General features: G+C 70.0%; 50 protein-coding genes and 1 pseudogene (2 of these 51 only partly in view). 21 read left to right on the top strand and 30 right to left on the bottom strand.

The genetic code is table 11. The annotated features are described in order from the left end of the window. Window positions 1-701: the 3' portion of a FadR/GntR family transcriptional regulator gene (locus tag DTPSY_RS17325; protein WP_041839103.1), read on the top strand. It extends 172 nt beyond the left edge of the window; only the last 701 of its 873 coding nucleotides appear in the window; its start codon lies off the left edge, out of view; the stop codon is at window positions 699-701. 103 nt (window positions 702-804) lie between these two features. On the opposite strand, the gene DTPSY_RS17320 is transcribed toward DTPSY_RS17325, so the two are convergent. Together DTPSY_RS17320 and aptA are read right to left on the bottom strand one after the other, a co-directional pair. After that, window positions 805-2,322 (bottom strand): CoA-acylating methylmalonate-semialdehyde dehydrogenase, encoded by a 1,518-nt coding sequence (locus tag DTPSY_RS17320; RefSeq protein ID WP_015914665.1) that lies wholly within the window; start codon window positions 2,320-2,322, stop codon window positions 805-807. Window positions 2,323-2,389: 67 nt separating this feature from the next. After that, entirely contained in the window at window positions 2,390-3,748 is a 1,359-nt protein-coding gene (gene aptA, locus DTPSY_RS17315; protein ID WP_015914664.1) for an omega-aminotransferase AptA, read from the bottom strand. 86 nt (window positions 3,749-3,834) lie between these two features. Between aptA and DTPSY_RS17310 the strand changes: the two genes are divergently transcribed. Continuing rightward, on the top strand, window positions 3,835-4,779 hold the full coding sequence (locus DTPSY_RS17310) for a LysR family transcriptional regulator (RefSeq protein WP_015914663.1): 945 nt from the start codon (window positions 3,835-3,837) through the stop codon (window positions 4,777-4,779). A gap of 82 nt (window positions 4,780-4,861) precedes the next feature. Next, a complete protein-coding gene (locus DTPSY_RS17305) occupies window positions 4,862-5,164 on the top strand; it encodes a flagellar basal body protein (RefSeq protein ID WP_187148590.1) in 303 nt (100 codons plus the stop codon). 19 nt (window positions 5,165-5,183) lie between these two features. Here the strand turns inward: DTPSY_RS17305 and DTPSY_RS17300 are convergent, their stop codons facing one another. From DTPSY_RS17300 to DTPSY_RS17290, 3 genes are all read right to left on the bottom strand, one after another. Then, a complete protein-coding gene (locus tag DTPSY_RS17300; RefSeq protein ID WP_015914661.1) occupies window positions 5,184-6,407 on the bottom strand; it encodes a DUF5666 domain-containing protein in 1,224 nt (407 codons plus the stop codon). A gap of 2 nt (window positions 6,408-6,409) precedes the next feature. Then, complete coding sequence (locus DTPSY_RS17295) at window positions 6,410-7,264, bottom strand: DUF6502 family protein (RefSeq protein ID WP_015914660.1); 855 nt, start codon at window positions 7,262-7,264, stop codon at window positions 6,410-6,412. 97 nt (window positions 7,265-7,361) lie between these two features. After that, window positions 7,362-7,622 carry a DUF2061 domain-containing protein gene (locus DTPSY_RS17290; protein WP_015914659.1) on the bottom strand — a complete coding sequence of 87 codons (261 nt, stop codon included), beginning with the start codon at window positions 7,620-7,622 and terminating at the stop codon, window positions 7,362-7,364. A gap of 159 nt (window positions 7,623-7,781) precedes the next feature. On the opposite strand from DTPSY_RS17290, the gene DTPSY_RS17285 reads away from it, so the two are divergent. The 5 genes and pseudogenes from DTPSY_RS17285 to DTPSY_RS17265 all read left to right on the top strand — a co-directional run bounded on the left by DTPSY_RS17285 (window position 7,782) and on the right by DTPSY_RS17265 (window position 14,206). Further along, a complete protein-coding gene (locus DTPSY_RS17285) occupies window positions 7,782-8,843 on the top strand; it encodes an SPFH domain-containing protein (protein WP_015914658.1) in 1,062 nt (353 codons plus the stop codon). 82 nt (window positions 8,844-8,925) lie between these two features. Beyond that, window positions 8,926-10,422, top strand: a complete 1,497-nt coding sequence (locus DTPSY_RS17280; protein ID WP_015914657.1) for a DUF4178 domain-containing protein — start codon at window positions 8,926-8,928, stop codon at window positions 10,420-10,422. A gap of 49 nt (window positions 10,423-10,471) precedes the next feature. Then, on the top strand, window positions 10,472-10,693 hold the full coding sequence (locus DTPSY_RS17275; RefSeq protein ID WP_015914656.1) for a DUF350 domain-containing protein: 222 nt from the start codon (window positions 10,472-10,474) through the stop codon (window positions 10,691-10,693). A gap of 157 nt (window positions 10,694-10,850) precedes the next feature. Continuing rightward, window positions 10,851-12,383 carry a polyamine aminopropyltransferase gene (locus DTPSY_RS17270; protein WP_015914655.1) on the top strand — a complete coding sequence of 511 codons (1,533 nt, stop codon included), beginning with the start codon at window positions 10,851-10,853 and terminating at the stop codon, window positions 12,381-12,383. A gap of 69 nt (window positions 12,384-12,452) precedes the next feature. Then, window positions 12,453-14,206, top strand: a pseudogene (locus tag DTPSY_RS17265) (FAD-dependent oxidoreductase). A 46-nt stretch (window positions 14,207-14,252) separates the two neighbouring features. Here DTPSY_RS17265 and DTPSY_RS17260 read toward each other — a convergent pair. From DTPSY_RS17260 to DTPSY_RS17240, 5 genes are all read right to left on the bottom strand, one after another. Beyond that, window positions 14,253-16,832, bottom strand: coding sequence for a cation-translocating P-type ATPase (locus DTPSY_RS17260; RefSeq protein WP_015914654.1), 2,580 nt, complete (start codon window positions 16,830-16,832; stop codon window positions 14,253-14,255). 118 nt (window positions 16,833-16,950) lie between these two features. After that, on the bottom strand, window positions 16,951-17,640 hold the full coding sequence (locus DTPSY_RS17255) for a Crp/Fnr family transcriptional regulator (RefSeq protein WP_015914653.1): 690 nt from the start codon (window positions 17,638-17,640) through the stop codon (window positions 16,951-16,953). Between the two features lie 3 nt (window positions 17,641-17,643). Further along, window positions 17,644-18,258, bottom strand: a complete 615-nt coding sequence (locus tag DTPSY_RS17250; protein ID WP_202944278.1) for a hypothetical protein — start codon at window positions 18,256-18,258, stop codon at window positions 17,644-17,646. Next, on the bottom strand, window positions 18,246-18,695 hold the full coding sequence (lepB, locus tag DTPSY_RS17245) for a signal peptidase I (RefSeq protein WP_015914651.1): 450 nt from the start codon (window positions 18,693-18,695) through the stop codon (window positions 18,246-18,248). Before lepB ends, DTPSY_RS17250 begins: the two co-directional genes overlap by 13 nt. Next, on the bottom strand, window positions 18,695-19,303 hold the full coding sequence (locus DTPSY_RS17240; RefSeq protein ID WP_015914650.1) for a DUF6448 family protein: 609 nt from the start codon (window positions 19,301-19,303) through the stop codon (window positions 18,695-18,697). The genes lepB and DTPSY_RS17240 overlap by 1 nt, the downstream gene beginning before the upstream one ends. On the opposite strand from DTPSY_RS17240, the gene DTPSY_RS18475 reads away from it, so the two are divergent. Together DTPSY_RS18475 and DTPSY_RS17235 are read left to right on the top strand one after the other, a co-directional pair. After that, window positions 19,302-19,481 (top strand): hypothetical protein, encoded by a 180-nt coding sequence (locus DTPSY_RS18475; RefSeq protein WP_148215394.1) that lies wholly within the window; start codon window positions 19,302-19,304, stop codon window positions 19,479-19,481. The genes DTPSY_RS17240 and DTPSY_RS18475 overlap by 2 nt on opposite strands. A gap of 74 nt (window positions 19,482-19,555) precedes the next feature. Beyond that, entirely contained in the window at window positions 19,556-20,023 is a 468-nt protein-coding gene (locus tag DTPSY_RS17235; RefSeq protein WP_015914649.1) for a hypothetical protein, read from the top strand. A 36-nt stretch (window positions 20,024-20,059) separates the two neighbouring features. Here the strand turns inward: DTPSY_RS17235 and DTPSY_RS17230 are convergent, their stop codons facing one another. The 6 genes from DTPSY_RS17230 to DTPSY_RS17205 form a co-directional block, all read right to left on the bottom strand. Further along, window positions 20,060-20,377, bottom strand: coding sequence for a hypothetical protein (locus DTPSY_RS17230; RefSeq protein ID WP_015914648.1), 318 nt, complete (start codon window positions 20,375-20,377; stop codon window positions 20,060-20,062). A gap of 102 nt (window positions 20,378-20,479) precedes the next feature. After that, complete coding sequence (locus DTPSY_RS17225) at window positions 20,480-21,463, bottom strand: FAD:protein FMN transferase (protein WP_015914647.1); 984 nt, start codon at window positions 21,461-21,463, stop codon at window positions 20,480-20,482. Further along, on the bottom strand, window positions 21,444-23,621 hold the full coding sequence (locus DTPSY_RS17220; RefSeq protein WP_015914646.1) for a PepSY domain-containing protein: 2,178 nt from the start codon (window positions 23,619-23,621) through the stop codon (window positions 21,444-21,446). Before DTPSY_RS17220 ends, DTPSY_RS17225 begins: the two co-directional genes overlap by 20 nt. Window positions 23,622-23,635: 14 nt before the next feature. After that, entirely contained in the window at window positions 23,636-24,118 is a 483-nt protein-coding gene (locus DTPSY_RS17215; RefSeq protein WP_015914645.1) for a DUF2271 domain-containing protein, read from the bottom strand. Between the two features lie 26 nt (window positions 24,119-24,144). Beyond that, window positions 24,145-24,576, bottom strand: coding sequence for a PepSY domain-containing protein (locus tag DTPSY_RS17210; RefSeq protein WP_015914644.1), 432 nt, complete (start codon window positions 24,574-24,576; stop codon window positions 24,145-24,147). Window positions 24,577-24,596: 20 nt separating this feature from the next. After that, window positions 24,597-25,979 (bottom strand): ferredoxin reductase family protein, encoded by a 1,383-nt coding sequence (locus DTPSY_RS17205; RefSeq protein WP_015914643.1) that lies wholly within the window; start codon window positions 25,977-25,979, stop codon window positions 24,597-24,599. 148 nt (window positions 25,980-26,127) lie between these two features. Between DTPSY_RS17205 and DTPSY_RS17200 the strand changes: the two genes are divergently transcribed. Genes DTPSY_RS17200 through DTPSY_RS17180 form a run of 5 tightly spaced genes read left to right on the top strand, consistent with a single transcriptional unit; the run spans window position 26,128 to window position 29,768 of the window. Continuing rightward, entirely contained in the window at window positions 26,128-26,445 is a 318-nt protein-coding gene (locus DTPSY_RS17200) for a PepSY domain-containing protein (protein WP_015914642.1), read from the top strand. After that, on the top strand, window positions 26,445-27,116 hold the full coding sequence (locus tag DTPSY_RS17195) for a response regulator transcription factor (protein ID WP_015914641.1): 672 nt from the start codon (window positions 26,445-26,447) through the stop codon (window positions 27,114-27,116). Before DTPSY_RS17200 ends, DTPSY_RS17195 begins: the two co-directional genes overlap by 1 nt. Further along, window positions 27,113-28,507 carry a sensor histidine kinase gene (locus DTPSY_RS17190; RefSeq protein WP_015914640.1) on the top strand — a complete coding sequence of 465 codons (1,395 nt, stop codon included), beginning with the start codon at window positions 27,113-27,115 and terminating at the stop codon, window positions 28,505-28,507. The genes DTPSY_RS17195 and DTPSY_RS17190 overlap by 4 nt, the downstream gene beginning before the upstream one ends. 47 nt (window positions 28,508-28,554) lie before the next feature. Then, on the top strand, window positions 28,555-29,271 hold the full coding sequence (locus tag DTPSY_RS17185) for a riboflavin synthase (RefSeq protein ID WP_015914639.1): 717 nt from the start codon (window positions 28,555-28,557) through the stop codon (window positions 29,269-29,271). After that, on the top strand, window positions 29,268-29,768 hold the full coding sequence (locus DTPSY_RS17180) for a GNAT family N-acetyltransferase (protein WP_015914638.1): 501 nt from the start codon (window positions 29,268-29,270) through the stop codon (window positions 29,766-29,768). The genes DTPSY_RS17185 and DTPSY_RS17180 overlap by 4 nt, the downstream gene beginning before the upstream one ends. 106 nt (window positions 29,769-29,874) lie before the next feature. Here DTPSY_RS17180 and DTPSY_RS17175 read toward each other — a convergent pair whose 3' ends face one another. Continuing rightward, complete coding sequence (locus DTPSY_RS17175; protein ID WP_015914637.1) at window positions 29,875-31,971, bottom strand: TonB-dependent copper receptor; 2,097 nt, start codon at window positions 31,969-31,971, stop codon at window positions 29,875-29,877. Window positions 31,972-32,072: 101 nt separating this feature from the next. After that, window positions 32,073-32,459, bottom strand: a complete 387-nt coding sequence (locus DTPSY_RS17170) for a hypothetical protein (RefSeq protein WP_015914636.1) — start codon at window positions 32,457-32,459, stop codon at window positions 32,073-32,075. A gap of 103 nt (window positions 32,460-32,562) precedes the next feature. On the opposite strand from DTPSY_RS17170, the gene DTPSY_RS17165 reads away from it, so the two are divergent. Further along, complete coding sequence (locus DTPSY_RS17165) at window positions 32,563-33,048, top strand: NUDIX hydrolase (RefSeq protein WP_015914635.1); 486 nt, start codon at window positions 32,563-32,565, stop codon at window positions 33,046-33,048. Window positions 33,049-33,078: 30 nt separating this feature from the next. Here the strand turns inward: DTPSY_RS17165 and DTPSY_RS17160 are convergent, their stop codons facing one another. The 6 genes from DTPSY_RS17160 to DTPSY_RS17135 form a co-directional block, all read right to left on the bottom strand. Continuing rightward, the gene (locus DTPSY_RS17160) at window positions 33,079-33,513 is read right to left on the bottom strand and encodes a PaaI family thioesterase (RefSeq protein ID WP_015914634.1); all 435 of its coding nucleotides are present in this window, start codon (window positions 33,511-33,513) and stop codon (window positions 33,079-33,081) included. Next, a complete protein-coding gene (locus tag DTPSY_RS17155; RefSeq protein ID WP_015914633.1) occupies window positions 33,510-33,722 on the bottom strand; it encodes an acyl-CoA carboxylase biotin carboxyl carrier protein subunit in 213 nt (70 codons plus the stop codon). Before DTPSY_RS17155 ends, DTPSY_RS17160 begins: the two co-directional genes overlap by 4 nt. A gap of 11 nt (window positions 33,723-33,733) precedes the next feature. Then, window positions 33,734-35,095, bottom strand: coding sequence for an acetyl-CoA carboxylase biotin carboxylase subunit (locus tag DTPSY_RS17150; protein ID WP_015914632.1), 1,362 nt, complete (start codon window positions 35,093-35,095; stop codon window positions 33,734-33,736). Further along, window positions 35,092-37,164, bottom strand: a complete 2,073-nt coding sequence (locus tag DTPSY_RS17145; protein WP_015914631.1) for an acetate--CoA ligase family protein — start codon at window positions 37,162-37,164, stop codon at window positions 35,092-35,094. The genes DTPSY_RS17150 and DTPSY_RS17145 overlap by 4 nt, the downstream gene beginning before the upstream one ends. Window positions 37,165-37,177: 13 nt before the next feature. Further along, window positions 37,178-38,179, bottom strand: coding sequence for a tripartite tricarboxylate transporter substrate binding protein (locus DTPSY_RS17140; protein ID WP_015914630.1), 1,002 nt, complete (start codon window positions 38,177-38,179; stop codon window positions 37,178-37,180). 80 nt (window positions 38,180-38,259) lie between these two features. Beyond that, window positions 38,260-39,807: an acyl-CoA carboxylase subunit beta gene (locus tag DTPSY_RS17135; protein WP_015914629.1), complete on the bottom strand. Its 1,548-nt coding sequence runs from the start codon at window positions 39,805-39,807 to the stop codon at window positions 38,260-38,262. 162 nt (window positions 39,808-39,969) lie between these two features. On the opposite strand from DTPSY_RS17135, the gene DTPSY_RS17130 reads away from it, so the two are divergent. Next, window positions 39,970-41,619: a sigma-54 interaction domain-containing protein gene (locus tag DTPSY_RS17130; protein WP_041839098.1), complete on the top strand. Its 1,650-nt coding sequence runs from the start codon at window positions 39,970-39,972 to the stop codon at window positions 41,617-41,619. Window positions 41,620-41,651: 32 nt separating this feature from the next. On the opposite strand, the gene DTPSY_RS17125 is transcribed toward DTPSY_RS17130, so the two are convergent. The 4 genes from DTPSY_RS17125 to DTPSY_RS17110 form a co-directional block, all read right to left on the bottom strand. After that, entirely contained in the window at window positions 41,652-42,629 is a 978-nt protein-coding gene (locus DTPSY_RS17125; RefSeq protein WP_015914627.1) for a Bug family tripartite tricarboxylate transporter substrate binding protein, read from the bottom strand. Window positions 42,630-42,713: 84 nt separating this feature from the next. Further along, window positions 42,714-43,940 carry a tricarballylate utilization 4Fe-4S protein TcuB gene (gene tcuB / locus DTPSY_RS17120; protein WP_015914626.1) on the bottom strand — a complete coding sequence of 409 codons (1,227 nt, stop codon included), beginning with the start codon at window positions 43,938-43,940 and terminating at the stop codon, window positions 42,714-42,716. Between the two features lie 5 nt (window positions 43,941-43,945). After that, complete coding sequence (tcuA, locus tag DTPSY_RS17115; RefSeq protein WP_434060552.1) at window positions 43,946-45,370, bottom strand: FAD-dependent tricarballylate dehydrogenase TcuA; 1,425 nt, start codon at window positions 45,368-45,370, stop codon at window positions 43,946-43,948. A gap of 171 nt (window positions 45,371-45,541) precedes the next feature. Beyond that, on the bottom strand, window positions 45,542-46,516 hold the full coding sequence (locus DTPSY_RS17110) for a LysR substrate-binding domain-containing protein (protein WP_015914624.1): 975 nt from the start codon (window positions 46,514-46,516) through the stop codon (window positions 45,542-45,544). A gap of 66 nt (window positions 46,517-46,582) precedes the next feature. On the opposite strand from DTPSY_RS17110, the gene mnmA reads away from it, so the two are divergent. After that, window positions 46,583-47,695 (top strand): tRNA 2-thiouridine(34) synthase MnmA, encoded by a 1,113-nt coding sequence (gene mnmA, locus DTPSY_RS17105; RefSeq protein ID WP_015914623.1) that lies wholly within the window; start codon window positions 46,583-46,585, stop codon window positions 47,693-47,695. Between the two features lie 237 nt (window positions 47,696-47,932). After that, complete coding sequence (locus tag DTPSY_RS17100) at window positions 47,933-49,594, top strand: L-lactate permease (RefSeq protein WP_015914622.1); 1,662 nt, start codon at window positions 47,933-47,935, stop codon at window positions 49,592-49,594. A gap of 107 nt (window positions 49,595-49,701) precedes the next feature. On the opposite strand, the gene ssb is transcribed toward DTPSY_RS17100, so the two are convergent. Beyond that, complete coding sequence (gene ssb / locus DTPSY_RS17095; protein WP_015914621.1) at window positions 49,702-50,247, bottom strand: single-stranded DNA-binding protein; 546 nt, start codon at window positions 50,245-50,247, stop codon at window positions 49,702-49,704. 134 nt (window positions 50,248-50,381) lie between these two features. Beyond that, window positions 50,382-51,563 (bottom strand): MFS transporter, encoded by a 1,182-nt coding sequence (locus tag DTPSY_RS17090; RefSeq protein WP_015914620.1) that lies wholly within the window; start codon window positions 51,561-51,563, stop codon window positions 50,382-50,384. Between the two features lie 290 nt (window positions 51,564-51,853). Here DTPSY_RS17090 and uvrA point away from each other — a divergent pair, with 290 nt between their 5' ends. Beyond that, window positions 51,854-54,943, top strand: coding sequence for an excinuclease ABC subunit UvrA (uvrA, locus tag DTPSY_RS17085; protein WP_015914619.1), 3,090 nt, complete (start codon window positions 51,854-51,856; stop codon window positions 54,941-54,943). Between the two features lie 235 nt (window positions 54,944-55,178). Then, on the top strand, window positions 55,179-55,400 hold the start of the coding sequence (gene putP, locus DTPSY_RS17080) for a sodium/proline symporter PutP (RefSeq protein ID WP_011807144.1). It continues 1,272 nt past the right edge of the window; 222 of the gene's 1,494 nt are visible here — the first part of the coding sequence; its start codon is at window positions 55,179-55,181; its stop codon lies beyond the right edge, outside the window.

Here is a 55,400-nt window from a genome sequence, read left to right as displayed (position 1 = left end):
AGGCGCTCAAGTCGCTGGAGGTGCAGGGCCTCGTCACCATTTCCACGGGCCCCTCGGGCGGCGGCACCATCGTCGAAGTGCCTCTGGACCGCACCTTGCAGTTCATGCAGAACTACCTGTTCTTCCAGGAAGTGACCATCGACGACATCTATGCCGTGCGCCAGCAGCTCGAGCCCATGCTGGCGGCCGGCGCCGTGCCGCACCTGACGGAGGCCGACTTCGAGGCGCTGGAGCACAGCATCGCCTGCTGCGACCCCACCCAGAGCCAGGAGGACCTGGTGAGCCAGCGGCGCGAAGACGTGAACTTCCACGACATCCTCGCTGCGGCCAACCCCAATCCGTTCCTGCGCTTCACCTGCGAGCTGATCAACGAGATGATTCGCCAGCTCATCGTGTTTGGCAATCGCACGCCGCAAGCCGAGCACCGGCGTTTTGGTGAGGCCAACGCGCAGTTCCACCGCGCCATCGTGCAGGCCGCACGCGCGCGCGACGTGGAGAAGGTGCGCACGCTCATGCAGAGCCACATGCAGGATGCGGCGAGCAGCGTCAAGCGCATGAAGGGCCGCATCCAGGGACGCCTGATCCTCGACGCAGACACGCTGCGGCGTCCGCGTGCGGCGCCTGCCGTGTCCACGGCAGCCACGGCCGCCGCAGGGGCCAAGCGTCCGCGCAGGCGCGCCGCCGGCGTGGGAGCGGAATAGGCCGGCCAGGCCGCCTCCCTCACAAAAGACAAAGCCCCTGCGGCCGCAAGGCCCAGGGGCTTTTCGCAAACGGCGCGGGGCGGGGCCGCCCCGGCCGCCCGGATCAGCGGCTGCTCGGGAAGCTGAACACCGCCCCCTCGCGCACGCCGGCCGAGGGCCAGCGCTGGGTGATCGTCTTGCGCTTGGTGTAGAAGCGCACGGCGTCCGGCCCGTAGGCGTGCAGGTCGCCGAACAGGCTGCGCTTCCAGCCGCCGAACGAGTGGTACGCCACCGGCACGGGCAGCGGCACGTTCACGCCCACCATGCCGACCTGGATGTGGTCGGTGAAGTAGCGCGCGGCTTCGCCGTCGCGCGTGAAGATGCAGGTGCCGTTGCCGTATTCGTGGTCGTTGATGAGCTGCATGGCTTCCTGCAGCGTCTTCACGCGCACCACGCCGAGCACGGGGCCGAAGATTTCTTCCTGGTAGATCTTCATGCCGGGCTTGACGTTGTCAAACAGGCAGGCGCCCAGGAAGTAGCCTTCCTCGTGGCCCGCCACTTGCACGCCACGGCCGTCCACCACCAGCGTGGCGCCCTCCTGCACGCCGCTGTCCACATAGGCCTTCACCTTTTCAAAGTGCGGCTTGGTCACCAGCGGGCCCATGTCGTTGCTGTTGTCGGTGCCGGGGCCGACCCTCATCTTGGCGATCTCGGCCTTCAGGCCCGCAATCACGGCGTCGCCCACTTCGTCGCCCACGGCCACCAGCAGCGGGATCGCCATGCAGCGTTCGCCGCACGATCCATAAGCGGCACCCATCAGCGCGCTCACGGCGTTGTCCACGTCCGCGTCGGGCATGAGCACCGCATGGTTCTTGGCGCCGCCCAGGGCCTGCACGCGCTTGCCGTGCTTGCAGCCTTCGGCGTAGATGTACTCGGCGATGGGGGTGGAGCCCACAAAGCTCACGGCTTTCACGCGCGGGTCTTGCAGCAGCGTATCGACGGCCAGCTTGTCGCCGTTGACCACGTTCAGCACGCCGGGCGGCAGGCCCGCCTCCAGCGCCAGCTGGGCGATGAACAGCGTGCTGCTGGGGTCGCGCTCGGACGGCTTGAGCACGAAGGTGTTGCCGCAGGCCACGGCCATGGGCCACATCCACAGCGGCACCATGGCCGGGAAGTTGAACGGCGTGATGCCGGCCGTGACGCCCAGCGCCTGGAACTCGCTCCAGCTGTCGATGCCGGGGCCCACGTTGCGGCTGTGCTCGCCCTTGAGCAGCTCGGGCGCGTAGCTCGCGTACTCCACGTTCTCGATGCCGCGCTGCAGCTCGCCGTGGGCATCCGCCAGCACCTTGCCGTGTTCGGCGGTGATCATCGCGGCGATCTTGTCGGCGTTTTCTTCGAGCAGTACTTTCAGCTTGGCTAAAACGCGGGCGCGCTTGAGCGGCGGCGTGTTGCGCCAGGCGGGGAAGGCGGCCTCGGCAGAGGCAATGGCGGCTTCCACCGTGGCCTGGCTGGCCAGCGCCACGCTGGTGGTCGATTGGCCGGTGGCAGGGTTGAACACGGGCTGCGTGCGCTCGGTGTCGGCAACGAGCTTGCCATCGATCAGGTGGCCGACGGTGGTGGTGACGTTCTTGTCGTGGTGCATGATGTTCTAAGCTAAAACGGTCTCTAGCGCTTATCCATCAAGCGCTAACAGCTATCAAAACAGGAGTTCAAACGGTTTCGTGCAGGGCATCGCCCAGGGCGCTGACCAGGCGGTCGATCTCGGCCTGGGTGCTGATGAACGGGGGCGCGAGCTGGATGGTGTCGCCACCGTAGCGCACGTAGAAGCCCTTCTCCCAGCACTTCATGGCGATCTCGTAGGGGCGCTTGGCGGGCTCGCCGGGCAGGGCGGCAATGGTGATGCCGGCGGCCAGGCTGTAGTTGCGGATGTCGGCCACGTGCTTGGCGCCTTTCAGGCCGTGCACGGCGTTCTCGAAGTAGGGCGCCAGCGCCTTCACGCGGCCGGGCATGTCTTCTTTTTGCAGGATGTCGAGCACCGCGTTGCCCGCCGCGCAGGCCACGGGGTGGGCCGAGTAGGTGTAGCCGTGCGGGAACTCCAGCATGTACTCGGGGCCGCCCTGCGCCATGAAGGTGTCGTAGATCTCCTTGGTGGCGATCACGCCGCCCAGGGGCTGGGCGCCGTTGGTCACCTGCTTGGCGAAGTTCAGGATGTCGGGCGTCACGCCGAAGGCCTCCGCCCCGGTCCAGGTGCCGCAGCGGCCAAAGCCGGTGATGACCTCGTCAAAAATCAGCAGGATGTTGTTCTGCGTGCAGATCTCGCGGATGCGCTCCAGGTAGCCCTTCGGGGGAATCACCACGCCGGCCGAGCCCGAGAAGGGCTCGACGATCACCGCAGCGATGTTGCTCGCGTCGTGCAGCGCGATCACGTCGAGCAGCTTGTCAGCCAACGCGCGGCCGCCGTCCTCGGCCATGCCCTTCTGGAAGGTGCCGGCCGGCGGCTGGGTGTGGGGAATGTGGTCCGCCTCCACGCCCTGGCCGAACAGCTTGCGGTTGCCCACGATACCGCCGACCGAGATACCACCGTAGTTCACGCCGTGGTAGCCCTTCTCGCGGCCGATCAGGCGCGTCTTGGTGCCCTGGCCCTTGGCGCGCCAGTAGGCCCGCGCCATCTTGAGCGAGGTGTCGGCCGACTCGGAGCCGGAGCCGGTAAAAAACACATAGTCCAGCCCGGCGGGCGTCAGTTCCTTGAGCTTGTTGGCCAGCGCGAACGACGCGGGGTGGCCGAACTGGAAGGCCGGCGCGTAGTCCAGCGTGGCGGCGGCGCGGCCGATGGCCTGGGCCACCTCCGTGCGGCCGTGGCCCAGGCCCGAGCACCACAGGCCCGAGAGGCCGTCAAAAATCTTGCGCCCTTCGGCGTCGGTGTAGTAGGCGCCCTGGCCGCTCACGATCATGCGCGGCTGGGCCTTGAAGTTGCGGTTGCCGGTGAAGGGCATCCAGTGGGCTTCCAGCCAGGCGGCGTCGGTGCGTACGGCGGCTGCGGGGTTGGGGTCGATGACGGCGAAGCTCATGGCGATCTCCTGAAGGGAATGCGCGCATTGTTGGTCACGGTAATAATCCGTTGAAGCAACAAATATCCACATTCACTTAGCAATCCATGCAAGTAAAAAACGCCCGCCGTCCGCGTGCCGTGCTGGGGCAGCTATCCGACATGGACCTGCGCCTGCTGCAGGTGTTCAAGGCCGTGGTCGAGTGCGGCGGCATGGCCGCGGCCGAGCTGGAGCTGAACATCGGCACCAGCACCGTGAGCCGCCATGTGAAGGACCTGGAGACGCGCCTGGGCCTGACGCTGTGCCGGCGCGGGCGCGCGGGCTTTGCGCTCACGCCCGAGGGGCAGCGGGTCTATGAGGAGACGCTGCGCCTGCTGGCCTCGGTGCGTGGCTTTCTGGGCAGCATCGACGACATCCACGACCGCATGGGCGGACAACTCGCCGTGGCGGTGTTCGACAAGACGGCGAGCAACCCGGCCGCGCGCATCGGCCAGGCGATCGCCGCGTTCACCGGCCAGGCGCCGCACGTGCAGCTGCAGCTGCACGTGGGCTCGATCAACGCCATCGAGCGCGGGGTGATCGACGGGAGCTTCCAGGTGGGCGTCATCCCCGCGCACCGCAGCTCGCAGAGCCTGGTCTATACCGACCTGTTCGGCGAGACCATGCTGCTCTACTGCGGCGCGGGCCATGCGCTGTTCGATGCGCCCCACGGCGCGCTGGACTGGGACGCCGTGCGCGCATACCCCTTCGCGGGCCTGGGCTACCACTCGCCCAACATGGAGCTGAGCCACGAGGCGCGCCTGACGCGCAGCGCCACGGGGTTCGACCAGGAATCGATCGCCACGCTGGTGCTGTCGGGGCGCTTCCTGGGCTTTCTGCCCGACCACTACGCCGAGGGCTTCGAGCGCCAGGGGCGCATGCGTGCCGTGCGGCCCGACCTGTTCCGCTACGACTGCCGCTTCGTGAGCCTGGTGCGCCGCTCGCCCGAGCCCAGCCGCGCGGCGCAGCTGTTCGGGCGCTGTCTGCTGGATGCGCACCAAAACGGGCTCTAGCGCTTTCCAGTAAAGCGCTTGCAGCTATGAAAAACAAAGCGCCATTCAAGTGCCCGCGTGAATGGCCGATACCATCGGAACCATGACCGCGCTCGCTTCCATCGCCCGATCCGGCCTCCAGGCCGCGCAGCTGCGCCTGGGCACCAGCGCGCACAACGTCGCCAACCTGAACACGCCGGGCTTCACGCGCCAGGTGGTGGACCAGCAGGCCGCGCCCGCCCAGGGTGGCGTGCAGGCGCGGACGGGGCGGTCCGGGCAGCCCGGCGTCGCCCTGGAGGCCGAGGCCGTGGAGCAGATGGCGGCCACCTACGCCTTCAAGGCCAGCCTGCTGGTGCTGCGCACGGCCGACGAAATGGCCGGTGCGCTGCTCGACGTGCGCGCCTGACGGCGGCGCTCGCACCGGCTCAGTCGTCGAACTTCACCTCGGAGGCCAGCAGCGTCGCGCCGTCGGGCGAGAGCCGGCCCTTGACCTCCACCTTCACGCCCACGGCGAGCTGGGCGGGCGTGCCGCCCTCGAAGCGCGTGGCTGCGTCGTAGCCGACCGTCACGCCGCGCAGCACGAAGGTGTTCGCGGCAGGGGCCACGCTGGCGATGCGGCCCTCGATCTCGATGCCGTCGCTCTCGCCGTCGTCGTCCTCCAGCTCTACCTCGCGCGCGATGAGCACGCCGCCTTCGAGCACGCCCTCGACCTCCACGCGCCGGCCCAGCGCCAGGCCCGCGGGCAGGCGGGTCGCGCCGCTGGCGTCCACGTCCACGCCGTTCACGGCGAAGCGCGCGCTGCTCGTGAACGCGGTGATGTAGCCCTCCAGCTCGGCGTTCACGCGGCCCGTGGCGGGCAGGCTGCCCGCGCTGGTGGGCGTGGCCTGCAGGCGGGTGGCGGCCCAGACGCCGGCGGCATCGGGCACGGTGTGCAGTTCCACGCGGGCGTACTGGCCGTTGGCAAGGCCCGCCGGCGGCGTACCCAGGCCCGCGTAGGAGATGACGGCGGCGCCGATGCGGAAGGTGCGCGCGGCGGTGTCCAGGCCGCTCACCGGGCCGCGCAGCTTGTAGCGGCGGGCATCGTCCTCGTCGTCGATGCGGGTGGCGGTGTACTGGCCCGCGGCGTTCATCAGGCCGTAGATCTCCACCATCTGCCCCACGCGCAGGCTGGCGAGGCCGCCGCGCAGGTCGTCGTCGAACACGGTGGCGGGGGTGACGCGCACCTGCTGGCCCAGCACGGCGAGGGTGCCGGCGGCGGGGTCGATGGCGCTGATGGGGCCTTCGATCTCGCTGCGCACGCCGATGGTGCTGGCCACGGCGCGGCGCTGGCCGGTGGCGGGGTCGGTGGCGATGTCGCCGCCGTTCACCTCGACCACCATGCCCAGGCGCAGGTCGGCGCTGCTGGCGGCGGCGCCCGCGTCGGTGGCGATGCGGGCGGCGCTCTCGTCGTAGCGCACGCCGCCCACGATGATGGAGCCGAAGCCGTGGATCGGCCCGCTGGCGAACGAGCCGGTGCCGCCGCTGCCCACGCCGGCCATGCTGTCGCCGCCGCCCCCTCCGCAGCCGAACAGGGCCAGCGCGGCCGATGCGGCGCCACCGGCGAGCAGGCGGCGGCGGGTGGGGGACGTGGCGGGGGAGGTAGGTTGCATGGTCATGCTCCGTGAGGGGGTTGATGGATGGGGGGCTGCGCCATGGGTTCGGCGTAGGAATAGAAGCCGATGCGCACGCGCTGGTCCTGCGGCCGGGCGGCGGCCTTGTCGTCGGCGATGTGCCGCTCCAGCAGGGGCACGAGGCGGCCGAACAGCTCGGCCCACTGCGCGGCGATCACCGGACGCAGGGCGCGCACCGATTCCTGCGACAGCTCGTCGGCGTAGACGGCCTGCTCGAAGTGCGCGTCGCCGCTGCCGCCGAGCACGTTGTCCACGGCCGCATGCAGGTGGTCGCCCACGTTGTCGGCCAGCAGGGCCAGCATGCGCGTGAAGTCGGCGCAGGGCACGAAGGCGTTGCGCTGCAGGGCCACGGTGTCGTCCGCGGCGTCCCATTCGGCCAGGCCCAGGCGGCACAGCTCGTCGAGCAGGGTGCGCGGGTGCACGTCGCGGGTCACGGACTGGGCCAGCGCCTCGAAGCTGGGGGCGGCGCCCTGGCGCGGCAGGCGGCGGGGCTGGCCGCCGTGGCAGCAGGCGGGGTCGGTCATCCAGCGCGCGAAGACCTCGCCGGCCAGCCAGCGCCGGGGCGCGGGCCCGGCCTCGGCGCCGTCGGCGGCGCGGGCCTGCAGGAGCCGGCCGGCCTCGCGCCGGCTCAGGCCGGTGGCGGTGCTCACGCGGCTCACCAGGCCGTGCGCGGGCGCGTCGGCATGCAGGCGGCGCGCTTCTTCGACCAGGGCGGCCTGCAGCAGTTCGTCCAGTGCGGGATAGGGCAGTCCGCGCGAGAGGGCCAGCCGCGCCAGCGGCCGCAGGAGCTGCCCGAAGGCGGAGAGCAGGGCGGTCTGATCCGGGGTGTGGGACATGGTGTGACAGGGCGGGCCTGCGGCCCGGCAAAACCATCGATGTCCCGGATTCTAGTGCAAATGTGCAAAATGCACATTTGCACCGTGCGCGGGCCGGCTACGGCACGGGCACGGGCTCCGCCCGCGGATGCGCTGCGTCGCTGCGCCTGCGCAGCGCGCGCTCCCACGCCTTCTCGTGGAAGAAGAAAGCCACAGCCTGCACCGTGGGCTCCAGCAGGCTGAGGGTGAGCGACGCAATCAGATTGCCCGTGACGGCATACGCCACCAGGGCGGCCACGCAGATGTGGATCACGTAATAGCTGCCGGTCTTGGCCAGCGTGGGCAGGTTATGGCGGGCGGCGATGCGGATGCGGGACATGGTGCTCTCCTGTAGCGGCATGTGGAGAATGCTAGTCATTCGCATTTGGTTTGGCCAATTGTTCCTGGCTAAGTTGCAGATAGAAACTGTCGAATCGCCGCGGATATGATGGCCGCTCTCTTTTTTCAACCTCTCAACCGACCCGAACGGGAGCACCGCATGGCCCTCATGGACTTCATCAAGAAACAGTTCATCGACATCCTCGAGTGGACCGAGGACGGCGATGGCACACTCGCCTGGCGCTTCCCCATGGAGGGGATGGAAATCCAGAACGGCGGCACGCTGGTGGTGCGCGAGTCGCAGATGGCGGTGTTCGTCAACGAAGGCCAGGTGGCCGACGTGTTCGGCCCCGGCACCTACAAGCTGACCACGCAGACGCTGCCGGTGCTGACCTACCTGAAGAACTGGGACAAGCTGTTCCAGTCGCCGTTCAAGAGCGACGTGTACTTCTTCAGCACGCGCCAGCAGGTGGACCAGAAGTGGGGCACGCCCCAGCCCATCACCATCCGCGACAAGGACTTCGGCGCGGTGCGCCTGCGCGCCTTCGGCAACTATGCGTACCGCATCGCGGACCCGAAGCTGTTCCACACCGAGATCTCGGGCACGCGCGAGTCCTACTCCTCGGCGGACCTGGAGGGCCAGCTGCGCGGCCTGGTGCTGCAGAACATCAGCAACGCGATTGCCGGCAGCGGCCTGCCGTTCCTGGACCTGGCGGCCAACCAGGTGATGTTTGCCGAGGCGCTGGCCAAGGAACTGCAGCCCGCGTTCGCCAAGATCGGTCTGAAGCTCGAATCGATGACGGTGCAGAACGTCTCGCTGCCCGAAGAGCTGCAGAAGATCCTCGACCAGAAGATCGGCATGGGCATGGTCGGCAACGACATGGGCAAGTTCATGCAGTACCAGACGGCGCAGGCCATCCCGAAGTTCGCCGAAGGCGCGGCGGGTGGTGGAAACGGTGGCGGCAGCGTGGCGGGCGATGCCATGGGCCTGGGCGCCGGCGTGGCGCTGGGCCAGGTGCTGGCGCAGAACCTGCAACAGGGCCTGCAGGGCGGCGCTGCGCCATCGGCCCCGCAGGCCGCGCCTGCCGCCGCGCCGGTGGGTGTGCGGCCCGAGGAAGTGATGGCCACGCTGGAGAAGCTGGGCGAGCTCAAGTCCAAGGGCATCCTCACGCAGGAGGAGTTCGACGCGAAGAAGGCGGAGCTGCTGAAGAAGCTCATCTGACGCGCGTACACTCTCTTTTTAGTAGCTGCCAGCGCTTGCCACACAAGCGCTGGAGGCCAAAAACACCTTAGATCCACGACGCATGGCCGACAGCGGCACCCAGCGGACCTACCGCGCGCCCTGCCCGGGCTGCGGCGCGCCGGTCGAATTCAAGAGCGCGCAATCCACCCATGCCATCTGCGCCTACTGCCACAGCACCGTGGTGCGCAGCGGCGAGGTGCTGCAGCGCCTGGGCCGCATGGCCGAGGTCTTCGACGACCACAGCCCGCTGCAGCTCATGGCCAGCGGACGCATCGCGCTGGACGGCCAGACGCTGCCTTTCACGCTGATCGGCCGCCTGCAATACCAGGGCGAGGAAGGCCGCTGGACCGAGTGGGTTGCCTTCTTGCAGGACGGCAGCACCGCCACGCTCAGCGAGGACAACGGCGCCTATGTCTTCACCCGCCCGGCCACGCTGGGGCGGGAATTGCCCGAAGCCGAGCGCTTTCGCGTCGGCATGACCACGGCCGTGGCCGGCCAGCCGTTCAGCGTGGCGGCCAATGTGCGCGCACAACTCGTCGCGGCCGAGGGCGAGGTGCCGAAGCTGCCGCCGCTGGGCACGCCGTTCCAGGTGGTGGAGCTGCGCTCGGCCGACGGCGAGGTGCTCTCCATCGACTACGGCACCCAGCCGCCCCAGGTGCAGCGCGGCCGGGCGGTGCGGCTGGAGGATCTGCAGTTCCAGGGCCTGAAGGACGAGTCCGCCAAGGAGGAAAAGGGCCGCCAGTTCAGTTGCCCCCATTGCGGCGCGCCGGTGCAGGTGCAGCTGTCCAGCACCAAAAGCTGTACCTGCCCGTCGTGCCACAGCCTGATCGACTTGAGCGCGGGTTTGGGTGGCGAGCTGCGCCACGCCGCACAGTACGAACCGGTGCAGCCGCTGATCCCGCTGGGCAGCGTGGGCCAGTTCGAGGGCGCGCCATGGCAGGTGGTGGGCTTTCAGCACCGCACGGGCGTGGAGCCCGGGGATGACGAGCACTTCGGCTGGGAGGAATACCTGCTGTACCACCGCCAGCGGGGCTTCCTGTTCCTGGTGGACGCCAGCGATGGCTGGAGCCTGGTGCGCCCCGCCACTGGCGCGCCGCAGCACAAGCCGGGCGCGCCCACCGCCACCTACCTGGGCACGCAGTACCGCCTGACCTCCACCTACCAGGCCGAGACCAACTATGTGGCGGGCGAGTTCTACTGGCCCGTGGAGCGCGGCCAAAAGACCAGCAACAGCGACTTTGCCGCCGTGAACGGCAAGGGCCTGCTGTCGCGCGAGCAGTCGCGCAGCGAGGTCACCTGGTCGCACGGCCAGCGCATGGACTCCAGCGCCGTCGCCCAGGCCTTCAAGCTGGGCGACAAGGCGGCGCTTTTCCGCCGCCAGGACGCGGGGCCCGTTGCCGCGGGCTCTGGCATCGGCTGCGGCACGGTGATCGTGATCCTCATCGTGCTGATCATTCTGCTGGTGCTCATGAGCAACTGCTCGGGCTCTTCAGGCGGGTACTACCGCAGCTCGGGCGGCTCGTTCGGTGGCTACAGCACGGGCGGCGGCCACAAGTGACGACTTTTGTGACACCTTCTTCTCTCAACCCTTCCAAGGAGCAAACGCCATGATGGGAATCGAATGGCTTCGGCCCGCGGCCTTCCTCGGGTCCATCCTCTACGCGCTGATCGGCGTGGTCATCTTCTGGCTGTGCTTCTGGCTGATCGACAAGATCACGCCCACCGACCTGTGGGCCGAGATCGTGGAAAAGCAGAACCGCGCCCTGGCGATGGTGGTGGCCGCCATGTGCTTAGGCATCAGCATCATCGTGGCGGCGGCGATCCATTGAAACACCCCCTTGAGCGGTTGCGCCGCTTCCCCCCGCTCGCGCATCGCTGCGCGATACGGGCAGGGGGACGACGCCAGCGCGGCGGGGCGGCGCAGCCGGCCCAGGCCCTCGCGCGGCGTCTGCTGGCGCCGGTCACGCCCACGGCTCGCGCACTCCCATGAAGGACACCAGCACCTCCGCCCCGCGCCCCATCGACGTCGCCCTGCTGGCCAGCGTGTTCGTGATCGCCGCTTGCGGGCTGCTGTACGAGCTGGCGGCCGGGGCGCTGGCGTCGTATGTGCTGGGCGACTCGGTGCTGCAGTTCTCCACCGTCATCGGCACCTATCTGTTCGCCATGGGCGTGGGCTCGTGGCTGTCGCGTTACTTCGAGCGGCAGCTGCCCGCGCATTTCCTGCGCATCGAGCTGCTGGTGGCGCTCATCGGGGGTGCTCTGCCGGCTGTGCTGTTCCTGGCCAATGCCTATGTGCCCAGCGCGTTCCGCGTGCTGCTGTACGGCATGGTGCTGCTGGTGGGCACGCTGGTGGGCTTGGAGATCCCGCTGGTCATGCGCATCTTGAAGCGCAACGTGCAGCTCAAGGACCTGGTCTCGCAGGTGCTCACCTTCGACTACCTGGGCGCGCTGGCCGTGTCGATGGCGTTTCCGCTGCTGCTGGTGCCGCAGTTGGGGCTGGTGCGCACGGGGCTGCTGTTCGGCTTCATGAACGCGGCCGTGGCCGTGTGGGCGCTGTGGCTGTTCCGGCATGAGCTGCGGCGCTTTGGCGCGCACGCGCTGGCCTGTGCGCTGGTGCTGGCGGCCCTGCTGGCGGGGCTGCTGGGGGCCGAGCACATCACCCGCTTCGCCGAGGACAAGTTCTACCAGGACCGCATCGTGCTCAGCAGCGCCTCGCCCTACCAGCGCATCGTGGTCACGCACGGGCGCGCGGGGCATCGCCTGTACCTGAACGGCAACCTGCAGTTCGCCGAGCGCGACGAATACCGCTACCACGAGGCCCTGGTGCACCCCGTGATGGCCGCGCACGGTCATCCGAAGCGCGTGGCGGTGCTCGGCGGCGGCGACGGCATGGCCGTGCGCGAGGTGCTCAAGTACCCCTCGGTGGAGTCGGTCACGCTGGTGGAGCTGGACCCGGCGATGACGCAGCTCTTCGGCAGCCACCCCACGCTGCGGCAGCTGAACGGCGATGCGTTGGCGTCACGCAAGCTCACCATCGTCAACACCGATGCCTTCCAGTGGCTGCAGCAGGGGGATGACACGTATGACGTGATCGTGGTGGACTTTCCCGACCCCACCAACTTCGCCATCGGCAAGCTCTACACCAACAGCTTCTACGCCCTGCTGGACCAGCGCCTGGCGGCCAGCGGCTACGCGGTGGTGCAGACGACCTCGCCGCTGGTGGCGCGCAGGAGCTTCTGGACGGTGGTCACGACCATCGAGTCCGTGGGCCTGCAGGCGCGGCCCTACCACGCGCATGTGCCGAGCTTTGGCGAGTGGGGCTTCGTCATCGCCAGCCGCCGCCCCTGGCGCGTGCCGGCCGAGCTGCCCGCGGGGCTGCGCTTCCTGGACGCGGCCGCGCTGCCCCTGCTGTTCGACTTCCCGCGGGACATGGCGCGCGTGCCCGCCGAGGTCAACCGCCTGTCCAACCAAGTGCTGGTGCACACCTACGAACAGGAGTGGGGCCAGGTCGCCCACTGATCCCTGGGCCGATGCTGCGGGACGACCCCGCACCCTGCCGGCGGTGTCTGACGAACCCGGCCGGGGCCGATGCCGTACAGTGGGCGGCCCATGTCCCACCCCGCCCACACTCCTTTCTCTCCCCGCCGGCGCCAGTTGCTGCAGGCCGGCGCCGCCCTGGCCGCGGGGCTCGGCCTGTCCGGCTGCGACAAGCCTGCGCCGGCCGACGTGCTGGGCGGTTACACCGGCATCGACATGGCGCGCGGCCATGCGCTGCGCGACCGGCTGGCCGAGGGCGCGCCCTACACGCCCGACATCGTGCGCCGCACCCAGGTGGTGATCGCCGGTGGCGGCGTGGCCGGGCTGGCGGCCGCACGCGCGCTGCGCTTGGCGGGTGTGGATGATTTCCAGTGCCTGGAGATGGAGGACCAGCCCGGCGGCAACAGCCGCGCCGGCAGCGTGAACGGCATTGCCTGCCCGCTGGGCGCGCATTACCTGCCCGTGCCCGGCGAGCATGCGCGTGAGGTGCAGGACCTGCTGGAAGAGCTGGGCCTGCGCCAGCGCGTGGCCGGCCGCTGGCGGTATGACGAACGCCACCTGAGTCACAGCCCCGCAGGAGCGCCTCTACTTCCAGGGCCACTGGCAGGAGGGCCTGCTGCCCGTCGCCGGGGTGGGGGAGTCCACGCTGGCGCAGTACCGGCGCTTTGCCGAGCAGGTGGCCGCGCTTTCGCGCGGCGTGCGCTTCACTATGCCGGTGCTCAAGAGTTGGGCGCCCAATAAGCCGTTGGCGCCCGCCCATCAAGCGCTGGATGCTATGACTTTCGATGCGTGGCTGGCGCAGCAGGGCCTGGACGACGCCCACCTGCGCTGGTACCTGGACTACTGCTGCCGCGACGACTATGGCGCCGGCACGGCGCGCGTCTCGGCCTGGGCGGGCATCCACTATTTCGCCAGCCGCCACGGCTTCCATGCCCCGGGCCTGGAGGCCGATGCCGGCGATGAGCGCGAGGGCGTGCTCACCTGGCCCGAGGGCAACGGCTGGCTCACCCAGCGCCTGGCCGCGCCGCTGGTGCAGGGCGGTCAGTTGCGCACCGGCGCCAGCGTGCTGCGCATCGCCGAGACGCGCCGCGGCGTGGAGGTGGATGTGTACCTGCATGCCACCGACAGCATCGAGCGCTGGCAGGCGCGCCGCTGCATCGTGGCGCTGCCGGTGTACGTCGCCGCGCGCGTGGTGCAGCCTGCGCCGGACTTCCTTGCCCAGGCCGCGCGCCGCCTGCAGTGGGCGCCGTGGCTGGTGGCCAATATCCATGTGAGCGCGCCGCTGGCCGACCGCGAGGGCGCCGCGCCCGCGTGGGACAACGTGCTCTACGCCGACCCCGTGCCCGGCGGGCTGGGTTACGTGCATGCCGGCCACCAGCGCCTGGACCCGCGCGCCGCCGCCAGCGGCCCCACGGTGCTCACCTACTACCAGGCGCTGGGCGACGTGCCGGGCGCCCGCCAGCAGCTGGCAGAGCAACCCTGGACGCACTGGCGCAGCGCCATTCTGGCGGCCCTAGTCGTACCCCACCCGGACCTGCCCGAGCGCGCCACGCGCATGGAGATCACACGCTATGGCCATGCCATGTCCATCCCCGTACCGGGCATGCAGGCATTTTTGAGCCAAATCGGCCTCTCGCGCTTGTCTGGGCAAGCGCTACCAGCTATTAAATGGAGAGCGTGTTCCCGTGCCGCCCACGCCGGGCACGCAGCGCCTGCTGTTCGCGCACGCCGACTGGTCGGGCTACTCGGTGTTCGAAGAAGCCTTCACGCGCGGCCATGCGGCGGGGCTGGCGGTGCGCTGGTAGGCAAAGCACGAAGCGCTGAGCCACCGTTGCTTTGCGCACGCGCGCCTCAGCGGGCGTTCTCTTTGCGGCGGGCGATCCGCCGCAGCCCTTCCAGCCAGACCACGCTCAAGACCAGCACCCCTGCGCCGGCGCCCCAGGCTGCAAGGCCTGCGGGGGCCAGACCCATCAGGTCGCGCAGCGCCGGAATGCCCAGCATCGCCGCCAGCAGCAGCCCCACGGCCGCCGCCATGGGTGCCAGCCAGCGGTTGGCGCGCGCCTGAAGCACCAGCAGCGGCCGCGTCGGGTCACGCTGCGCCTGGATGAGCAGCAGCACGCACACCAGCAGCGTCCCCAGCACCACAGCGCGGCCCTGGGCGGCCTCCCAGCCCTGGGCATGCAGCCAGGCTTGGGCCCCCAGCAGCAGCGCGGCCACGCCCAGGCCTTGTGCCAGGGGCCGCAGCAGCGCACGCAGGGCAAAGGGCGAGTCCTGCACCGGGCGGGCAGGGCGTTGCATGGTGTCGGCCTGTTCGGGCTCGGCCTCGAAGACGACGGAGCAGGCCGGGTCGATGAGCAGCTCCAGCAGCACGATGTGCACCGGCAGCAGCAGCGCGGGCCAGTGCAGCAGGGTGGGCACCAGCGCCAGCGCGACGATGGGCACGTGCACGGCGAAGACGAAGCGTGTGGCCTTGCGCACGTTGTCGTCGATGCGCCGCCCCTGGCGGATGGCGGCGACGATGTGCGCAAAGCTGTCTTGCAGCAGCACCAGGGCCGCGGCCTCGCGCGCCACATCGGTGCCGCGCTCGCCCATGGCGATGCCCACGTCGGCGGCCTTGAGCGCGGGGGCGTCGTTCACGCCGTCGCCGGTCATGGCCACCACGGCACCATCGGCGCGCAGGGCCTGCACCAGGCGCAGCTTGTGCGCGGGCTTGAGGCGCGCACACAGGTCGGTGTGGCGCAGGCGCTCGCGCAGCGTGGCGTCGTCCAGCGCTTGCAGCTCATCGCCCGTGAGCACCTGCGGCCGTTCGGACAGGCCCACCTGCCGCGCGATGGCGCGGGCGGTGGCCGGGTGGTCGCCCGTCATCATCACCACGCGCACGCCCGCGCTGCGGCATTGGGCGATGGCCTCGGGCACCTCGGGCCGGGGCGGGTCGGCCAGCGCCATGAGGCCGAGAAATTCGAAGTCGAAGTCGTGCTGGCTGCCGGGCCATGCCGGTGGTTGGCCCGGCGAGGCGCCCTCCCCCGTCCACTGCCCGCGTGCCACGCCGAGCACGCGCAGGCCGCGCTCGGCCAGGTCTTCCACCTGCCGGCGCAGCGCCGCGCGCCGGTCCGCGTCCAGGTGGCACAGGTCGGCCACGGCCTCGGGCGCCCCCTTGGTGGCCAGCAGGTGCTGTTGGGGCGCGCCGGTGGCGTACACGCGGGTCATGGCCAGGATCTCGCCCGACAGGTCGTAGGCGAACTCGGGCTCGCGCCCGTCGTGCACATGCTCGGTCCCCTGCAGCCAGGTATGGCCGAAATGCTGAATGGCCTTTTCCATGGGGTCGAACGGATCGCCCGGCGTGGCCAGCATGGCCCATTCGACCAGCGGGTGCAGCGCCTCGGGCAGCGTTTGGGCGCCCTCGGCGCGCCATTGCAGCGTGGGCGTGGCCAGCTCGGCCACGGCCATGCGGTTCATGGTCAAGGTGCCGGTCTTGTCCACGGCCAGCACGGTGACCGCGCCCAGGGTCTCCACGGCCGTGATGCGCCGCGTCAGCACCTGCCGCTGGGCGATGCGCCAGGCCCCCAGCGCCAGGAACACGGTGAGGATCACCGGGATTTCCTCGGGCAGCAGCGCCATGGCCAGGGCAATGCCCGACAGCAGGCTGTCCAGCAGCGGGCGGCCCGCCCAGCCCCAGCCCAGCAGCACCTGGGCGCCGGCCAGCGCGAGGGCCAGCAGCCCCAGGCTGCGCACCAGCCGGCGCGAGCGCTGCTGCAGCGGTGAGGGCGGCGTCTGCGTGGTCGCCAGGTCAGTGCCGATGCGTCCCACGGCGGTATGCCCCGCCGTGGCATGCACCCGCGCGAGGCCCGTTCCGCGGGTGACCACGGTGCTGGCGAATACGCGGTCGCTATCGGTGTCAGCCTGCAGGGTGGACGCGCTTTCGCTGGCGCGGGGGTGCTTGGCGGCGGGTACGGATTCCCCTGTGAGCAGGGATTCATCCACCTCCAGCTGGCCGCTGAGCAACTGGGCATCGCCGGCGACCCGGTCGCCTTCGCGCAGCACCAGCAGGTCGCCACACACCACATCCCGCCCCGCAATGCGCAGCTGCACTCCATCGCGCAGCACGAGGGCGCGGGGTGCGGACAGGTCGCGCAGCGACTCCAGTGCGCGCTGGGTGCGGCGCTCCTGCACCAGCGTGATGCCGATGACCACGAAGACGAAGCTGAGCAGGAACAGCGCCTCGCCCTTGTCCCCCAGCGCCAGATAGACGCCGCCCGCGGCCAGCAGCATGAGGAACATGGGCTCGGTGAGCACCTCGCGCACGATGGCGAACGTCGACTTGGGTGCGTTGCCGGGTAACTGGTTCGGTCCGTCGCGTGCCAGGCGTTCGGCGGCTTCGGCACTGCTCAGGCCCTGCGCGCCGTGGCGATGTGAGGAGGACTGTTCTGCCATGCAAGAGCGCGCCAGAAGTACAAGGGATGGCGGCAGTGTAGGTGCTTGCGCCGGGGAAATGGGTGTGAACTTTGGATAGCCAGACTCTGTATGGCACTGGGCAAAGAGCCCGCGGGGATCACTCCCGCATCCACGCACCCATCAATCGATCGGGTTGGGGCACGGCGATCTTTCGCCCCGTGACCCGCAGCAGCCCGGCCTGCTGCAACTCCTGCAGGATGCGCGAAAAGTGTTCGGGCGTGAGGTTCAGTTGCGAGGCGATCGCGTTCTTGGCGGCCGGGAGCGTGGTTTCAAAAGGGGCGCCCGGATCGTCGCAGCGGTGCAGCAGATAGGCCACGAACCGCTCGGTGCCGTTGCTCAGTGCCTGCCGTTCCAACTCCTGCACCAGGCCTTCCACGCGCCGGCTCAGGCCCACGATCATGGCGCGTGCAAACGAAGGGCTGCTGTCCAGCTCGTTGAAGATGGCCGTGCGGGCAATGCGCAGCAGCAGCGCGTCGCTGGCGGCCTCGGCGGTCACGACCGCCGCACGCTCCAGGAACATCACCGGCTCGCCGAAACATTGCCCCGGACCGGCCATGCCGGTCAGGCGCGGTGCGCCCTTGGGTGTGCGGCCCCAGAGCTTGATTTCGCCATAGACCACGACATACATGCCTTCCACCGGGTCGCCCCGGCGGAACACCGGCTCCCCGCGTTTGAAGGGGTGCCGCGTCGTAACGGCCGCCAGGCGCGCCAGCGTCGCGGTATCCAGCGCCTGGAACAGCGGCAGGCGCGCCAGGAGCACTTCGCTGGGAATCTCGCGCCGCGCCATGGCTCAACGGGTCGCCACTGCTACCCACTCTGATTCGCCGCCAGGCTGCAGCAACTGGGCGACCCACGCGCTCCAGGCTGACGCGAAGGCACGCCGGGCGTCTTCGGGGGCCCCGCGCGCCAGCGCGTCGCGCATCAGCTGGGCCAGGGCGGCCGAGCGGGGTGCCGGGAATCCCCGGCGCACCCACGCTACGGACTTCGCGGTATCCGTGCGCGTAAAGCGGATGTCTCCGTCCATGGGGACAGCAAACTGCAGCAGGTCCTTGCGGCCGAACTGCCCGGCCAAGCCCTTGAACCCGCCGGCGTTGGCGGCGCCTGTGACCAGGGCGGCCACGCTGGCAACCACGCCGGTCACGCCCTCGTCCAGCGGCTGGCGCAGCTCTACCCGGATGTCGCCGCGCCGCGGCGTGCCACCGGGGTACAGCTGCGCCAGGGCGGCGCGAGTCATGAGCCAGGCGCCGGCCACCGTGGGGCAGGAATGACCGGTCAGCTTGACTGCGTCGATGTAGCGGTAGTCCAGCAGGCCATCTTCAGCAGAGCCGAGTATCTGGGCCAGCGGATCCACCATCACGATGGAGGGCACGGCGTCGTAATAGGCGGGAGTTTTCATGGTTGCCATGGGTGTGTGATTCCTCGCTGGAGTCCTTGCAGGTGCCGCGCGCAAGGCCATGCCACGATCCGCCCAAGGATGGCCTTGCGCGGCACGTAGGGGTCGCGCCAGGTGCGGCTGTCGCTGGAGGCGTCTCGATTGTCCCCCAGCAGAAAATAGTGGTCCGGCAGCACGCGGTAGCTGTCAGTAAACACCGAAGGGCTGGCATAAGGTTCTGGCAGCACGCGGCCATCGATATGGACAGCGCCAGCCTTCAGGGCTACCTTTTCACCTGGCAGGCCGATGATGCGCTTGACCATCGCGTGACCCTGCTCGCCTAGGCGCACGATCACCATGTCACCCCGCCGTAGGGGCGTGGTGCGCCCCAGGCGGCGCGTCAGCGCCAGGCTGCCATCGGGCAGCGTGGGCGCCATGGAGTGCGATCGCACCCGGGTGAGCCAGAACATCAATGGTGCCCGCAGCCGCCGGCGGCGTGCCCGTGGCCGGCGTGTGCATGGTGGTGTTCATGGTCGTGTCCTTCGGCGTATTTGAAGAACGCGACGTAGGCATCCATGTAGGTGCGCGCGGCCACCAGGTCGTTGGTGTCGAAGCGCTTGAGCGCGAGGGCGTGGTTGAAGCGCTTTTCCAGTTCGTCCCAGCGCGCCGTGTCGATGAGGCCGCGCAGCGGCTCGATCGTCCCGCGCTCCAGCGCCTCGTCGGCCGCGCGCACCTGTGCGGGGATCACCGTGCCAGCGGGCTTGATGCCGTCGTAGGCTGCGCCTTCACCGGCGCGGTGGATGCGCACCAGGTTCTCCAAGAACCACTGGTCCGCCAACACTGCCGCTTCGCCGCCCGCGGTGCGAACCCGCCGGGCGCGCTCGAAGGCGGTACGGACTTCGTTCTCATCCTCGGGGCGCACCCACTTCAGTGCGATGTTGACGTTGCCGCAGTCCAGCGCGCGGCGCCCATCGGTGACGGCGGGGCCATCGTTGGTGTCGCAGTGGGCCGAGGCGGGGCGGACGGCCCAGTGGGCGAGCGAGTCAGCGAGGTGGCGCACGAATGCTGCGAGTTGCATGAATTTCTCCTTCAAGAAATGGGCCAATCGACCGCAGGCGCATGGGTTGCTGATGCCGGCCATCTCATGGGCTCCGGCATGGGACCATATGCCTGCTCTACATGATAGAGCGCCGGCCGCCGGGGCGTTCAACCCAATGCCCGGTTCCTTAGCAAAAATCAAGATCCAGGCCCTGTGAGCGCTCGCCCAGGCCGGCGCAGCGGGGCTGCGGTGTATAACCCCTGCGCCGGTCGTCGTGGCCTTTTCCGATCTATGCACGTGAGTAGTTCCCCCGGATTTTTCGAACACCAGCATGAGCGCCTGGAGGCGCAGCTGCATGCCCATCTGCTGGATGTCGTGGGCGCGGATTTCGAGGGCGCGCTGCGGCGCCTGCAGCGCTGGCGCGCCGACCTGGCCCAGCACATCGAGATCGAAAATACGCGGCTACTGCCCCATGTGCCGCCGGGTGCCCGCTGGGCCGCGCGGGTGTACCTGGTGGAGCACGACCGTATCGCGCTGCTGGCCGACGAGTACCTGCTGAAGGTGCGGGCAATGGCGCAGCAGCCGCCGCAGGGCGAGCAGGCCCGCCGCGCTGCGGTGCTGGGGCTGCTGGATGCGGCGCATGCGCTGCGGCATGTCCTGGAGCATCACCATGAGCGCGAGCACCAGGCGCTGGCGCATGAATTGCCCGAAAGCCTGCAGGCTGCGGCGTGGAAAGGCGTGGAGCCCGGCGGCGCATAAGCGGCCCCGTGGGTTCCAGCTCCTTGCCTCGTCCCGTCAGACCTCCGTCTGCGCCGCGGCCACCCAGCGCAGGCCCCTGCCGCGGCTGAAGTAGTAGTCGCCCTGGGGGCTGATGACGACGGCGCGGCAGGCGGCAGGGTCCGAAAAATACTGCCACCCGTGGGCGCGCTCCTGGGCGCTTGCATTGTTGGGGATGGTCTGCATGCCCTGGCCTGCGTTGTCGTTGCAGCGCGTGACCATGGCGCGCTCACGCGGGTGGCGGCGGTCCTGGTGGTCGCGGTCCCCGGCAAATGCGGTGGCGCCGAGGGCGGCCACCAGCATTCCGATCGCGGCGAGAGAGAAGGTGGTGCGCATGATGAACTCCTTTGTGCCCGGTGATTGCAGCCGAAGGTGACTGTGCCTGCAGTCTGCGCGGGAGGCGGTGAATCAGTGCTGAACGCTGGATTCACCTGCCGTTCATGCCCCGCTCGCCGGTGCGCCCGAGCTGAACCGGCCCAGCCCCAGCGTGACCAGTCCGTTGCCGCGCCTCAGCATCCACAGCGCCTCCAGCCCCATGCGCTGGGCCAGCGCCAGCCCTTCGCCAGGGCCGGCCACCAGCAGCGCGGTGGCCCAGGCGTCGGCGTGCATGCACTGGCGTGCCAACACGGTGACAGAGGCGACTTCGTTGCGCACGGGGGCGCCACGGCGCGTGTCCATGGTGTGCGCCAGCCGTGCGTCGCCTACCTGGAGATAGTGCCGGTAGTCGCCCGAGGTCGCCACAGCCAGGTCCTGCAGTTCGACCACGCTGTGCACGGCGCGGCGGCAGGTCTCGGGGCTTTCCACCGCGACGGCCCAGGGTTGGCCATCGGCCTGGCCGCCCACGGCGCGCAGCTCGCCGTCCAGCGCCACTAGGGCGTGCGGTACGCCGTTCTGCCGCAGTACGTCGGCCATGCGGTCCACGGCGTAGCCCTTGGCGATCCCGCACAGGTCCAGGTGCATGGGTGCGTGCTTGCGGGCGCGCAGCATGCCGCTGTCCAGTTCTAGCGCCTCGTAGGTGGGGGTGCGCGCGACAGGTGCCGCGCTGGTGGCTGTGCGGATCGCCTCGGCGTCGGGAGCGTCGCGCACCGCTCCAAAGCCCCAGGCATCGACCAGCGCACCCGCGGCCGGGTCGAAGGCGCCCGCACTCAGGCGGCAGACGTCCAGCGCGCAAACCAATACCTCCAGGATTTCAGCGGGCAGCGTGACCCAGGCCCCCACGGGGGCGTGGTTCAAGCGGTTGAGATCGCTGCCCGGCAGCCAGGGCGACATCTGCGCATCCACCTGTTGCACGGCGGCTGCCAGCGCGGTTTGCAGCGCCTGCACATCGGTGTCCGGCGCCGCATCGCAGGTAACCGACCAGCGCGTGCCCATGGTGGGGCCATGCAGCGCCAGCCGCCGCGGGTCAGAACAGGTCTTCGGCATAGCGTCCCTGCTCTTTCAGTTGCGCCAGGCTCTGGCCCTGCGGGCCCAGCAGCGCATCCAGCACCTGTGCCACGCCCTGGGCCATGGCGCGGCTGCCGCACACACGCACGATGGCGCCCTGCGCGATCAGTGCAAGCACCTGCGTGGCATCGCGGCGCAGGATTTCCTGCACATAGCCACCGCCCGGTGTACGGGAGAACGTGGTGTGCAGCCCGGCCAGGCGGCCGTCGGCCTGCCAGGACGGGAGCTCGGTGCCGAAGTAGAAGTCCCGTTCGGGATGGCGCGCGCCGTAGTACAGGTGCATGGGGCGGTGGCGCGTGTTGTCGCGTATGAAGCCTGCCAGTGGCGCCACGCCCGTCCCCGCGCCGATCAGCAGTACCGGCGCGCGGCCCGCGGGCAGCACGAAGCCCGGGTTGGAGCGGATGAACGCCTGAACACTGTCGCCCGCCTGCAGCGCATGCAGGTGGCTGGAACACACGCCGCCTGGCATGCGGCGCACGCAGATTTCCACGAAGCCGTCGCGCGTGCCGCTGGCCAGCGAGTAGTAGCGCGGCACGGCCTGGCCGGGCGCGATGATGCCGATCAGGTCGCCCGCGGCGAAGCGGGGCAGGCCGCGGGCGGGCAGGGCAAAGCGCAGGATGGCCGCGGGTTCGCCCGCGCCGCCCGGAAAGTCCTGTCGCGCGGCGAGCGTCAGTGCCACCGTGCGCGGCAGGCGCGGCTGGTAGTCGATCTGCAGGGGCAGACCCAGTGCTTGCGACAAGGTCCGTCCCCAGCGTGCGAACTCCTGCGCGGACTGTTGGTGGATGCGCTCCAGCGGCAGCAGCGTGGGCCAGCCCTGCGTGCGCAGCGCCTGCTCCAGCGCCTCGGCATACGCGCAGAACGCGGGGAACTGCCGGTCGCCAAAGCCCAGTACCGTGACTTGCGCTCCCGTGACGGGCTGGCGCGTGATGGCGTCCAGCGCGCGCGCCGCATGGGCCGGCGGCTGGCCGTCGCCATAAGTGGCCGCCAGCACATAGACCTGGCGTGCGGTCGGTGGCACGCGCCAGTGCTCCAGTGCCGTGCTGTGCACGCGCTGGCCTGTGGCGACCAGTGCGGCATGCAGGGCCTGGGCAAAGCCCCAGGTGGTGCCGCCTTCGCTGGCCACGAAGACCAGGCTGTCGGCTTGCGCGAGCGGGCTGTTGTTGGCCATGCGGGGGCGGCTGCGACGGGCCTGCCACCACAACACCACGCCCGTGATCCAGAACAGCGGGATGCTGGCTCCCATGACGCCCAGCACCAGCGCCCAAACCCACGCGCCTTCGCCGGTGTGCAGCAGCAACGCCCAGTCGTGTACGCGCTGCGCCGCCGTGGCGTCCTGCCAGGCCAGGGTCTGGCCACTGTAGCGGTCTACCCAGCCCTGGCCCTGCGCGGTGGTCACGCGCCAGGTGTCTTGCGGATCGTCGGCCGCCGGCAGATTCAGCTTGCGCAGGTCCTGAACGCGCAGCTCCTGCAGCAGGGGCAATTGGTCGGCGCGCAGGGCGGCCTGGCTGCCCTGTACGGAGGCCACGTCGGGCTCTGCCACGGCATCCAGCGGCAGCAGGCCGAAGGTGGCGGCGCTCATGACCAGGGCAGCAGCGGCGGACACCGCCAGTACCAACAGGATGACCCGCCCCGCCAGCACGTGCAGGCGCTGCGCCAGCGTGCCGCGCACCGGGCCGCTCAGTTGCCGCCATCCGCCCATGCGGCGCAGCAGCAGCAGCAGCCCCGAGACCGAGAGCACCAGCATGGCGAGCGCCACCACGGCCGCGGTCATGCGCCCGGCGTCGCCCAGCAGCAGGGAGCGGTGCAGGTTCTTCACCCAGCGTGGCAGCAGCGAGGGCTCGTAGCCCCCCAGCACGCGGCCGTCCGCGGGGTCCACACGCAGGGCCTGGGCCTGGCCGTTGTCAAAGGCATGCACCACGATGCCGCCGGAGGGCAGGTGGCGGATTTCCTCCGCGCCGGGCACGCTGGCCTGCACGCGCTGCACCAGCGTCGCCACCGGCAGGTCCTGCGCCGCGGGGGCTGCCTGCCACGCGTTGCGCAGCGGGTCGAGGGCCAACAGCGTGCCCGTAATGCCCAGCACCAGCGCGAGCGCGCCGGCCACCAGGCCCAACCAGCGGTGGATCTGCCGCCAAACCATGGATGCCCCCTCGCTTATTTCAGTTGGTAGGTGAACGACTGGATGTACTGCTTGCCCGCCTGCGGCTTGCCGGCCTGGGCGTTGGACAGCGGCACGCGGATTTCCGAGGGGCTGTCGCGCATGTCCTCGGCGGCGGCGTCGATGCGGATCTCGTAGCCCGCATCCAGCAGTGCGTCGGCCAGGTCGGCCGTCACCTTGAGGGTGCGGCCCGCGCCCACGCTGGCGCCGGTCACGCCCTGCAGGCGCTTGCTGTCGCTGGCGGACAGGCGGTTCCAGTCGGCCAAGTGCTTGTAGTACTTGGCCTTGCCGCCGGCCACCCACAGCGTGCCCGCGTAGGCGCCCTTGGCGTCGGTGAGGTAGACGGCGAGGTAGGCGCCATCGCCGCCGTAGTTCTTGAGGGTGGTCGAGAGCGTGACCTCGCGGCTGTGTGCCAAGGCGGGCAGGGTCAGCGCGCAGGCGGCGGCCAGGGTGGTCAGCAGGGGTTTGGTGTGGGACATGGAAAGTCTCCAGAAAAAAGGGGGGGTTATTCGATCTGGCCGCGCGGCGTGGTGCCGGGGGTCAGCACGGGGCTGTGGGCCGGGGCTGCCGGTGCGGGCGCGGCGGACGGGGCGGCAGATGGGGCGGCATCCTGGGCGGGGCCACGGTCGCGCCGGCGTTCGCGCTCGCGCTCATGCCCTTCGTCATCGTCGCCGCGCAGCTTCATCTTCACCACGCGCAGCGTCTGGGGGTCCAGCTTGGCCTTGAAGCTGCGGCCCTGGGCGTCGCGGCCGCGCACTTCGTAGCAGCCGTCGTCGATCTTGATGCGCTGCACCTGCCAGCCCTGAGCGGCCGCGTGCCGCATCACGGCGTCGCGTGACTGCCAGTGCTGCACGGGGGCCTCGCAGTCATCGTCCGCCAGCGCAGGGGCTGCTGCCAGGGCCAGGCACAGGGCCAGCAACGGGGTCGGGTATTTCATGGAAAGCTCCTTGGGGTGAATCAACGCATGGCAAAGGATTCGCGGTGCAGGCGCCACGGGCGGGTGCCGCTGGCATGCGCGTGCAGCGCATCGCCCAGACCCTGGGGGCCGCAGAACCAGATGTCCAGCGGGCCGGGGGTGGCTTCCAGGTCCTGGGGCCTGAGGCGCTGGCCCTGGGCGTCGCCGTGCACCGTGAGCGTGACCGGTGGTTGGGCCTGCGCGCACAGCGTGCGCAGGCGCGGCAGCAGCGGATCGGTGGCGGCGTCGCGGGTGCAGTAGTGCATCTGCACCGGCTGCAGTTTGGAGGGCGCCGGCGTGGCGCCCGGCTGCCGGGCTTCCAGCAGCGCCAGGAAAGGCGTGATGCCCACGCCACCCGCCACCCACACCTGCTGGCGCCGGCGGCGGCCCCGCCCGTCGAAGCGGCCGTAGGGGCCTTCGATGTCCACGCGCTGCCCGGCCTGCAGGCGTCGGCCCAGGGTGCGGGTGTAGTCGCCCAGTGGCTTGATGACCAGACGCAGCAACTGCTCGCCCTGCGCATTGGTGCCCAGGCTGCCCGGAGCGCTGGCAATGGTGAAGGGGTGGGCGCCTTCCCAGGCATCGAAGCGCACAAAGGCAAACTGCCCCGCGCGGTGGCTGGGCCAGCTGGCGGGCAAGGCGCAGATCACCTCAATGGGGGCCGCCGCGCCGCCGTCGCCCAGCACCTGCACGGCATGGATGCGACCGGTGTGGCTGCGCGCACGGCCGATCCAGCCCGCCAGCGACCACACGGCGGCCAGGCTGCCCAGCGCCAGCAACGTGCCCATCAGCAGGCCCAGCGGGAGCGTCCAGAAGGTCAGCGGCATCAGCGCCACGGTATGCAGCGTGAGCGCCAGGAACACCAGCGGCATGGCGCGGTGCAGGAAGCGCCACGGCTTGTAGGCCAGCAGCCGGGTCAGCAGCGTGATGGCCACCATGGCCAGCAGCAGGTAAAAAGCCATCTCGCCCAGGTCCTTGGCAAGGCCCCGGGCGTCGGTGAGCCAGGGCAGAACGGCGTCGCGCGCCGGCCGGCCGGCGCGGCCCCACAGGCCCTTGATCCAGTCGCTGGATTCATCGGCGCCCCAGTGCAGGATGGCCGTCAGCGCCGCACTGATGCCGGCCCACTTGTGCAGGCGGTAGACCTGGTCCATGCCGCCCAGCGGGCGCTCCAGCCAGGGCAGGCGCAGCGCCAGCACCATGGCCAGTGCCATCAGGCCGATGCTCCACAGCCCCGACAGGTACAGGGCCTGCTGGCGCAGCTGCCACCAGCCGGTGGCCGCGCCCTGCGCATCCACGAGGGGGAAGATGCCCAGTTCGGGTGGCAGTGCCGCCTGCCAGGCCAGCGTGATGGCCAGCAAGCAGGCGCCTACGGCGATCTTGATGCGCATGGGGTTTTCCTTCTTGTGCGTTGGGTGAACAGCCGGCTGCGCAGATGCAGCAAACGGCCTGGCAACGATTGTGGAAAAACCTTCCTGAATCTCTGCTGAAGGCTGCATTCATCCGTCGTTCATCGCCGCGCCCGTATAACCACAGCCCATGAACACCTTGCGCCGCCTCTTTGCCATGCTGCTGCTTGTGGGCGCCGGCGCCACAGGCGGCGCGTTGCATGCCGATGAGCGTGACCATGAGCCGGCGCGCAAGGCGCTGCAGCAGGGCCAGGTGCTGCCGCTGCGCACGGTGATCGACAAGGTCGAGCGCGACCACCAGGGCCAGGTGCTGAAGGTGGAGTTCGAGCATGATGACGGCCGCTATCTCTACGAGATCCGCCTGCTGCAAAGCGACGGCCGCGTGGCCAAGCTGAAAGTGGACGCGGTCAACGGCCAGGTGCTGAAGATCAAACGCAAGGAGCCTTGATGCGCATCCTCGTCGTGGAAGACGAACCCACCCTCTGCGCCCAGCTGGTGCAGGCCATTGCCGCGGCGGGCCACACGGTGGAACACGCCAGCGACGGCGCCCAGGCGCATTACCTGGGCGAGGTGGAAGACTTTGACGCCGTGGTGCTGGACCTGGGCCTGCCTGTGCTGGACGGCTTGTCGGTGCTGCGCCGCTGGCGCGCGGCGGGGCGCAACATGCCGGTGCTGATCCTCACCGCGCGCAGCGCCTGGCACGAGAAGGTGGCAGGCATGGACGCCGGGGCCGACGACTACCTGGCCAAACCCTTCCATATGGAAGAACTGCTGGCGCGCCTGCGCGCCCTGCTGCGCCGCCTGGGCGAACACGCCAGCGCGCAGTGGCAGTGCGGCCCGATCTGGCTGGACACGCGCCAGGCGCGCGTGCTGGTGGACGGCCAGCCGCTCACGCTCACCAGCCACGAGTTCAAACTGCTGTCGCTCTTGATGCAACGCAAGGGCCAGGTACTGCCCCGCACCCTGCTGTCCGAGCACATCTACCCGCACGACAGCGACCGCGACTCCAACACCATCGAGGTCTTTGTCGGCCGCCTGCGCAAGAAGCTGCCGCCGGGCAGCATCGAGACCGTGCGCGGCCTGGGCTACCGGCTGGTGGACGCCGGCGCTGCGCCATGACGGCGGGCGGCTCGCTGCGCCTGCGCCTGCTGGCGGGCACGCTGGCCTGGATGCTGCTCAGCGTCGCGCTGGCAGGCTGGGCGCTGCGCGCGCTGTTCCAGGACCACATCACCCAGCAGCTGCAGGCGCAGCTGGTGGTGCAACTGGACCAGCTGAGCGCCGCCGTGGACTGGACACCCCAGGGCGGCACCCGCGTGGCGCCCGTGGCCTTCGACCCGCGCCTGGCACAGCCGCTGTCGGGCCTGTACTGGCAAGTGGACCAGCTGGGCGCCGCGCCGCAAGAGGCGGTGGCACGTTCGCGCTCGCTTTGGGACCAGGTGCTGGCGCTGCCGCCCGTGGCGGGCGACTACCCCGCGCGCGGCTTTCGCGTGCTGCAGCTGCACGACAGCCAGGGCCACGCACTGCTGACCGTGGCGCGCACCCTGCAATTGCCCGAAGACGGCGCCCCGCCGCTGCGCCTGGCCGTGGCGGGCGACACCGCGCTGCTGGCCGAGCCGCTGCAGCGCTTCACCCGCCTGCTGCTGACCGCGCTGGGCCTGCTGACGCTGGGCCTGGCCGTGGCAGTTGCGGTGCAGCTGCACCTGGCCCTGCGCCCGCTGCAACGGCTGCGCGAGCAGCTGGCCACCGTGCGCGGCGGCCAGTCCACGCGGCTGCAGGGATGCTTTCCGCAAGAGCTGCAGCCACTGGTGAGCGAGTTCAACCACGTGCTGCTTGAAAACGCCGACATGGTGCAGCGCGCCCGCACCCAGGCGGGCAACCTGGCGCATGCGGTGCACACGCCGCTGTCCATCCTGGCCAACGCCGCGGCGCAAGAGGGCACACCGCTGGCGCAACTGGTGACCGAGCAGGTGGCCAGCGCGCGCCGCCAGGTGGACTACCACCTGGCCCGCGCCCGCGCGGCCGCCGCCGTGCGCGCCACCGGGCTGCGCACGCCGGTACTGGCGCCCGTGCAGGCGCTGCTGCGCACCATGCAGCGCCTGCATGCCGACCGCCAGCTGACGTTCGAGCTGGCGCCGCAGGCGCAAGACGGCGCCCGAGACGCCGCCTTTCGCGGCGAGGAGCAAGACCTGTACGAACTGCTGGGCAACCTGATCGACAACGCCGGCAAATGGGCGCGCACACGCGTGGTGGTGGATGTGCAGCGCGAGGGCAGCCAGCTGTGCTTCACCATCGATGACGACGGCCCCGGCATTGCCGAGGCGCTGCGCGAGCGCATGTTCGAGCGCGGCGTGCAGCTGGACGAGCAGCGCCCCGGCGCGGGCCTGGGGCTGGACATCGTGCGTGCGCTGGCGCAAACCTATGGCGGCAGCGTGCAAGCGCAGGCCTCGCCGCTGGGCGGGGCGCGGCTGCGCCTGTGCCTGCCGGCGGCGGAGGGCGGCGGCGCTGCGTGAGTGCGGCTGGCACAATCCCGGAGTCTTCCGCTATCTGAATCCGCGCCATGTTCACAGGCATCGTCCAGGCCACCGCGCGCATCGCCGCCATCGACGACCGCGCCGGCCTGCGTACCTTCACCCTCGAATTCCCCGCTGGCTTCTGCCAGGACCTCGCCATCGGCGCCAGCGTGGCGACGGACGGCGTGTGCCTCACGGTGACCGAGATCCTCTCGCCCACGCGCGCCACGTTCGACGTGATGCTGCAAAGCCTGAACATCACCACGCTGGGCAGCTACGCCGTGGGCGACCGCGTGAACGTGGAGCGTGCCGCCAAGGAGGGCGCCGAGATCGGCGGCCACCCCCTGTCGGGCCACATCGACTTCACCGGGCAACTGGTGCAGCGGCGCGAACTGGACAACAACCTGGTGTGGCGCGTGGCCGTGCCCGAGGCGTTTCGGCGCTACGTGTTCGCCAAGGGCTACATCGCCCTCCACGGCGCCAGCCTCACCGTGGCCGAGGTGGACCGCGCCGAGGGTTGGTTCGAGGTCTGGCTGATCCCCGAGACGCGCCGCGCCACCGTGTTCGAGGACGTGCAGGTGGGTGACCGCCTGAACATCGAGATCGAGCGCAGCACCCAGGTGGTGGTGGACACCGTGCGCGAAGCGGTGCAGGAAAGCCTGGGCCGCCTGGCGCCGGTGCTGGAGGGCCTGCTGAAAGAGAAGGGCCTGTCGCTGGACGACTACCTGCCGCACCCGTCCAGGGCCCTGCCGCCGCAGCGATGACCGGCGCGCCGCGCGCCCTCACGCCGGCCGACCTGCCCGCGTTGCTGGCGGTGCAGCGCGCCTGCTACGGCGACGCCTACGTCGAAAGCGCCGAGGTGTTTGCCCGCCGCCTGGCCAGCCCCGTGAACTGCTCGCTGGTGCTGGAGCATGAGGGGCGCGTGGCCGCCTACCTGGCGGCCTACCACTCGCTGCTGGGCAAGGTCACGCCGCTGCACGGCGACTTCGATGCCGTGCCGGCGCCCGACACCCTGTACCTGCACGACATGGCGGTGCTGCCCGCCTGCGCCGGCCGGGGCCTGGCGCGTGCGTTGCTTACGCGGCTGCTGCCGCGGGCCCGCGCGGCAGGGCTGCTGCACACGGCGCTGGTGTCGGTGCAGGGCTCGCAGACGTACTGGGCGCGCCAGGGCTACGCCGCACACCCGGTGCAGGACGCCGCGCAGCGGCGCCACCTGGACAGCTACGGCGCCGGCGCGGTGTACATGGCGCAGGCACTGTAAAAACGATAGCTGTTAGCGCTTGCCATCAAAGAATTTCAGCATGTTTTGTGCCTGAAACTCCCATGCAGCAAGCGCGACCAGCTATCTTTTTAATTACCTCCGAAGCCTAGAACTGCAGGTCCGCGCGCAGCCACAGCGTGCGGCCGGGTTCGTTGATGCGCACGCCGCCCGGGTAGCCGAAGCCGGCGTTGCCCGCCAGGTTCAGGTGCTCGGCGTAGTTCTTGTCCAGCAGGTTGTCCACCCCGGCGGCAAGCTTCAGCTGCGCGTTGATGCGGTAGCCCGCGTGCAGCGACAGCACGCCGAAGCCGGCGCTTGCGCCCAGGTCGCGGCCCACCACGTTGCCCTGGCCGTTGGCATGGCGGTGCTGCGCGGCCACCAGGCGCCACAGGCCGCCGGCGCTCCACGGCCCCTGGGCGTATTCCAGGCCCAGGCGTGCCTCCAGCGGCGGCATCTGCGGCAGCGGGCGGCCTTCACTGGTGTTGCGGCCCCAGCTGTAGGCCAGCGTGCCCTGTGCCGTCCACGCCGTGCCCAGGCGCTGGCTGGCGCCCAGCTCCAGCCCGGCGGTGCGGGCGTCGACGTTGCGCACGGCCGATTTCATGCCGGTGTAGTCGAACAGGATGTAGTCGCGCACCACGCCCACATAGGCCGAGGTCCACAGCTGCCAGTCCGCGCCCTTCCACTGCGCGCCCATGTCCAGCTGCGTGGTCTTCTCGGGGCGCAGCGTGGCGAAGGCGTTGCCGGCGCTGGCCGCGCCGTTGCCGGGGGAGATCAACTCCCAGTAGTCCGGAAAGCGCTGCACGTGCCCCAGGCCCGCGTAGACCAGCGCGCCCTGCGGCGCCAGCGTGCGTTCCCAGCGCACGAAGCCGCTGGGCATGGCCGAGCGCGTGCGGTGGTCCGCGCCGGCCGCCGGGGCCATGCCGCCCATGCCGCTCGGGGCAGGGTAGCGCCAGGCCTCGGCGCGGTCCAGGCGCAGGCCGCCCACCCAGCGCGTGTCGGCCTGGGCCTGCCATGACAGCTCGGCAAATGCGCCCAGGTTCTCGAACTTGGCGTCGCGCATCCAGGGCTTGCTGTCGTAGGGCACGCTGGGCGTGCCGCTGCGCTTGTCGTGCGGGCTGCGCTGTGCGTCCAGGCCGGTCTCCAGCTGCCAGTCGGGCTGCCACTGCAGCGTGGCGGCCACGCGCGCGCCCTCGGTGGTGCGCCGCACGTTGCTGGCCATGGGCATGGACATGCTGCCGCCGGGCTGGAAGGTGCGCAGCGTGAAGTTGTCCATCACGTGGTCGGCGCGGTTGCCGTAGACCTGTGCCTGCAGCTTGGCCAGCCAGGGTGTGAGGTGGCGCTTCTCGAAGCGCAGGCCCCAGCTTTCGCGCTTGAACTGCGTGCCGTCCATGCCGCGCCCGCCGTAGCGCGCCTCGCCGTCGCCCGTGCCGGCGCTCAGCTCCAGCAGCGTGTCGGCGTCGGGCGTGAAGCCCAGCGCCACGTCGGTGTTCCATTTGTCCCAGGCCGAGGGCACGCGCCGTCCGTCGCCGTCCTTGTAGTCCTGGCCGTGGGAATGGTTGGCGGTCACGCGCACGTACACCTGCGCGTTGCCGGCCTGAAAGTCCACGTTCTGGTCGTTGCGCCCGGCGCTGGCGCCCAGCAGGCTGGCGCTGAGGCGCACGCCGGGTTCGGTGAAGTCAGGGCGCTCGCGGTCAAAGCGCACCACGCCGGCCGAGGTGCCCGGCCCCCAGACGACGGTCTGCGGCCCCTTGACGACGGTGAGCGTGTCGTAGGTCTCGGGCGAGATGTAGGAGCTGGGCGCGTCCATGCGCCCCGGGCAGGCGCCCAGCAGCTGCGTGCCGTTGGTCAGCAGCGGCAGGCGCGAGCCGAACTGGCCGCGGAACACCGGGTCGCCGTTGGAGCCACCGCTGCGGATGGCCGAGAAGCCCGGGATGGTCTTGAGGTAGTCGGCCGCGTCGCTGGCCGGCACGGGCTGGCGCGGCTGCTTGGGGTCGGCCACCACCTGCACGGGCGAGTGGTCGTGCACGGCCGTGACGACCACGTCGCGCAGCGTGTGCTCGGGGGCCGCGGCCGCGTTGTTCACGGCGTCGTTCGCGGCCAGGGCCGGGCCGGCCAGCAGCAGCGCGCAGGCCAGCGCGCAGGGGGTGAGGTGCGAGGACAGGGGCGCGCACCGCAAGGCAGGCGCGCGGAAGGAATATGCAGTCATGAGAAATCCACGCCCGGCGCTGCTCGGCCGCGGGGGCGGCAGATCAGCGCGCAGGCAAACAACGGAAGGCGCCAGCCCCACGGGCCGGCGGGTGGTTGCAGTCAGGCGTGGGTGGAAGGCGGGCCGCGCGGGGGCAGCGGCGCCTGGGCGCGCCAGGCCGCCACGGCCGGCGCGCGGCTGCGCTGTGCGGGGTGCACGCGCGGGGCGGGCGGGCGCAGGGCGGCCAGTGCCAAGGCTGGCGGTGTGGCCAGGGCAATGCACAGCAGGCAGCCGGGGTCGGCATGGTGGCTGTCGTGCGCAGCTGGGTCGGCGTGCGGCGCGGGGTCACCCGCAGGTGCAGCGAAGCAGACGTCCAGGTGCGCCAGGTCGACTGCCGGCAGCGCCTGGCGCACCTGCACGTTGGCCCACAGCGCCACCAGCCACGCACACACGAACACCGCGAGGACCGCGGAGCCCAGGCGTCGGTGGTGGCGAATGCGCTGCAGCATGGGGTGGGGATTATCCCGAGCGCTGCGCGTTCGGGGCGCGCCGGAACTTGACCCAGCGCAAGCCGTCAGAAAGTGTCCACATGCGCTGGTGATAATCGCGGCCATGCCAAACCGCTGGAAACCCAACGTCACCGTGGCCGCCATCGTCGAGCGCGAGGGCCGCTTTCTGTTCGTCGAGGAAGACACGGCCGACGGGCTGCGGCTGAACAACCCCGCGGGCCACCTGGACCCGGGAGAGTCGCCCATCCAGGCCTGCGTGCGCGAGGTGCTGGAGGAGACGGCCTACGACTTCGAGCCCACGGCGCTGGTGGGCGTGTACCTGAACCGCTTCACGCGCACGCGCACGGGGGACGACATCACCTACCTGCGCTTTGCGTTTGCGGGCAATGTGGGCGCGCACCACGCCTGGCGGTCGCTGGACGACGGCATCCTGCGCGCCGTGTGGCTCACCCCCGAGGAGCTGCGCAGCTGCAGCGCGCGCCACCGCAGCCCGCTGGTGCTGCAGTCCGTCGAGGATTACCTGGCCGGCCGGCGCGCGCCGCTGGAGCTCATCCACACGGATGCCAGCGTGCTGCAGCCGCCGCGCTGATGGCGTCTGGCGGCGCTTCAATGAGCGGGATCAGCCCAGCGCCACCAGCTTGAACACCGCGCGCGCCGTGCAGACCACATTGCCGGCGGTGTCGATGACGTTGCCCTCGCAGAACACGGTGCGCGCGCCGCCGCGCAGGATGCGGGCCTCGATCAGCAGGTCGGTCGTGGCCGTGGCGAGAAAGTGGGTGTTCATCTCGATGGTGATGACGCCCAGTCCCAGCGGGTCGTGCGAGCGCGCGGCGGCACTCAGCGTGAAGTCCAGCGCGCTCATCATCGCGCCGCCGTGGCCATGGCCGCGGCTGTTGGCCAGTTCCGGCCGCAGCGGCAGGCGCGTGCGCGCCAGGCCGGGTGCCAGGCTCACAGGCGTGAGGCCGATGTGGCGCATGAACGGCACGTCGATGCCGAAGTAGCCGCGCGCCAGCGCGGCGGCCTGCAGCTCATCAGGCGGTGCGGTGGCGCTCATTCGATCTCCGCAACGGCCTGGCCTTCGGCGATCTGCTCGCCTACGGCGACGAGCAGCTTGCGCACGATGCCGGCGGCCTCGGCCTCGACGGGGATTTCCATCTTCATCGACTCGACGATGATGAGGGTGGCACCGGCGTCGATGGCGGCGCCTTCGGCGGCTTCGATGGCGGCGACCAGGCCGGCGATGGGGCTTGCAATGGTGGTCATGGCGGGTTCCTTCAAGGTTGGGGGCTCAGCACGCGCTGGGCGATGCCGGTGTCGATGCGGCCAGCCACGAAGTCGGCGTGGGCCAGGATGCGCTGGATGAACGGGATGTTCGTCTTCACGCCCTCGATGCGGGTCTGTGCCAGCGCCGCCTGCAGGCGCGCGATGGCGTCCCTGCGGTCGTGGCCATGGGCCACGAGCTTGGCGATCATGGGGTCGTAGAACGGCGTGACGGACGCGCCCTGGGCATAGCCGGTCTCCACGCGGATACCGTCGCCCGTGGGCAGTTCGAAGCGTGCCAGCGGCCCCGGCGAGGGCAGGAAGCGCACCGGGTCTTCGGCATAGATGCGCGCCTCGATGGCATGGCCGCTGGCCTGCATCGGGCCGGGCAGCACCTGGCGCATGTGCATGCCGGCAGCCAGGCGGATCTGGGCTTCGACGATGTCGATGCCGGTGATCTCCTCGGTCACTGCATGCTCGACCTGCAGGCGGGTATTCATTTCCAGGAACACGAAGCCGTCTTGCGGTGTGTAGAGCATTTCCACCGTGCCGATCACGTCGTAGCCGATGCGCGCCAGTAGGCCCGACAGCAGCAAGCGCATGTCGGCCAGCTGCGCCTCGGGAATGCCCACGGGGCGGGCTTCCTCCAGCACCTTTTGGTGGCGGCGCTGCACCGAGCAGTCACGCTCGAACAGGATGCGCACCTCGCCGTGGCGGTCGGCCAGCACCTGGAATTCGATGTGGCGCGGCGCCTCGATCAGCCTTTCCAGGTACAACTCGGCCGAGCCGAAGAACTTGGCGGCGATGCCGCTGGCCTTGGCCCAGGCGGCGGCCAGCGCCTGCGCATCGCGCGCGGGCAGCATGCCGATGCCGCCACCACCGCCGGCGGGCTTGACCAGCACCGGGTAGCCGATGCGCGCGGCCGCGGCCAGCGCCTCATCGCTGCTCGCCAGCACCGGCGAGCTGGCGGCCTGGGGCATGCCTTGCCCGGCCATGAAGGCGCGCGCCTGCGTCTTGTGGCCCAGTTCGCGTATCCAGCGCGGCGATGGGCCGATGAAGCACAGGCCCTGCCGCTGCACGGCCTCGGCGAAGCCGGCGTTCTCGGACAGAAAACCGTAGCCCGGATGCACCGCGTCGGCGCCGCTCTCGCGCGCCACGTCGAGCAGGCGCGCCTGGTTCAGATAGCTCTGCTGGGCGGGCGCGGGGCCGATGGCCACGGCCCGGTCGGCGGCGCCCACATAGGGCAGACCGGCATCGGCCTCGGAATACACCGCCACCGATTCGATACCCATGCGGCGCAGCGTGCGGATCACACGCGCGGCCACGGCGCCCCGGTTGGCGACGAGCACGCGGCGGGGTAGGCGAGCCTCGGTCATACGGCACCCTCCTGCGCCACGGCGACGACGGCATCGACGATCACGGGCGCCTGCGCGCCGCGCGCCACCAGCACCGGGTTGGCATCGACCGACTGCACTTGGCCGGCCTGGGCCAGCATCCAGTCGCCCAGGCGCACCATCATGTCGGCCAGCGGCTCCAATGCCACCGCCGGCATGCCGCGCACGGCGGCGAACGCGGGCGCGATGGCCAGGCGGCCCAGCGCGGCCAGCGCCTGCGCACGGCTGAAGGGCGCGACCAGGAATTGCACGTCCCTGAGCGCCTCGACCAGCACGCCGCCCTGGCCGATCATCACGGCCACGCCGAATTCGGGATCGACATGCGCGCCCAGGGCCAGCTCGAAATCGGCCTGGTGCTGCGCGCCCAGCAGCAGGCCGCCGTCCTGCGCGCCCAGGCCGCGCAGCGTGGCGGCGAAGTCGTGCAAGGCCTGCACGGCCTGCTCTGCCGCGCGCAGGTTCAGCCGTACCAGGCCATGCTCGGACTTGTGCGCCAGGTCGGCCGACACGCCCTTGGCCACCAGCGGCGCGGGCAGCGTGCCGAAGGCGGCGCGCACCTGCGCCTCGCTGGTGGCGACCGCATGGCGCATCACCGGCAGGCCGGCGGCTTGCAGCCGGGCCAGGCTGGAAGGCTCGTCCAGCGTGACGCATGGCGCTGCCATGGGCGCGGCAATCGCCGGGGGCTGCGCCGCAGCGCCCGCCTGCTCGGCCAGCAGCGCCAGGCCGCGCATGGCGGCGCGCTCGCTCCAGAAGGTAGGCACGCCCTGAGCCTGGAAGGCCTGGGCCACCCAGTCCTGGTTCACGCTGACGGCGATCGGCATGCCGCTGTCCTGTGCGAAGCGGCTGGCCTGGGCGGCGAAATCGGCAAAGTCGTAGCCCTCGCCGCCGATCGGAAAACCCACATGCACCAGGTCGGCCGCGCCGCTGCCGGACAGCGCCCGCAGCGTGTTGCCGAAGGTCTCGGGCTTGCCCAGCAGGGCCGTGGTCATGTCGATGGGGTTACGCGCCGTCACGTAGGACGGCAGGGCCTGCTGGAGCCCTGCGAGCGTGGCGGCGTCGAACTGCTCCACGGCCAGGCCGAACTCCTCGGCCGCATCCGCCGCGAGCACGCAGGTGGCGCCGGAATTGCTGATGCTGACCACCCGGGGGCCGCGCGCGGCGGGTTGCGAGAGGAACAGCGGCGCGTAGTCGATCAGCTCGCGGAAGTCCGCCAGGCGCGGTATGCCGTGCTGGCGCAAGAAGGCATCGGCCAGCGCGTCCTCGGCCGCCAGCGCGCCGGTGTGCGAGCTGGCCGTGGCCTGGCCGGCGCTGGTGCGCCCGGCCTTGACGGCCAGGATGGTGACGCCGCGCTCGCGCGCCAGCCGCGCGGCCTCGGCCAGGTAGGCACTTTGGCGCAAGGTCTCGACGTAGAGCACGACGAGGCGGATGCGCTCGTCCTGCACCACGGCGCGCACGGCCTCGGCGGCGCAGATGTCGGCCTCGTTGCCGGTGGAGACCATGTAGCGCACGCCTATGCCCGCACGGCGCAGCCCGCCGTAGAGAATGGCCGCGCCCGCGCCGCTCTGGCTGACGATGGCCACGGGGCCGTCGCCCGGCGGGCTCTCGTTGATCATGGTCGAGAAGTTGAGGATGGCGCCGCTGGCGAAGTTGGCCACGCCCTGGCAATTGGGGCCAAACAGGCGTAGCCCGCCACGCCGGGCGCGGGCTAGCAGATCGGCCTGTTGCGCGCGGCCCGCATCGCCCAGTTCGGCAAAACCGGACGAGTAGATCACCGCCGCCTTGGCGCCCACGGCCACGCAGTCGTCGATGGCGGCGGCCACGTCTTCGCTGGGCAGGCTGATGACCACGGCGTCGGGCGCCTCGGGCAGCGCCCGCAGCGATGCGTAGGCGGGCAGGCCCTGCACCTCGCTGCGGTTCGGGTTGATCGGGAAGATGCGGCCCGCGTAGCCGTGGCGGCGCATGTAATCGATGGGCCGGCCACCGGCCTTGATGGGGTTGTCCGACGCGCCGAGGATGGCCACGGCGCGGGGGCTCAGTGCGTACAGCACAGACATGCCTGGCTCCTTTTCAATCCAGCGCGATGGCTTCGCGCTGGATCACCTGCTTCCAGTCCGCCACCTCCTTGGCGATGCGCTGGCCGAAGGGCTCGGGCGCCAGCATCACCATGTCGCCCTGTTTGCTGAGCACGTTGCGCGCATGCTCGTTCTGGAGCATGCTTTTCGTTGCCTCGTAGAGCTTGTCCACGATGGCCGGCGGCGTGCCGGCCGGCGCGAACAGCCCGGCCCAGAAGGTGACGTTGAAGTCGGCGTAGCCGGCCTCGGCCATGGTGGGCACGTTGGGCAGCTGCTTCATGCGCTGGGGCGCGGTGACGGCCAGCGGCAGCAGCTTGCTGGCGGCGATTTGCGGCAGCGCGCTCCAGGTGTCGAACTGAGTGTCCAGCTCGCCGCTGAGCACCGCCAGCTGCGCCTGCGAGGCGCTCTTGTACGGCACATGCGTGGTCTTGACGCCGGTACGGTTGCTCCACTGTGCAAACGCCAGATGGGCGATGTTGCCGGGGCCGGCCGAGCCGTAGCTGATCTTGTCGGGGTTGCGCTTGGCGTAGGCGATCACGTCCTGCGCGCTGCGGATCTGGTGCTTGCTGGCCCAGTCCGGGTTGGCGGTGAGGATGAAGGGCGCGTCCAGCAGCATGGTGACGGGCGCGAAGTCCTTGGGCTGGTAGGTGATCTTCTTGTAGATCTGCGGGTTGATGGTGATGCTGCTGGAGTTGGTGACCAGCAGCGTGTAGCCATCGGGCGCGGAGCGGGCCACCTCGCCCACGCCGATGGCGCCGTTGGCGCCGGGCTTGTTGTCCACGATCACTGGCTGGCCGAGCTGCTTGCTGAGCTGATCCGACAGGGCGCGGGCAATGGTGTCGGTGAACGAGCCTGCCGGAAAGCCCACCACGATGCGGATGGGCTTGGCGGGCCAGTTGTCAGCCTGAGCATGTGCGGGCGCGGCGGCCAGCCACGATGCGGCCAGGCACAGCGCCAGGGTGGCGCGGCGTGTCGGTTGCCAGTGTTTTGCGGTCATTGTGTCTCCTTGGGGTTTTAGTGGAATCGGCCTCCAACGCTTGCATATCAAGCGCTGACAGCTATGGTTTTTGGTATGGATCAGGGGCGCAGGCCAAAGCGCGGCGCCCCGGCCTCGCGCAGCGGCGCGGCCAGGTTGGCGAACTCGCACAGCAGCCGGCGCGTGTCGCGCGGGTCGATCACCTCGTCGATGCCGAAGGCCTCGGCCGTGCGGAACGGCGAGGTCAGGCTGCGCACGCGCTGCTCGATCTCGGCGCGCTTTTGCATCGGGTCGTCGGCGCCTTCGATCTCGGCCTTGTAGGCCACCTCGAGCCCGCCCTCTATGGGCAGCGAGCCCCAGTTGGCCGAGGGCCAGGCATAGCGGAAATTGAAGCGCCCCATGTGCTGGTGGCCGGCGGCGGCCACCCCATAGGCGCGGCGCACGATGATGCTGCACCAGGGCACCGTGGCCTGGTAGACGGCGGCCAGCGCGCGCGCGCCGTAGCGCATGATGCCGGCCCGCTCGGCCTCGACGCCGATCTGGAAGCCGGCGATGTCCACCAGGTTCAGCACCGGCAGGTGGAAGGTCTGGGCCAGGTCGACGAAGCGCGTGAACTTCTCGGCCGAGGGGCCGTCCCAGCCGCCGCCGTAGAAATACGGGTCGCTGGCCACCACGGCCACGGGCCAGCCGTCGATGCGTGCCAGGCCCGTGACGATGGCGCGGCCCCACTGGCGGCCCATCTCCAGAAACGAGCCCTGGTCCACCAGGCATTCGACGATGGGCCGGATCTTGTAGACCTTGCGGCCGTCGCGCGGAATGGCCGAGAGCAGCCATTCGTCGCGGCGCGCGGCGTCATCCCGCACCTCGCCGCGCGCGGGCAGCTCGTGCACCGACGGCGGCAGGTAGGACAGGAAACGGCGCACGCGCTCGAAGGCCTCCTCCTCGCTGGCCACCTCGTCGTCCACCACGCCGTTGCGCGTGTGGATCTGGCTGCCGCCCAGCTCCTCCTTGGTCACGTTCTGACCGATGCGCGCCACCACCGGCGGCCCGGCGTTGAACAGCTGGGCCGTGCCCTTGACCATCAGCGAGTAGTGGCTGGACGTCACGCGCGCCGCGCCCATGCCGGCCACCGAGCCCAGCGCCAGCGACACCACGGGCACGGTGGAGAGGTTTTCGACCACCTGGCTCCAGACCTTCATGGTTGGCACGCTGGTATAACCCTTGGTCTCGATGTTGCGCACCGAGCCGCCGCCGCCCGTGCCGTCCACCAGGCGCACCATGGGCAGGCGCAGGTCGTGCGCCATCTTCTCGGCAAAGATCAGCTTGTCGCCCACGGCGCCGTCGTTGGCGCCGCCGCGCACGGTGAAGTCGTCGCCCACCACCACCACGGGTCGCCCGCCGATGCGTGCGCGCCCCATCACCAGGTTGGACGGGGTGAACTCCACCAATCGGCCCAGGCTGTCGTACTGGCCCGAGCCGGTGAGCGAGCCCACTTCCGTGAAGGAATCCGGGTCCGTGCAGGCGCTGATGCGCTCGCGCACCGTCAGCTTGCCCGCGGCCTTGTGGCGCGCCACCTTGTCGTCTCCGCCCATCTTCGCCGCCAGCGCATGGCGGTATGCGATTTCATCCACTTCGGGTTGCCAACTCATGTCATTGCCTCCTGTGTACAAGACAAAGCACAACCCATGCCATTTCGCAAGTGATTGATTTTTATTGAGTTTTCTTGATGGACACAATAAGTGTCCTTCCTGTGGACGCAGACGGTGGACACTGAAGACAATATGTCCGCCAAAAACACATCACAGATACCGATGCAGACAGTCTTTCTTTCCGAGCAGCGGCTTGGCGTCCTCGTCTGGCAGCGCGGTGAGCCCGCGCCCGTGGCGCGGCTTGGGCTGGCGCGCGATCCGCTGCTGTGCGCCGCCGTGGCCGAGAAGCGGGCCGCGCGCGAGCCGGGGCCGGGCACGCTGTTCCATGTGGACGTGCCCGGCGGGCGCGGCGCCAGCGCGCGCTACGCGGTGGTGGCGCTGGGTGACGAGGCCGTGGAGGTCGCCCTGGTGCGCCCGGCCGACGCATCGGCCGCGCTGATCGACTTCGTCGCATCCGTGCCGTTTGCGTTCGCCATCCTGAACATGTTCCTCACCAACCCCTACCAGGCCATCACCGTGGCCGACCACGAGGGCCTGATGCGCTATATCAGCCCGGTGCACGAGAAGTTCCTCGGGCTGGCGCCGGGTGCAGCCATGGGGCGCAAGGCCGAGGAGGTGATACCCAACTCGCGCCTGCCGCAGGTGGCCCGCAGCGGCAAGGCCGAGATCGGCGAAATGCTGCAGCTCGGCCCCGGCGTGACGCGTATCGTCAACCGCATGCCGGTCTTCGAGGGCGGCGCGCTGGTGGGCGCGGTGGGCCAGGTCAGCTTCAGCGGCATGCCGGCGCTCAACCGCATGCAGCAGCGCCTGAACCAGCTGCACGATGAGGTGCAGCACTACAAGCGCGAACTGCACCAGCTCAAGCGCACGCCATCCCCTGGCGCCATGGTGGGCAGCAGCGCGCCCATGCAGCGCCTGGCGCGCGAGATCGACGCCGTGGCGCCGCTGGACGTGCCCGTGCTGATCCTCGGCGAGAGCGGCACCGGCAAGGAACTGGTGGCCCAGGCCCTGCACGCGCGCGGACGCGATGCCCAGGCGCCACTCGTGAGCCTGAACCTCGCCGCGCTGCCCGCGACCCTGATCGAGGCCGAACTCTTCGGCTACGAGGCTGGCGCCTTCACGGGCGGCAAGAAGCAGGGCCAGCCTGGCAAGCTGGAGCAGGCCGAGGGCGGCACGCTGTTCCTCGACGAAGTGGCCGACATACCGATGGAGATCCAGGTCAAGCTGCTGCGCGTGCTGGAGGACCGGCAGGTGCAGCGCCTGGGCGCAAGTGAAGGGCGGCGTGTGAACTTCCGCATTGTCGCTGCCACTCACCGCGATCTACGCGCACTGATCGACAGTGGGCGCTTCCGGCTGGATTTGTTCTACCGCTTGAGCGGCGTCGTGTTGCAGGTGCCGGCGTTGCGCCAGCGCGTGGAGGATATTCCGGCCTTGGTGCAGCGCTTCGCCGAGGCTTTCTGCGAGCGCAATGGCCTCACCTTGCCGCGCATGGCGCCGGGCGTCATGAGCTACCTGGCGCAGCAGAGCTGGCCGGGCAATGTGCGCCAGCTGCGCCAGCGCGTCGAGGAGGCGCTGGTGTTCTGCGACGGCCAGCTGCTGAGCGTCGAGAACTTTGCCCGCCACCAGGATCTGCCGGCCCGGCCGGCGCAGCCGCCCATGGCGCCGCCTGCGCCTGCGGCGATGCCTTTGAGGAGCCTGGAGCACGCGGCCATCCTCGACGCCATTGCGCGCCATGGCGGCAACAAGAAGCGTGCGGCACAGGAGCTGGGCATCTCGCGCTCCTACCTCTACAAGGTATTGGCGGGCGGCTGAGTCCAGAAGCCGTCAGTGCGTGGCAGCGGCGCTCACTGCGCCGTGATCTTGCGCTCGCGCACGATGGCGCCCCACTGGTCGTATTCCTTCTTCATGAAGCTGGCGAGCTCGGCGCGCGTGGTGGGGTGGGGCGACAGGCCGTGCTTGTTCAGGGCCTCCTTCACGCCGGCGTCGTTGAGCGCCTTCACGATCTCCTTGTTCCAGCGGTCCAGCAGCGGCGCGGGCGTCTTGCCCGAGGCCACGAAGGCATACCAGTTCAGCGCCTGAAAGCCCGGGAAGCCCGACTCCGCCACCGTGGGGATGTTCGGCAGGTAGGCCGGGCGCGTCAGGCCGGTGGTGGCCAGCGGAATCAGCTTGCCCGCTTCCACGTGCGGCATGGCGGTGGGCGGCGCGGCGAAGTAGCTGGTCACGCGCTCGCCCAGCAGGTCCTGCAGCGCGGGTGCGCCGCCCTTGTAGGGCACGTGGACCATGTCGATGCCGGCGCGCTGGTTGAACAGCTCGCCCGCCAGGTGCGAGGCCGAGCCCGCGCCGGTGGAGGCATAGTCCACGCTGCCGGGCTTGGCCTTGGACAGTTGCACGAACTCGGCCAGGGTCTTCACGCCCGCGCCCTTGTGCACCACCAGCACGTTGGGGAAGTACACCCCGCCCGAGATCGGCGCCAGGTCCTTGAACGGGTCGTAGGGCAGCTTCATGAGGTGCGGCGCGATGGTCAGCGGACCCACCGAGCCGAACAGCAGCACCGTGCCATCCGAAACGCCCGCGGCAACCTGCTGGTGGGCAATATTGCCGCCCGCGCCGCCCTTGTTCTCCACCACCACGGACTGGCCGATGTTCTCGGCCAGCTTCTTGGCGATCAGGCGGGCCGCCGCGTCGGCTGCGCCCCCGGGCGCAAAGCCCACGACCAGCGTGACCGGCTTGGCCGGCGGAAAGTCCTGCGCCAGTGCCGGGCCGGCCCAGGCGACGGAGGTGAGGGCCACGGCGGCGGCCTGGATCAGGGTGCGTTTTTTCATGGCGAGGCTCCTTTAGTCGTTGTAGGTCAAATGGTGCTCTAGCGCTTATCCATCAAGCGCTAGCAGCTATGGTTTTGGAAGCAATCAATCGCTGCCCAGCCCGATAGGGTTGGGCTGGCGCTTTTCGGTGGTGTGGCGCAGCAGCGCGGCGGTGCGGAACACGCCGTGGGCGAACTTGCCGTAGGGCAGCGTGGCAAAGAGGGCCATCACCGCGCCCAGGTGCAGGCACAGCACCAGGGCCAGCGCGGGCGCGGCCGACGGGGTGATGCGCACCAGCCACAGCGCCAGGCCGCTGGCGGCCACCAGGAACAGCAGGGCGATGAAGCCCAGGTCCATGGGTTTTTGCGCGGCGTCGCCATGGTCGGGGTGGCGCGTGCGGTTCAGGTACCACAGGCCGATCGTGCCCAGCACCAGCATCACGCCGCCCGCCACGCCCAGCAGTTTGGGAATGCTGGGTGCCTCGTAGGGCGCCGGCCAGCCGAAAACGTAGTGGTACACCGTGGCCAGCGAGGTCGCGGCAAAGCACAGCAGGAAGCCGTAGAACGTGAGGTGGTGCGCGCGGCGGCGCTTGAGGGTGTAGGCGTCGTCCTCGTTGTGGCAGCCGTCGCCATGGCCGCCGTCCAGGTACTTCAGGCGCAGCACGTCGTGCGCGGCCTCGGTGGCGGCGGGGGCGCTCACGTCGGCGCCGCTGGTGGCGTGCTTCACGTCCTTCCAGAAGCGGCGCACGCCCATGGACAAGGCCAACACCACGAACAGGAACACCGGCGCGAACAGGCCCACCAGCAGGTTGTGCGGGAACAGGCGGTAGAAGTTGCCGCCCAGGTCCGCGCCCCACAGCGCGCCGAGCCCGCCGCCCTGCAGCGCGGCGCCCAGCACCAGGAACAGCGTGAGCGCGACCACGAGGGCCAGCGACAGCGTGAGGCCGTTGCGGCGGTACAGCCGGCCCAGCGCGGGCGGCCAGGCGTAGTCGGCGTAGGTCTGGCCGCGCACCTGGGCCATGGCCTGCGGGATGTTCACGGCGAATTCGTGCGGCGGCGCGTACTGGCAGGCGTGCAGGCAGGCGCCGCAGTTGTGGCACAGGTTGGCCAGGTAGTGCACGTCGGCCTGGGTGAAGTCCAGGCGGCGCGTCATGGCCGGGAACACGGCGCAAAAGCCCTCGCAGTAGCGGCAGGCGTTGCAGATCTGCATCTGCCGCGCCACCTCGGTCTCGGCGGCGCTCTGCGCCGGCGCGGGCACGATGGGAATCACGCGGGCGGGCCCGCCCTGGGCCAGGCCTATCGCTTCGTCGGTCAGGGATTTCAGGGTTTGCATGGTGTTCAGCCCTCGTCGTTCACCGCGCCGTGCGCGGCAGCCTGGCCCGCGGCGGCCAGCGCGGCGTTGCGCCCGGCGATGCGACCGAAGGCCGTGCCGATCGACATGCCCACGCCCGCGGTGTAGCCCTTGCCCAGCACGTTGCCGGCCATCATTTCGCCCGCCACGAACAGGTTGCGGCTGGGTTGGTCGGCGAAGCGCACGGCGGCGGTGTCGTCGGTGTGCAGGCCCAGGTAGGTGAAGGTGACGCCGGGCTTGAGCGCGTAGCCGTAGAACGGCGCGGTGTCGATGGGCCGCGCCCAGTGCGTCTTGGCGGGCGTCAGGCCCTCGGTGTGGCAGTCGTCCAGCGTGGTGTGGTCGAACTGGCCCACGCGGCAGGCGGCGTTGTAGGCGTTCAGCGTCTGCATGAAGGTTTCTGCGGGCAGGCCGAGCTTGTCGGCCAGCGCGGGCAGGCTGTCGGCCTTCACCCCGGGGAATACCGGCGGCATGAAGCGGCCGATGGCCTTGCTGTCGATGATGGAGTAGCCGATCTGCCCCGGCTGCTGCGCCACCAGGCGGCCCCAGATGGCGTAGCGCTTGGGCCAGAAGTCTTCGCCCTCGTCGTAGAAGCGCTCGCCCTCGCGGTTGACCACCACGCCCAGCGACACGCAGTCGATGCGGGTGCAGATGCCGCCGTCGTACAGCGGCGCGCGTGCGTCGATGGCCACCATGTGCGCCTGCGTGGGGTCGCCGATGCGGTCGGCGCCGTGGTCGTCGAGCAGGTGCTTGAGCAGCACCCCCTTGTTGTAGGCCGTGCCACGGATCAGGAAGTTGTCGGCAGGCCACTCGCCGCGCGCGTTCTGGCCCCAGGCCTCGCGCAGCCATTCGCGGTTGGACTCGAAGCCGCCGGCGGCCAGCACGCAACTCTTGGCGGTGATGCGCCGGCCCTTCACCCAGGCGGCCTGGAAGGTGCCGTTCTCGATCTCGATGCGCTCCACGGGCGATTCGTAGCGCACCTGCACGCCCAGCGCCTCGGCGCTGCGGTAGTAGGCATTCACCAGCGCCTTGCCGCCGCCCATGAAGAAGGCATTGGTGCGCGCCACGTGCAGCGTGCCGGCCAGCGCGGGCTGAAAGTGCACCCCGTGGCGGCGCATCCAGGGGCGGCAGGTGCTGGACGCGCGGATCACCAGGCGCGCCAGGTGCTCGTTGGTCTGGCCGCCGGTCACCTTCAGCAGGTCCTGCCAGTACTCCTCTTCAGGGTAGGCATCGACCAGCACGTCCTGCGGCGCGTCGTGCATGCAGCGCAGGTTGCGGGTGTGGGCGGAGTTGCCGCCGCGCCAGGCGCGCGGGGCCGATTCCAGCAGCAGCACGCGGCTGCCGGCCTCGCGGGCCATCAGCGCGGCGCACAGGGCGGCGTTGCCGCCGCCGATGACCAGGACATCGGTGTCCATCGGGGGAGATTGCATAGATTTCGCTCGTGGGGGCGCACCCCGGGGCGAGGGGCGCAGCAGTCGAGCGTGGACTGTAGGCAGCGGCCCGCCAGCCGTGCAGCCGCGGGCGGGTATGGGGGTATCACGAACGGTGATGGCTGCGCGCCCGGGCGCGACGCCCGAAAGCAGCCGCTACGGGGCGGGAACCCCTGCCGGTGCCTGCGCCAGCAGTGAGGTGCCGATCCAGCGGCCCTCCGTGACCAGGCCGCGTGCACAGTCCAGCAGCACCACGCGCGCGGCCAGTGCGGCGGGGGACAGCTCTTCGTCCGGCAGGCTGCACAGCAGGTTCACGCGCCGCGCCGGCGCGCCCGTGAGGCGCGCGCACTGAAAGCGCGTGGCCGCGTCCGGGTAGCGGCCCAGTGCCGCCCAGGGCTGCAGCGTGGAGCCCAGGCCGGCGTCCACCGCGGCCATCACCATGGCCAGCGAGTCCACTTCCAGCACTACATGCGGCGCGATGCCCGCGCTGGCAAAGGCCGTGTCCAGCGTGCTGCGCAGGCCGTGCGGGCCGGTGGGCAGGATGAGTGGCTCCTCGCGCAGCTCGGTGATCGCCACCTCGGCGGCCAGGCGCGGGGCGGCGGCGCCGCGCATCAGGAACAGGTCTTCCTCCAGCAGCGGCTGGATTTGCCAGCGCTGGGTGCGCCCGGCCAGCTGCGCCTGGTGCAGGCGCGAGTCGAACAGCACGGCCAGGTCCAGCTCGCGCGCATGCAGCATGGCCGAGAGGTGGCCCGACATGCCCTCCACCATGTGCAGCCGCACGTCGGGGTAGCGCGCGTGCATGGCCTGCATCAGCGGCAGCCCCAACAGCGCCGAGGTGGTGGGCGCCAGGCCGACGGTGACGGTGCCCGACAGCCGCGCCTGCTGGGCGGCGCGCACGGCCTGCTCGGCATGGCGCAGGGTGAGCTGCGCCTCGCGGAAGAACGCGGCCCCGGCCTCGGTGGGGGCCACGCCGCGCGGCGTGCGGTGCAGCAGGCGCGTGGCCAGCTCACCCTCCAGCCGCGTGATCTGCTGGCTCAGCGCGGACTGCACCAGGTTCAGGTCGAGCGCGGCGCGGCTCATGGAGCCCAGCTCCACCACCCGCACGAAATATCGCAATTGCCGCAGTTCCATCGTCTCCAACACCCGGTTGACCCCAGGCGCCGCCCGGCCGGGGTGGGCTGGGATAATCGCACAGATATGACGAAACACCGGGTCGTGGTGGGCCTGTCGGGGGGCGTGGACTCCGCCGTCACGGCGCACCTTCTCAAGCAACAGGGCCACGAGGTGGTCGGCATCTTCATGAAGAACTGGGAAGATGACGACGACAGCGAGTTCTGCTCCAGCCGCCAGGACTTCCTGGACGCGGCCAGCGTGGCCGACGTGATCGGCATCGAGATCGAGCACGTCAACTTTGCCGCCGAGTACAAGGACCGGGTGTTCGCCGAGTTCCTGCGCGAGTACCAGGCCGGCCGTACGCCCAACCCGGACGTGCTGTGCAACGCCGAGATCAAGTTCAAGGCCTTCCTGGACCACGCCATGCGCCTGGGCGCCGAGAAGATCGCCACCGGCCACTACGCGCGCGTGCGGCAGAACCCGGCCACGGGCCTGTTCGAGCTGCTCAAGGGGTTGGACCCGTCCAAGGACCAGAGCTACTTTCTGCACCGCCTGAACCAGGCGCAGCTGTCCAAGACGCTGTTCCCCGTGGGCGACCTGCACAAGACCGAGGTGCGCCGCATCGCTGCCGACATCGGCCTGCCCAACGCCAAGAAGAAGGACTCCACCGGCATCTGCTTCATCGGCGAGCGGCCGTTCCGCGAGTTCCTCAACCGCTACATCCAGCATGCGCCCGGCCCCATCCTGGACGACCGCGGGCGCAAGCTGGGCCGCCACGTGGGCCTGTCGTTCTACACGCTGGGCCAGCGGCAGGGCTTGGGGATCGGCGGTGTCAAGGAGAAAGGCGCGCAACGCGGCGCGGGCGACCATGCGCCCTGGTTCGTGGCCCGCAAGGAGCTGGAGACGAACACCCTGCGCGTGGTGCAGGGCCACGAGCACCCGTGGCTGCTGTCGCACCGCCTGGATGCGCAGGACGCGAGCTGGATTGCCGGCCATCCGCCCGCAGCAGGCGCCTGCGCCGCCAAGACGCGTTACCGTCAGCAGGACGCCGCCTGCACGGTGCTGGCCGCACAGGGCGACGCCTTCAGCCTGCAGTTCCCTGAGGCGCAGTGGGCTGTGACGCCGGGCCAGTCGGCCGTGCTGTACGACGGTGAGGTGTGCCTGGGCGGTGGGGTGATCGCGGCCGTGAACGGCTGAAAGCCCGCCCGGGGGGCGTAGGCGACATCAGGGGATACCCGAATAGCCGGGATGCCGGACCTGCGTCCTTGCTATGGTGTGAAATTGCTTCAGCACCGTTCTCCGGTTTTTTCACGCTGCGTCGCGGGCGGGCTTTCTACAGTCTCGTCCGCGCCGCTCCAGCCGGTTGACCTCCGGTACTGGGCGTGCGAGGCATTTCTCCTTCCAAAACCGGGACAACAACAGGGGGCACAGGCTATGGTCTGGCAACAAATCTACGACCCACTGGGCAATATGGTCATCTCCACCGCACTGGCCGCGCTGCCGGTGGTGGTCATGCTCGCGGCCTTGGGCTTTTTCCACATCAAGGCGCATATCGCGGCAGGCATGGGCCTGATCACGGCGCTGCTCGTGGCGATCTTCGTCTACGGCATGCCGGGCGACATGGCCGGCCGTGCGGCGCTGTTCGGTGGTTTCACCGGCCTGCTGCCCATCGGCTGGATCGTGCTGAACATCATCTTCCTGCACCAGCTCACCGAGCAGAACGGCAGCTTCGCTGTGCTGCAGGACTCGCTGTCGGGCATCACCGAGGACCGGCGCATCCAGCTGCTGCTGATCGCCTTTTGCTTCGGCGCGTTCTTTGAAGGCGCGGCCGGCTTCGGCACCCCCGTGGCGGTGACGGCGGCCATCCTGATCGGCCTGGGCTTCTCGCCGCTGGCGGCCTCGGGCCTGTCGCTGATCGCCAATACGGCGCCGGTGGCCTTTGGCGCCCTGGGCACGCCGGTGATCACGCTGGCCAAGGTGCACGGCTACGACCTGATGGAGGTGACGGCCATGATCGGCCGCCAGCTGCCCTTCTTCTCGCTGCTGGTGCCGTTTTGGCTGATCTGGGCCTTCGCCGGCCGCAAGGGCATGATGGAAATCTGGCCGGCCATCCTGGTGACGGGCGTGTCCTTCGCCATTCCTCAGTTCCTGGTGTCCAACTTCATCGGGCCCGAACTGGTGGACATCATCGCCGCCATCGTCTCCATGGTCTGCCTGGTGGCCTTCCTGCGCGTGTGGAAGCCCAAGACGGTGTGGACGTCGCCCTCGCTGCGCGGGCATGACCCCAGCGCCGCAGAGGCCAAGCCGCCGCAGCCGGTCAAGCGCCACAGCACCCAGGCGTTGGTGGCCGCCTGGACCCCCTGGGTCATCCTGTCGGTGTTCGTGTTCATCTGGGGCCTGCCCTCGGTCAAGGCCTGGCTCAATGGCATCTTCGCGCCGGCCTTCCCCATGGCCGGGCTGCACAACCTGATCGAGAAGGTGCCGCCCGTGGTGCCCGCGCCGCACAAGGAGGCCGCCGTCTACACGCTGAACCTGCTGTCGGCCACCGGCACGGGCATCCTGCTGTCGGCCGTGGTGAGCGCGCTGGTCATGAAGTACAACCCGGTGGCCATCGTCACCACGTTCTTCCGCACCTTCTGGCTGGTGCGCTACTCGCTGCTCACCATCGTGCTGATGCTGGCGCTGGGTACGCTCACGCGCTATTCGGGCACCGACACCACGCTGGGCCTGGCTTTTGCCAATACCGGCGTGCTGTACCCGTTCTTTGGCACGCTCATGGGCTGGATCGGCGTGGCGCTCACGGGATCGGACACGGCCTCCAACGTGCTCTTCGGTGGCATGCAGAAGGTGGCAGCCGAGCAATTGGGCCTGTCGGCCAACCTGATGGGCGCAGCCAACAGCTCGGGCGGCGTGATGGGCAAGATGATCGACGCGCAGTCCATCGTCGTGGCCTCCACCGCCACCCGCTGGTTCGACCACGAGGGCGACATCCTGCGCTACGTGTTCTTCCACTCCATCGCGCTGGCCTGCCTGGTGGGCCTGTACGTGACGATGCAGGCCTATGTCTGGCCGTTCTCCCTCATGGTGGTGCACTGATTTGAGTGTTTTCGGGCTGCAGCGCTTGTCCATCCAGCGCGAGCAGCTATCACCACCATAGCAAACGGGCGCCCCAGGGCGCCCGTTGTGCTTGGTGCGAGGCCGAATCAGAACGGAATGTCGTCGTCCATGTCGTCAAAGCCCGATGCGGCGCGCGGCGGCTGTGCCACGGGCGCGGGTGCGGGGCGGGCCGCGGGGGGGGCGGGGCGCGGCGCGGGTGCGGCGCGGCGCGGGGCCTCGTAGCCGCCACCACCACCGCCGCCGTTGTCGCCGTAGCCGCTGTCGTCATAGCCGCCGCCCTGGCCGCCGCCCATGCCCTGGCGGCTGCCCAGCATCTGCATGGTGTCGGCGCGGATTTCGGTGGTGTAGCGCTCCTGGCCGCTCTGGTCGGTCCATTTGCGCGTGCGCAGGCTGCCTTCCACGTAGATCTGGGAGCCCTTGCGCAGGTACTGGCCCACGATCTCGGCCAGGCGGCCGTTGAAGACCACGCTGTGCCATTCGGTGGCTTCCTTGTTCTCGCCGGTGTTCTTGTCGCGCCAGCGGTCCGTCGTGGCGATGCGCACGTTGGCGACCTGGTCGCCGCTGGGGAAGGTGCGCATCTCGGGGTCGCGCCCCAGGTTGCCGACGATGATGACTTTGTTCACGGATGCCATGAAAAATCCTTGTGCTTAGCCCGGACGGCAGGGAAGGGTTCCGGGCCAGATGAGTCCAACAGGCGACCCCTGCGAGGCCGCAGGTGCGCAGCATAGCGGCTTGCACGCCGCCGGTGCGCCGGAGGGTGAAAAAATCAGTGGCCGCCGCCGCGTCCCACCGGCCGCAGCGGCCAGGTGATGAGCAGCCACAGGGCCGTGAGCACGGCGGTGGCGGTGAACAATCCCGGCGCGCCCGCCCACTTCGCCAGCGCGCCGCCCAGCGCGCCGCCCGCGAACAGGCCCAGCGACTGCAGCGTGTTGTAGGCGCCCAGCGCCGCGCCGCGCAGGTTGGCCGGCGCCATGCGCGACACCAGACTGGGCTGCGTGGCTTCCAGCGCGTTGAAGCCGCAGAAGAAGATGAACAGCAGCGCCGCCACCGGCATCAGCGATGGCGCAGCGCCTCCGGCCGCCAGCAGGCCAAAGCCCATCTGCACCACCAGCACCAGTCCAATGGCGACCAGCAGCGCCGCGCGCAGCCGTCCGCGCCGCTCCATGGCAAACAGCCCGCCCATGGCGACGAAGGACAGCACCACCGCCGGCAGGTACACCTGCCAGTGCGCGTCCTTGGGCAAGCCGGCCTGCACCAGCAGGGCCGGCACGGCCACCCACATGGCCATCTGCACCGTGTGCAGCACGAACACGCCCAGGTTCAGGCGCAGCAGGTCGGCATGGCGCCACACGTCGGCCAGGCGCCCGCGCGGTGCGTCGGCATGCTGCACCGGCTCGGGCGGCACCATCCACAGCACCACGGCCACGCCGCCCAGCGCCAGCGCGCAGGTCAGGCCGAAGAGGCCGGCCAGGCCGATGTGGGTGGCCAGCAGCGGCGCCGCCACCAGGGCGATGGCGAACATCAGCCCGATGCTGGCGCCCACCAGTGCCATGGCCTTGGTGCGCACTGCGTCGCGTGTCTGGTCGGCCAGCAGCGCCGTGACGGCGGCGGACACCGCGCCCGCACCCTGCAGCGCGCGCCCCACCAGCAGCCCCATCACCGAATCGGCCAGCGCGGCGAGCAGGCTGCCCGCGGCGAAGACCAGCAGCCCCAGGACGATGACACGCTTGCGCCCGAAGCGGTCCGACGCCATGCCCAGCGGCAGCTGCAGCACCGCCTGCGTGAGCCCGTAGATCCCCATGGCCAGCCCCACCAGGGCGGGGTCGTCGCCGCCCGGGTACTTGCGGGCTTCGAGGGCAAAGACCGGCAGCACCAGGAACAGGCCCAGCATGCGCAGCGCGAAGATCAGCGCCAGGCTGACGCTGGCGCGGCGCTCCATCGGGGTCATGGCGGTGGAGGGCGGAGTGGGTGTGGTGGTGTCCGGCACGGGCGCGGGGGCAAGTCAAAGCGGTGATTCTCGCCCATGGCCGGGCCGCATGCGGCAGGGCGGGCCATAGCGGCGTGCGGCGGGTGGGTCATGAAATCGCGGTCAGATGCAATACAGATGAGCGCAAACAGCTATTTTTTTGGGAGCATTGGCATGGCTTACCAGGCTGACGCCCAGGGCGCTCCGGCCCCGGCTTCTGCGCGGGCGGGGTGGGTGACCTATCATCGTGCGTTTGCCTCCAGGCACGCGCGATGCCCACCTTCGAGCCACCCTCCGACGATCGTCAACCTTCGCCTGCCGATGCGGCCGGAGGGCGCCCACTGGCGCAGGTCCTGCGCGAGCAGCGCATCAGCATCCGCGGGGCGCGCACGCACAACCTCAAGAACATCGACCTGGACATTCCGCGCAACCAGCTCGTGGTGATCACCGGGCTGTCGGGCTCGGGCAAGTCCAGCCTGGCGTTCGACACGCTGTATGCCGAAGGGCAGCGCCGCTATGTGGAGAGCCTGTCGGCCTATGCGCGGCAGTTCCTGGGGCGGCTGGACAAGCCCGATGTGGACCTGATCGAGGGTCTGTCGCCGGCCATTTCCATCGAGCAGAAGGCCACCAGCCACAATCCGCGCTCCACCGTGGGCACGGTGACCGAGATCCACGACTACCTGCGCCTGCTGTTCGCGCGCGCGGGCACGCCGTACTGCCCGGACCACGGCCTGCCGCTGTCGTCGCAGACCGTGAGCCAGATGGTGGATGCGGTGCTGGCCTTGCCCGAGGACACCAAGCTCATGTTGCTGGCGCCCGTGGCGCGCCAGAAGAAGGGTGAGTTCGCCGAGCTGTTCATGCAGATGCAGGCGCTGGGCTACGTGCGCTTTCGCGTGGACGGGCAGATCTACGAGCACGAAAGCCTGCCGCAGCTCAAGAAGACCGAGAAGCACGACATCGACGTGGTGATCGACCGCTTGAAGGTGCGCCCCGACGCCCAGCAGCGCCTGGCCGAGAGCATCGAGGCCGCCCTGCGGGTGGGCGGGCACGAGGGCAACGGCCGGGTACTGGCGCTGGAGATGGACTCGGGCCAGGAGCACCTGTTTTCCAGCAAGTTCGCCTGCCCGGTGTGCAGCTACTCGCTGCCTGAGCTGGAGCCACGCCTGTTTTCGTTCAACTCGCCCACGGGCGCCTGCCCCGCCTGCGACGGCCTGGGCCAGCAGGAGGTGTTCGACCCCGCGCGCGTGGTGGCTTTCCCGGCCATCAGCCTCGCCAGCGGCGCCATCAAGGGCTGGGACCGGCGCAACGGTTACTACTTCGCCATGCTGGAGAGCCTGGCGCGGCATTACGGCTTTGATGTGGAGACGCCCTTCGAGGAGTTGCCCGAACGCGTGCGCGAGGTCATCCTGCACGGTTCGGGCGAGGAAGAGATCGCCTTCAGCTACCTGCTGGACAGCGGCCCGAACAAGGGCAAGCCCATCGTCAAGAAGCACCCCTTCGAGGGCATCCTGCCCAACATGGCGCGGCGCTACCGCGACACGGACTCGGCCGTGGTGCGCGAAGACCTCGCGCGCTACCGCAGCGCGCAGCCCTGCCCCGAATGCCACGGCGCACGCCTGCGCCGCGAGGCGCGCCATGTGAAGGTGGGCGAGGGCGACGCCGCGCTGGGCATCTACGACGTGAGCCACCGCACGCTGGCGGACGCGCTGCAGTGGTTCGCGTCGCTGCAGCTGGCCGGCGCCAAGGCCGAGATTGCCGGCAAGATCGTGCGCGAGATCGCCGCGCGCCTCACCTTCCTGAACGACGTGGGCCTGTCCTACCTGAGCCTGGACCGCAGCGCCGAGACGCTCTCGGGCGGCGAGGCGCAGCGCATTCGCCTGGCCTCGCAGATCGGCAGCGGCCTGACCGGCGTGATGTACGTGCTGGACGAACCCAGCATCGGCTTGCACCAGCGCGACAACGACCGGCTGATCGCCACCCTCACGCGGCTGCGCGACCTGGGCAACAGCGTGATCGTGGTGGAGCACGACGAGGACATGATCCGCGCCGCCGACCACTGCGTGGACATGGGGCCCGGCGCGGGCGTGCATGGCGGTCGCGTGATGGCGCAGGGCACCTACGACGAGCTGTGCGCCAACCCGCAATCGCTCACCGGACAGTACCTGAGCGGCGCCAAGACCCTGCCGGTGCCTGCGCGGCGCACGCCCTGGCTGCCCGTGTTGCAACAGAGCGCCGCAGCGCCCGAACCCGACAAGAAGCCCAAGTCGCGTTTTCCCGAGACGGCTGCCAGCTTGCGCAAGAAGGAGCGCCTGGCCGAGCACCGCGCCACGCAGGGGCAATTGCAGGCGCTGCGCGTGGTGGGCGCCACGGGGCACAACCTGAAGGGCGTGAGCGTGCAGTTCCCGGTGGGGCTGTTCACCTGCGTGACGGGTGTGTCCGGCTCGGGTAAGAGCACGCTGGTCAACGACACGCTGCACAAGGCCGTGGCGCGCCAGCTTTACCGCGCGCACGACGAGCCCGAAGCGCATGAAACCATCGAGGGGCTGGAGTATTTCGACAAGGTCATCAACGTCGACCAGAGCCCCATCGGCCGCACGCCGCGCAGCAACCCGGCCACCTACACGGGCCTGTTTACGCCAATCCGCGAGTTGATGGCCGAGACCACCACCGCCAAGGAGCGCGGCTACGGCCCCGGGCGCTTCTCCTTCAACGTGGCGCAGGGCTCGGGGGGCGGGCGCTGCGAGGCCTGCCAGGGCGACGGCGTGGTGAAGGTGGAGATGCACTTCCTGCCCGACGTGTACGTACCCTGCGACGTGTGCCACGGCCAGCGCTACAACCGCGAGACGCTGGAGGTGCAGTGGAAGGGCAAGAACATCGCCCAGATCCTGGACCTGACGGTGGAGGACGCCCACGCCTTCTTCAAGGACGTGCCCACGATCGCGCGCAAGCTGCAGACGCTGCTGGACGTGGGCTTGTCTTATATCCGCCTGGGCCAGAGCGCCACCACGCTCTCGGGCGGCGAGGCGCAGCGCGTGAAGCTGGCGCAGGAACTCTCCAAGCGCGACACCGGCCGCACGCTCTACATCCTGGACGAGCCCACCACCGGCCTGCATTTTGCCGACATCGACCTGCTGCTCAAGGTACTGCTGCAGCTGCGCGACGCGGGCAACACCATCATCGTCATCGAGCACAACCTGGACGTCATCAAGACCGCCGACTGGGTGATCGACATGGGCCCCGAAGGCGGGGCCGGTGGCGGCACCGTGGTGGCCGAGGGCACGCCCGAGCAGGTGGCCCACAATGCGGCCAGCCACACGGGCCGCTACCTGGCGCCATACCTGTCTGCCGCCCCAAATCAGTAGTAACCCTGAGGTTTTGCGCCGCCGGCAGTTACAGTTGCGCGCCGCGGCGGAGTGTTTCACGACGCCAGCGCGGCTTTATGGCGAATGATTGGGCGCGGGCTCTGGAATCGTCGCGCCACTTCGCTGACCGGCGCTTGCCGGCACGGCAGCCCCCGGCCTCCGCGCCGGCTTCTCCTCCACCTTTTTTTGGCAGGATTTCGCGGCGCGCAGCGCGCCCCGCGGGCCTGGACGTTTCATGAACCTGCTAGACCCGACCGTCATCACCTTCGGCATCTACCTGCTGGCCATGCTGTTCATCGGCTGGCTGGGCTACCGCGCGACGACCGACCTCTCCGACTACATCCTGGGCGGGCGCAGCCTGGGCAGCTTCGTCACTGCGCTGTCGGCCGGCGCGTCCGACATGAGCGGCTGGCTGCTCATGGGCCTGCCCGGCGCGGTGTACCTGAGCGGACTGAGC

The organism is [Acidovorax] ebreus TPSY, from assembly GCF_000022305.1.
Lineage (GTDB): Bacteria > Pseudomonadota > Gammaproteobacteria > Burkholderiales > Burkholderiaceae_C > Diaphorobacter > Diaphorobacter nitroreducens.
This window is presented reverse-complemented; position numbering and strand designations above follow the sequence as displayed.

Excerpts from the sequence above, each read along its gene's own strand:
- DTPSY_RS17320 (WP_015914665.1), bottom strand. The coding sequence starts at position 2,322 with ATGCACCACGACAAGAACGTCACCACCACCGTCGGCCACCTGATCGAT.
- aptA (WP_015914664.1), bottom strand. The coding sequence starts at position 3,748 with ATGAGCTTCGCCGTCATCGACCCCAACCCCGCAGCCGCCGTACGCACC.
- DTPSY_RS17310 (WP_015914663.1), top strand. The coding sequence starts at position 3,835 with ATGCAAGTAAAAAACGCCCGCCGTCCGCGTGCCGTGCTGGGGCAGCTA.
- DTPSY_RS17305 (WP_187148590.1), top strand. The coding sequence starts at position 4,862 with ATGACCGCGCTCGCTTCCATCGCCCGATCCGGCCTCCAGGCCGCGCAG.
- DTPSY_RS17300 (WP_015914661.1), bottom strand. The coding sequence starts at position 6,407 with ATGCAACCTACCTCCCCCGCCACGTCCCCCACCCGCCGCCGCCTGCTC.
- DTPSY_RS17295 (WP_015914660.1), bottom strand. The coding sequence starts at position 7,264 with ATGTCCCACACCCCGGATCAGACCGCCCTGCTCTCCGCCTTCGGGCAG.
- DTPSY_RS17290 (WP_015914659.1), bottom strand. The coding sequence starts at position 7,622 with ATGTCCCGCATCCGCATCGCCGCCCGCCATAACCTGCCCACGCTGGCC.
- DTPSY_RS17285 (WP_015914658.1), top strand. The coding sequence starts at position 7,782 with ATGGCCCTCATGGACTTCATCAAGAAACAGTTCATCGACATCCTCGAG.
- DTPSY_RS17280 (WP_015914657.1), top strand. The coding sequence starts at position 8,926 with ATGGCCGACAGCGGCACCCAGCGGACCTACCGCGCGCCCTGCCCGGGC.
- DTPSY_RS17275 (WP_015914656.1), top strand. The coding sequence starts at position 10,472 with ATGATGGGAATCGAATGGCTTCGGCCCGCGGCCTTCCTCGGGTCCATC.
- DTPSY_RS17270 (WP_015914655.1), top strand. The coding sequence starts at position 10,851 with ATGAAGGACACCAGCACCTCCGCCCCGCGCCCCATCGACGTCGCCCTG.
- DTPSY_RS17260 (WP_015914654.1), bottom strand. The coding sequence starts at position 16,832 with ATGGCAGAACAGTCCTCCTCACATCGCCACGGCGCGCAGGGCCTGAGC.
- DTPSY_RS17255 (WP_015914653.1), bottom strand. The coding sequence starts at position 17,640 with ATGGCGCGGCGCGAGATTCCCAGCGAAGTGCTCCTGGCGCGCCTGCCG.
- DTPSY_RS17250 (WP_202944278.1), bottom strand. The coding sequence starts at position 18,258 with ATGGCAACCATGAAAACTCCCGCCTATTACGACGCCGTGCCCTCCATC.
- lepB (WP_015914651.1), bottom strand. The coding sequence starts at position 18,695 with ATGTTCTGGCTCACCCGGGTGCGATCGCACTCCATGGCGCCCACGCTG.
- DTPSY_RS18475 (WP_148215394.1), top strand. The coding sequence starts at position 19,302 with ATGAATTTCTCCTTCAAGAAATGGGCCAATCGACCGCAGGCGCATGGG.
- DTPSY_RS17240 (WP_015914650.1), bottom strand. The coding sequence starts at position 19,303 with ATGCAACTCGCAGCATTCGTGCGCCACCTCGCTGACTCGCTCGCCCAC.
- DTPSY_RS17235 (WP_015914649.1), top strand. The coding sequence starts at position 19,556 with ATGCACGTGAGTAGTTCCCCCGGATTTTTCGAACACCAGCATGAGCGC.
- DTPSY_RS17230 (WP_015914648.1), bottom strand. The coding sequence starts at position 20,377 with ATGCGCACCACCTTCTCTCTCGCCGCGATCGGAATGCTGGTGGCCGCC.
- DTPSY_RS17225 (WP_015914647.1), bottom strand. The coding sequence starts at position 21,463 with ATGCCGAAGACCTGTTCTGACCCGCGGCGGCTGGCGCTGCATGGCCCC.
- DTPSY_RS17220 (WP_015914646.1), bottom strand. The coding sequence starts at position 23,621 with ATGGTTTGGCGGCAGATCCACCGCTGGTTGGGCCTGGTGGCCGGCGCG.
- DTPSY_RS17215 (WP_015914645.1), bottom strand. The coding sequence starts at position 24,118 with ATGTCCCACACCAAACCCCTGCTGACCACCCTGGCCGCCGCCTGCGCG.
- DTPSY_RS17210 (WP_015914644.1), bottom strand. The coding sequence starts at position 24,576 with ATGAAATACCCGACCCCGTTGCTGGCCCTGTGCCTGGCCCTGGCAGCA.
- DTPSY_RS17205 (WP_015914643.1), bottom strand. The coding sequence starts at position 25,979 with ATGCGCATCAAGATCGCCGTAGGCGCCTGCTTGCTGGCCATCACGCTG.
- DTPSY_RS17200 (WP_015914642.1), top strand. The coding sequence starts at position 26,128 with ATGAACACCTTGCGCCGCCTCTTTGCCATGCTGCTGCTTGTGGGCGCC.
- DTPSY_RS17195 (WP_015914641.1), top strand. The coding sequence starts at position 26,445 with ATGCGCATCCTCGTCGTGGAAGACGAACCCACCCTCTGCGCCCAGCTG.
- DTPSY_RS17190 (WP_015914640.1), top strand. The coding sequence starts at position 27,113 with ATGACGGCGGGCGGCTCGCTGCGCCTGCGCCTGCTGGCGGGCACGCTG.
- DTPSY_RS17185 (WP_015914639.1), top strand. The coding sequence starts at position 28,555 with ATGTTCACAGGCATCGTCCAGGCCACCGCGCGCATCGCCGCCATCGAC.
- DTPSY_RS17180 (WP_015914638.1), top strand. The coding sequence starts at position 29,268 with ATGACCGGCGCGCCGCGCGCCCTCACGCCGGCCGACCTGCCCGCGTTG.
- DTPSY_RS17175 (WP_015914637.1), bottom strand. The coding sequence starts at position 31,971 with ATGACTGCATATTCCTTCCGCGCGCCTGCCTTGCGGTGCGCGCCCCTG.
- DTPSY_RS17170 (WP_015914636.1), bottom strand. The coding sequence starts at position 32,459 with ATGCTGCAGCGCATTCGCCACCACCGACGCCTGGGCTCCGCGGTCCTC.
- DTPSY_RS17165 (WP_015914635.1), top strand. The coding sequence starts at position 32,563 with ATGCCAAACCGCTGGAAACCCAACGTCACCGTGGCCGCCATCGTCGAG.
- DTPSY_RS17160 (WP_015914634.1), bottom strand. The coding sequence starts at position 33,513 with ATGAGCGCCACCGCACCGCCTGATGAGCTGCAGGCCGCCGCGCTGGCG.
- DTPSY_RS17155 (WP_015914633.1), bottom strand. The coding sequence starts at position 33,722 with ATGACCACCATTGCAAGCCCCATCGCCGGCCTGGTCGCCGCCATCGAA.
- DTPSY_RS17150 (WP_015914632.1), bottom strand. The coding sequence starts at position 35,095 with ATGACCGAGGCTCGCCTACCCCGCCGCGTGCTCGTCGCCAACCGGGGC.
- DTPSY_RS17145 (WP_015914631.1), bottom strand. The coding sequence starts at position 37,164 with ATGTCTGTGCTGTACGCACTGAGCCCCCGCGCCGTGGCCATCCTCGGC.
- DTPSY_RS17140 (WP_015914630.1), bottom strand. The coding sequence starts at position 38,179 with ATGACCGCAAAACACTGGCAACCGACACGCCGCGCCACCCTGGCGCTG.
- DTPSY_RS17135 (WP_015914629.1), bottom strand. The coding sequence starts at position 39,807 with ATGAGTTGGCAACCCGAAGTGGATGAAATCGCATACCGCCATGCGCTG.
- DTPSY_RS17130 (WP_041839098.1), top strand. The coding sequence starts at position 39,970 with ATGCAGACAGTCTTTCTTTCCGAGCAGCGGCTTGGCGTCCTCGTCTGG.
- DTPSY_RS17125 (WP_015914627.1), bottom strand. The coding sequence starts at position 42,629 with ATGAAAAAACGCACCCTGATCCAGGCCGCCGCCGTGGCCCTCACCTCC.
- tcuB (WP_015914626.1), bottom strand. The coding sequence starts at position 43,940 with ATGCAAACCCTGAAATCCCTGACCGACGAAGCGATAGGCCTGGCCCAG.
- tcuA (WP_434060552.1), bottom strand. The coding sequence starts at position 45,370 with ATGGACACCGATGTCCTGGTCATCGGCGGCGGCAACGCCGCCCTGTGC.
- DTPSY_RS17110 (WP_015914624.1), bottom strand. The coding sequence starts at position 46,516 with ATGGAACTGCGGCAATTGCGATATTTCGTGCGGGTGGTGGAGCTGGGC.
- mnmA (WP_015914623.1), top strand. The coding sequence starts at position 46,583 with ATGACGAAACACCGGGTCGTGGTGGGCCTGTCGGGGGGCGTGGACTCC.
- DTPSY_RS17100 (WP_015914622.1), top strand. The coding sequence starts at position 47,933 with ATGGTCTGGCAACAAATCTACGACCCACTGGGCAATATGGTCATCTCC.
- ssb (WP_015914621.1), bottom strand. The coding sequence starts at position 50,247 with ATGGCATCCGTGAACAAAGTCATCATCGTCGGCAACCTGGGGCGCGAC.
- DTPSY_RS17090 (WP_015914620.1), bottom strand. The coding sequence starts at position 51,563 with ATGACCCCGATGGAGCGCCGCGCCAGCGTCAGCCTGGCGCTGATCTTC.
- uvrA (WP_015914619.1), top strand. The coding sequence starts at position 51,854 with ATGCCCACCTTCGAGCCACCCTCCGACGATCGTCAACCTTCGCCTGCC.